The sequence below is a fragment of the Dactylosporangium sp. NPDC051541 genome, assembly GCF_044454505.1.
In the GTDB taxonomy this organism is placed as follows: Bacteria; Actinomycetota; Actinomycetes; order Mycobacteriales; family Micromonosporaceae; genus Dactylosporangium.
In genome coordinates, this window is record NZ_JBITDU010000002.1 from 1,034,541 (window position 1) to 1,092,211 (window position 57,671).

The window sequence follows — 57,671 nt, forward strand, 5'->3', positions numbered from 1 at the left end:
CCATCGCCGTCCCGGGCAGGATCACGGTGTCCATGACCCGGTGGTCGGCCAGCCACGGCTGGTCGGCGACCGAGAGCCGGTTGGTGAACAGGTACCCGTCGGAGCCGGCGAGCGGCACGGCCGCGCCGAGCAGCGGGTGCCCGGCCGGGGCCAGACCGAGCCCGGCCGGGTCGGCGGGCGCGGGCGCCGCGTCGAGCCAGTACCGCTGCCGCTGGAACGGGTAGGTCGGCAGCTCGACCACGGCCGCCGCCCGGAACACCTTGGCCCAGTCCGGCGACCACCCGAGCACATGGGCCCGCGCGAGCGCCGCCATGAGCGTCTCGGCCTCGTCGCGGTCCCGGCGCGCGACCGCGATGCCGTCCTCGACCAGGGCCGCGAGCACCCCGTCCGGCCCGAGTTCCAGGAACCGGCCGACCCCGGCCCGCCGCAGTGTCGACACCCCGTCGAAGAACCGGACGGTTTCCCGGACCTGCCGCACCCAGTACTGCGGGTCCGTGAAGTCGGCACGCAGATCCCCGGTCACGTTGGACACCACCGGAATCGAGGGAGCCCGCGCCGGCACCGCGGCGACCACGGCCCGGAACTGCTCCAACATGCCGTCCATGTGCGCGGAGTGGAACGCGTGCGACACGTTGAGCCGCCGTGACCGCACACCCAGCGCCGCCACCACCGCATCGACCGCCGCAACGTCACCGGACAGCACCACAGAGTCCGGCCCGTTGACGGCCGCGATCGATGCGCCGTCCCGCAGCGCCGCCCGCGCGGTCGCCTCGTCGGCCTGCACCGCGACCATCTGCCCACCGGCGGGCAGCGCCTGCATCAACCGACCCCGGGCCTCGACGATCCGGCATGCGCCGTCAAGATCCCACACACCCGCGACATGTGCCGCGGCCAACTCTCCGATCGAATGCCCGAGCAGGAAGTCGGGGGTCAGACCCCACGACTCCAGCAGACGGAAAACGGCTACCTCGAACGCGAACAAGGCCGGCTGTGTCCACTGTGTCTGGTCGAGGTCCACCGCTTCACGGAGACCCTCGATCCGGTCGCACACCGAATCGTAACTCTCCGCGAACACCGGGAACGCGGCGTAGAGCCGCTGCCCCATATCGGCCCGCTGCGCACCCTGACCGGTGAACAGCAGAGCGGAACGACCCTCGCGAACCTGCCCGCGCACCACCGCGGAACCCAGCCGCACGGCCCGATGCTCGAACTGCGCGCGCGTCGTGGCGAGCGAGAACCCGAGATCCACCCCGCCCGCATCCACACCGTCCAGCCACGCCAGCTGCGCCTCCAACGCACCGGCGGACCGCGCCGAAACCGGCAGCGGCACCACGGGCAGCACCGCCGGGGTGCGCGGCGCGGGCGGGACCGGGGCCGGCTCCTCGATGATGACGTGGGCGTTGGTGCCGGAGATGCCGAACGACGACACGCCCGCCCGGCGCGGACGGTCGCCGGCCGGCCACGGCCGGGCCGAGGTGAGCAGCTCGACCGCGCCGGCCGTCCAGTCGATGCGGGTGGAGGGCTCGGTGATGTGCAGTGTGCGGGGCAGGGTGCCCGCCCGCAGGGCCAGGACCATCTTCATCAGGCCGGCCACGCCGGAGGCGGCCTGGGTGTGGCCGATGTTGGACTTGAGCGAGCCGAGCCACAGCGGCTCCGAACGGTCCTGGCCGTAGGTGGCCAGCAGCGCCTGCGCCTCGATCGGGTCGCCGAGCGCGGTGCCCGTCCCGTGTGCCTCGACGGCGTCCACATCGGACGGTTCGAGGCCGGCGTCGGCGAGGGCGGCCCGGATGACCCGCTGCTGCGCGGGGCCGTTGGGGGCGGTGAGGCCGTTCGAGGCGCCGTCCTGGTTGACCGCGCTGCCCTTGACCACGGCGAGGACCGGGTGGCCGCGGCGGCGGGCGTCGCAGAGGCGTTCGACCAGGAGCAGCGCCACGCCCTCGGACCAGCCGGCGCCGTCGGCGCTGTCGGAGAACGCCTTGCAGCGGCCGTCCGGCGCGAGCGCCCGCTGGCGGCTGAACTCGACGAACGTGTCGGTGGACGAGATGACGGTGACCCCGCCGGCCAGGGCCAGGTTGCAGTCGCCACGCTGCAGCGACTGGATGGCCAGGTGCAGGGCGACCAGCGACGACGAGCAGGCGGTGTCGACGGTCAGGGCCGGGCCTTCGAGGCCGAAGAGGTAGGCAATGCGCCCGGATGCGACGCTGCCGGCACTGCCGAGGGCGAGCTGGCCCTCGAAGCCCTCGGGGGCGTCGTGGAGGCGGCACACGTAGTCGTGGTAGTTCGAGCCGACGAAGACGCCGGTGCGGCTGCCGCGGGCGGTCTCGGGGTCGATCCCGGCCCGTTCGAACGCCTCCCAGGCCGTCTCGAGGAGCAGCCGCTGCTGCGGGTCCATCGCGAGGGCCTCGCGCGGGGAGATGCCGAAGAACTGGGGGTCGAACTCGGCGGCGTCGTAGAGGAAGCCGCCCTCGCGGGTGTAGAAGGTGCCGGCGTGTTCGGGGTCGGGGTGGTAGAGCCGGTCGAGGTCCCAGCCCCGGTCGGCCGGGAACGGGCCGACCGCGTCGACCTCCTCGGCGAGCAGCCGCCACAGGTCGTCGGGGCCGCGCACGCCGCCGGGCAGGCGGCAGCTCATGGCCACGATCGCCACCGGGTCGTCGGCCGAACCGGTGGCGACCGGCCCGGCCGGGGCGACCCCGGTGGACGTGTCCTGGGCGACGCCGAGCTCGCCGAGCAGGTGGCGGGTCAGGACGGCGACGGTCGGGTGGTCGAAGACGAGGGTCACCGGCAGTCGCAGCCCGGTGGCGGCGCCGAGCCGGTTGCGCAGCTCGACCGCGGTGAGGGAGTCGAAGCCGAGTTCCCGGAAGGCGCGGGTGGTGTCAAGGGCCTCGGGGTCGGCGAAGCCGAGGACGGCCGCGGCGACCTGCCGGACCAGGTGCGTGACCCGCGGCTCGCGGTCGGCCGGGGGCAGCGCGGCCAGCTCGCGGGCCAGCGGCACGGCACCGTCCCCGCCGTCCGGTGCGCCGGTCACGGCCGGGGCCGCCTCGGGCAGATCGCGCAGGGCCGGGCTCGGGCGGGTCGCGGTGAACACGGGCGCGTACCGCTCCCAGTCGACGGCGGCGACGGCGATCGTCGTCTCGTCGTCGTCGAGCGCGCGCAGGAGCAGGTCCAGGGCGCGGTCCGGGTCCATCGGGAGCATGCCGGTGCGCCGGGCCCGCTCCCCCACCTCCCCGCCGGCGAGGCCGCCACCGGCCCATACGCCCCAGGCGACCGAGGTGGCGACCCGGCCGGCGTCGCGGCGATGCTGGGCGAGCGCGTCGAGGTAGCTGTTCGCGGCCGCATAGCTGCCCTGGCCGGGGCCGCCGAGGACGCCGCCGAGCGAGGAGAACAGCACGAACGCGGTCAGGTCGAGATCGCGGGTCAGCTCGTCGAGGTGGCGGGCGCCGCCGGCCTTGGGTGCGGCGACGGCGGCGGCGCGGTCCGCGTCCAGGCCGTCGATGACACCGTCGTCGAGGACGGCCGCGGCGTGGAAGACGGCGCGCAGGGGCCGGTCCGCCGGGATGCTCGCGAGGAGCGCGGCGAGGGCGTCGCGGTCGTGCACGTCGACGGCGGCGAGGGTGACCGTGCAGCCGGCTCCGGCGAGCTCGCGGGCCAGGTCCTGGGCGCCGGGGGCGTCGGGTCCGCGCCGGCCGGCCAGCACGAGGTGTTCGGCGCCCTCGGCGGCGAGACGGCGAGCCAGGTGGGCGGCGATGCCGCCGGTGCCGCCGGTGATGAGGACGGTGCCGTCGGGCCGCCACCGCCGCCCGCCGGTCGCAGCGGCACCGGCGCGGATGAGCCGGCGGGCGTGGATGCCTGACGAACGGATCGCGACCTGGTCCTCACCGTCGAGGCCGGCGACCACGGCGGCGAGGCGCTCGGCGTCCCGGGCCGAGCACTCGACCGGCAGGTCGGCGAGGCCGCCCCAGCGGTCCGGGTGCTCCAGGGCGGCGATCCGGCCGAGGCCCCAGACCATCGCCTGGTCCGGGTTGGGCAGCGGGTCACCGGCACCGACGGAGACCGCGCCGCGGGTGACGCACCACAGCGGAGCCTGGCAGCCGACATCGCCGAGGGCCTGTATCAACCCGATGGTGGCGGGGAGCAGGGACAGGACGCGGGCCGGGGGCTCGGGGGCGTCGAGGGCGGCCCGCAGGTGGGTGGCGATGGCCGCGCGGTCGGCGTCAGCGGGGACGGTGACGATGTCGAGGCGGACACCGGCCGCGGCGAGGTGGGCGAGGACCCCCTCGGCGGCCGGGCCGGAGGCGGGCGTGACGGCCAGCCAGCGGCCCGGACGGGCGGCCGGGGCCGGGTCGGTCAGCGGTTGCCAGCGGACCCGGTAGCGCCAGGTGTCGAGCTCGATCCGGCGGGTCTCGGTGCGACGCCACGCGGACAGGGCCGGCAGGAGCGCTTCGACGGCCTCCGGCGCGACCTCAAGACCGGCGGCCAGCGCACCGAGGTTCTGGCCCTCGACCAGCTCCCAGAACCGGGCGTCGGCGGCGGTGCCGGACGGGGCGGCGGCGGATTCGAGCCAGAAGCGGCTGCGCTGGAAGGGGTACAGCGGCAGGTCGACGATCGGGCGGGCCGGGCCGAGGACCCGCTCCCAGGCGATCGGGGCGCCGGTCACGTGCAGCGCGGCGAGGGCGGTCAGCCAGCGGGCGCGGCCGCCGTCGTCGCGGCGCAGCGACCCCGTGGCCACGGCGGCGGCGGACTCGGCCTCGATGGTCTCCTCGATCGCCGGCACCAGCACCGGGTGGGCGCTGATCTCGACGAACGTGCCGACGCCGGCGGCGGTCAGGGCGGCCACGGCGGGGCCGAACTCGACGGTGTGGCGCAGGTTGCGGTACCAGTACTCGGCCCCGCCCAGCGCGATGTCGGCCGTGGCGGTGCCGACGGTCGAGCGGAACTCGATCGCGGCCGGGCCGGGGCGGACCGGGGCGAGCAGCTCCAGCAGCCGGTCGTGCAGCTCCTCGACGTGCGTGCCGTGGGAGGCGTAGTCCACGTCGACCCGGCGGGTCCGCACCCCGTCCGCGGCGCAGGCGGCGGCGAGCTCGTCGAGGGCGTCGACGTCGCCGGAGACCACGACCGAGGCGACCCCGTTCACCGCGGCGACGCCCAGGCGGCCGGACCAGGCGGCCAGGCGCTCCTCGGCCCGTTCGCGCGGTACGGCGACGGACATCATGCCGCCGCGCCCGGCGATCGCGACCAGTGCCCGGCTGCGCAGGGCAACGACCCGGGCGGCGTCGTCGAGGCTGAGCACGCCGGCGACGCAGGCGGCGGCGATCTCGCCCTGGGAGTGTCCGATGACGACGTCGGGGGTGACGCCGGCCGCCTGCCACAGGTCGGCGAGGGCGACCATGACGGCGAACAGGACCGGCTGGACGACGTCGACCCGGTCCAGGCCGGGGGCGCCGGGCTCGCCGCGCAGGACGGCGGTGAGCGACCAGTCGACGTGCGGGGCAAGGGCCGCCTCGCACGCCGCGATCCGCTCGGCGAACACCGGCTCGGTGGCCAGGAGCTCGACGCCCATGCCGGCCCACTGTGCGCCCTGGCCGGGGAAGACGAACGCGATCCGGCCGGCCGGGCGGGCCAGGCCGGTGACGGTGGCCGGGCCCGGGGTGCCGGCGGCGAGGTCGCGCAGCTCGGCCCGCAGCGCGGCACGGTCGGTGCCGATGACGGCGGCCCGGTGTGCGAGCGGGGTGCGGGTCGCGTGCAGGGACCACGCCATGTCGGCGGGCTCGAGATCCTCCAGGTGTACCGCGAGCCGGCCCGCATAGGCGCGGAGGGCGTCCTCGGTGTGCGCGGACAGCACGAGCGGTACCACCGCTGCGTCTGGCTCGTCGGCGGCCGGCTCCGGCGCACCGCTCTGTGCGGCCTCCAGGATCAGGTGGGCATTCGTGCCGCTGACGCCGAAGGACGAGACGGCGGCGCGGCGGGGGCGGCCGGTCGCGGGCCACGCACGGGCCGCGGTGAGCAGCTCGACCGCCCCGGACCGCCAGTCGACGTGCGGTGACGGGGACTCGGCGTGCAGGGTCCGGGGCAGGACGCCGTGGCGCAGGGCGAGGACGGTCTTGATGATGCCGCCGATGCCGGCCGCGGCCTGCGTGTGGCCGATGTTGGACTTGAGCGAGCCGAGCCACAGCGGACGGCCGGGGTCGCGACCCTGGCCGTAGGTGGCCAGGAGGGCGTGGGCCTCGATCGGATCGCCGAGGGCGGTGCCGGTGCCGTGGGCCTCGACGGCGTCCACGTCGCCCGGCTCCAGGCCGGCCGCGGCCAGGGCTTCGCGGATGACCCGCTGCTGGGCCAGTCCGTTGGGGGCGGTGAGCCCGTTGGAGGCGCCGTCCTGGTTGACGGCGCTGCCCTTGACGACCGCGAGGACGCGGTGGCCGTGGCGGCGGGCGTCGCTGAGCCGCTCCAGGACGAGCATGCCGGCGCCCTCGGCCAGGCCCATGCCGTCGGCCCGTTCGGAGAACGCCTTGCAGCGCCCGTCGGCGGCCAGGCCCCGCTGGCGGCTGAACCCGATGAGGGCGGCCGGGGATGACATCACCGCGACCCCACCGGCCAGCGACAGGTCGCACTCGCCGCGCCGGAGGGCCTGCGCCGCCAGGTGTACCGCGACCATCCCCGACGAGCACGCGGTGTCGATCGTGACCGCGGGCCCCTCGAGGCCGAACGTGTAGGCGATGCGCCCGGACGCGACGCTGCTCTCGGTGCCGATGATGAGGTGGCCCTCGACACCGTCGGGGACCTGGGCCAGGCGGGTGCCGTAGTCGCCGCCGGCCGCGCCGACGAAGACGCCGGAGCGGGTGCCGCGCAGCGTGCCGTGCCCGATGCCGGCCGCCTCGAACGCCTCCCAGGCGACCTCGAGCAGCAGCCGCTGCTGCGGGTCCATCGCGACCGCCTCGCGGGGCGAGATGCCGAACAGCTGCGGGTCGAACCGGGTGGCGCCGGCCAGGAAGCCACCCGCGCGCACGTAGCTGCGCCCGGCCCGGTCCGGGTCGGGGTCGAAGAGGCCGTCGACGTCCCAGCCGCGGTCGCCGGGCAGCGGGCCGATGGCGTCGCGCTCCTCCAGCAGCAGCGCCCACAGGTCCGCGGTGGTCTCCACGCCACCGGGGAACCGGCAGCTCATGCCCACGATCGCGATCGGCTCCCCGTCGTGCTCGCCGGCCGGTGCCGCGCCCCCGCCGATGCTTGTCGCTTCGGCCGGGCCGAGCCGGTCGTCGAGGTGCGCGGCGAGCGCGGCGACCGTCGGGTGGTCGAAGATGACCGTCGAGGGCAGGGCGAGCCCGGTGGCGGCCACGAGGGCGTCGCGCAGCTCCACGGCGGCGAGGGAGTCGACGCCGAGGTCGCGCAGCGGGCGGTGGTCGTCGACCGCGGCGGCGTCGGTGTGGCCGAGCGCGGCGGCGGCGGCGGCCCGGACGAGCTCGAGCGTGTCGGCCGGGCGCTCGGCTGCTGGCAGAGCAGGCGGCGGGGGTACCTCGGCCAGGTCGGCGAACAGCGGCCGCGGCCGGGCGGCGGCGAACAGCCGCAGGAACCGCGGCCAGTCGACGTCGGCGACGGCGACCGTGGTGTCGTTGCGGTCGAGGGCCTGATGCAGGGCCTCCAGCGCCGGGGCGGTCGCCATGGGCGTGATGCCGTGCCAGTTGGCGGCGCCGATGCCGGTGCGGGTGATGCCGCCGCGCGTCATGCCCCCGCTCTGCGGGCTCCACATGCCCCAGGCGACCGAGGTGCCGGCGAGGCCGCGGGCGCGGCGGGCGGCGGCGATGGCGTCGAGGCAGGCGTTGGCCGCGGCGTACGCGGCGTGGTCGCCGCTGCCCCAGACCCCGGCGACGGAGGCGTAGAGCACGAACCGGTCCACGGTGTCGCAGTCGAACGCGGCGTCGAGGTTCAGCGCGCCGTCCACCTTGGCGGCGAACGCCTCCTCGAGGTCGTCGGCGGTGGCGTCGGCGATCCGGCCGAGCACGCCGACGCCGGCCGCGTGCACGACGGTGCGGACGGGGCCGTGCTCGGCCTCGACGACGGCGACCAGCGCGGCGAGCGCGGCCAGGTCGGCGACGTCGCACTGGGCGACGGTGACGCCGGCCCCGAGGGCGGTCAGCTCGTCGCGGAGCGCCTCGGCCCCGGGTGTGTCGATGCCGCGGCGGCTGACCAGCACGAGGTGGCCGGCGCCCTGTGCGGCCAGCCAGCGGGCGGTCTGGGCGCCGAGGCCGGTGGTGCCGCCGGTGACGAGCGCGACGCCGCGCGGGCGCCACACCGGTGCGGTACCCGCGGCGGGAACCCGGACGAGGCGCCGGACGCGGACCTGGCCAGCCCGGACGGCGAACTGGTCCTCGTGGCCGAACGCGCCGCCGAGGACGGCCCGCAACGCGGCCCGGTCGGCCGGGCCGGCGGCGGTGGGCAGGTCGACGAGGCCGCCCCAGCGGTCCGGGTGCTCGAGGGCGGCGACCCGGCCGAGCCCCCAGACCGCGGCCCGCAGCGGGTCGGCGACGGTACCGTCGGCGACGGCCGCGGTGGTGACGTACCACAACGGCGCCGTGATGCCGGCGTCACCCAAGGCCTGCAGCAGCACGAGCGCGTCGAGCGCGGCGGCCGGCTCGGCCACGACACCGGCAACGCCGGCGGCCCCGGAGCCGGCCGCGGCCCGCAGCCGCTCGGCCAGCAGGGCGCGGTCGGTGGTGGGTGCGACGAGGACGGGGTTGGCGCGGCCGCCGGCGAGCGCCTCGGCGAGGGCGGGGCCGCCGACGACGAGCCAGCGCCCGGCGATCCGGTCGCTGCCGGTCGGTGCGGGTCGCCACTCCTCCCGGTAGGACCAGCCGCCGGTGGGGGTGACGGCCCGGCGGTAGCTGTCGAGCCAGTACCGCTCCCGCTGGAACGGATAGGTCGGCAGCTCAACCACGGCGGCCTGACCGAACACGCGCGTCCAGTCGGGCGCCCAGCCACGGGTGTAGGCCCGCGCGACGGCCCCGAGGAGCGTCTCGGCCTCGTCGCGGTCCTTGCGCGCGACCGCGATGCCGTCCTCGACGAGGGCGGCGAGCACCGCGTCCGGCCCAACTTCCAGGAACCGCGACACACCCTCCCGCCGCAGCGTCGACACTCCGTCGGCGAACCGGACGGTTTCCCGCACCTGCCGCACCCAGTACTCCGGGTCCGTGAAGTCAGCGCTCAAGTCTCCGGACACGTTGGACACGATCGGGATCGCGGGCACCCGCGCCGGCACCGACGCCACCACAACCCGGAACTCGTCCAACATCCCGTCCATGTGCGCCGAGTGAAACGCATGCGACACCTTCAACCGCCGCGACTTCACCCCCAACGCCGCCACGACCGCCGCAACCCCGTCGGCATCACCCGACAGCACCACCGCGTCCGGCCCATTCACCGCAGCGATCTCAACACCCTCGACCAACGCCGCCCGCGCGCTCTGCTCGTCGGTCTGCACCGCGACCATCTGCCCACCAGCGGGCAGCGCCTGCATCAACCGACCCCGCGCCTCCACAATCCGGCACGCACCATCCAAATCCCACACACCCGCGACATGCGCCGCGGCCAACTCCCCAATCGAATGCCCCAGCAGGAAGTCAGGCTTCAACCCCCACGACTCCAACAACCGAAAAACAGCAACCTCAAACGCGAACAACGCCGGCTGCGTCCACCGCGTCTGATCAAAGGACACCACCTCCCGGAGACCCTCGATCCGAGCACACACCGCATCGTAACTCTCCGCGAACACCGCAAACGCCGCGTACAAACCGCGACCCATCCCCGGACGCTGCGCCCCCTGACCCGTAAACAGCATCGCCGACAGACCCTCACGAACCTCACCACGGACCACCGCACCATCCAGCACAACCGCCCGATGCTCCAACTGCGCGCGCGTGGTAGCCAGCGAGAAGCCGACGTCGACCGGATCGGCGTCCACGGTGCGCAGCCGCGAGAGCAGGGCCTCCAGTGCGGCCGGACCGCGAGCCGACACCGGCAACGGCACCACCGGCAGCGAGGCCCGCGAGACCGCAGGCGCGACGGCCGCCGGAGCCTCCTCGAGGATGACGTGCGCGTTGGTGCCGCTCGCACCGAAGGCGGAGACCGCGATGCGGCGCGGCCGGTCGGGAGCGGCCGGCCAGTCGCGCGCCGAGTCCAGCAGCGAGACGGCACCCGAGGACCAGTCCACCCGGGACGCCGGGACGTCCGCGTGCAGGGTCCGGGGCAGGCGGTCGTTGCGCATGGCCAGGATCGACTTGATGACCCCGGCGACACCGGCGGCGGCCTGGGTGTGGCCGATGTTCGACTTGAGCGTGCCCAGCCACAGCGGGTTGTCGCGGCCCTGGCCGTAGGTCGCGAGGAGCGCCTCGGCCTCGATCGGGTCGCCGAGGGTGGTGCCGGTTCCGTGGGCCTCGACGGCGTCCACATCGGACGGTTCCAGGCCCGCGTCGGCCAGCGCGGCCCGGATGACCCGCTGCTGCGCCGGTCCGTTCGGGGCGGTGAGCCCGTTGGAGGCGCCGTCCTGGTTGACCGCGGTGCCCTTGACGACCGCCAGGACGCGGTGCCCGAGCCGCTGGGCGTCGCTGAGCCGCTCGACGACCAGCACGCCGACGCCCTCGCCCCAGCCGGTGCCGTCGGCGTCGTCGGAGAATGCCTTGCAGCGCCCGTCCGGGGCCAGGCCCCGCTGCCGGCTGAACTCGATGAACGACTGCGGCACGGCCATGACGGTCGCCCCGCCCACCAGGGCCAGGCCGCACTCGCCGAGCCGCAGCGAACGGACCGCCAGATGCAGCGCGACGAGCGACGAGGAGCACATGGTGTCGACGGTGACGGCCGGGCCGTGGGTGCCGAAGGTGTAGGCGAGCCGGCCGGAGAGCACGGCCGCGGCGCCGCCGGTGAGCAGGTGCCCCTCGGTGCCTTCGGGCGCGAGCTCGGGTGCGGCACCGTAGCCCTGGTGGCTGGCGCCGACGAACACACCGGTGTCGGTGCCGTGCAGCGAATCCGGGGGCAGCCCGGCCCGCTCCAGGGCTTCCCAGGCGGTCTCGAGCAGCAGCCGCTGCTGCGGGTCCATGGCCAGGGCCTCGCGCGGCGAGATGCCGAAGAAGCCGGCATCGAACTCGTCGGCGTCGTGGAGGAAGCCGCCCTCACGGGCGTAGGTGCGGCCGGGGCGCCCGGGTGTCGGGTCGTAGAGGCGGTCGAGGTCCCAGCCGCGCCGGTCCGGGGCGGGGCCGACCGCGTCACGCTCGGCGTCCAGCAGCGCCCACAGCTCGTCGGGGCCGGTCACACCGCCCGGGAACCGGCAGCCGAGGCCGACGACGGCGACGGGTTCGCGGCCGCGGTCCTCGATCTCGCGGATGCGCCGGTTGGCCTGGCGCAGGTCGGCGGTGACCCGCTTGAGGTAGTCGCGGAGCTTGTCCTCGTTCGACACAGCGGCCTCCTGGGCTAGCTGACCGGCACCGCGGCCGACCGGACCGCCCGGGCCAGGTCGGCGACGTGCTCGATCGTCGGGCGGCGCACGATGTCGCCGAGGCGGTCCATGAAGCGCTGCTCGTGCTCGGCTCCGACGACCTCGCGGCAGACCCCGGCCACCATCGAGAGCATGAGCAGCGAGTCGCCGCCGTAGGTGTGGAAGTCGGCGTCGTCGGCCAGCCGGTCGGCGTCGACGCCGAGGGTGGCCGCCCACACCGCGGCCACGGACCGGGTGAGCTCGTCGCGGTCCTGCTGCTGCCCGGCCGGCGCGGCGGCGTCGGCGAACGGGTCCGGCAGCGCCCGCACGTCGATCTTGCCGTTGACCGTGCGGGGCAGCTCACCGACGACGGTGACGGTGGCCGGCACCATGTAGCGGGGCAGCCGCTCGGCGATGAACGCCTGCAGTTCCTCCGGTGCCGGTGCGGGGTCGGCGACGACGTAGGCGCAGAGCACGTTGTGACGGCCGGCGGCTGCACGCGGTACCACCGCCGCTTTGACAATCGACGGATGCCGTTCGAGGGTCTGTGCGATCTCGGCCGGCTCGATCCGGTTGCCAAGGACCTTCACCTGCTCATCGGCGCGGTTGAGAAACTCGATGACGCCCCGGGCGTTCACGCGCACGATGTCGCCGGTGCGATACACCCGCGTGCCGTCGGCCAGGCGCACGAACCGCTCGGCGGTCAGCTCCGGGCGGCCCCGGTAGCCGCGGGCCAGCTGCACGCCGCCGATGACGAGCTCGCCGGCCTCGCCCGGGGCGGCGAAGCGGTGCTGGGCGTCGAGGACATGGGCGGTGCAGTTCGCGGTCGGCACGCCGATCGGCACGCTGGCGGTGGTGTCGCGGCCCGGGTGGAACTCGTGCGCGACGACCTCGATCGTGGCCTCGGTGGGGCCGTAGAGGTTGAGCACCCGGCAGGCCGCTCCGAACACTTCCAGGGTCCGCACCGCCAGGCTGCGCCGCAGTTGCTCACCGGCGGCCGCGACAACGAGCACACCAGCGGGTCGTACGCCGAGCTCGCAGACGAGTTCCAGCAGCGACGGGGTGAGCGTGAGGACGGTCGGCGCGTCCTCGGTGAGCAGCCGGCGCAGGGTCGCGTGGTTGAGCTCGCCGCCGGGCAGCAGCAGCGTCCCCCCGGCGAGCAGGGGCAGGAACAGTGACGTGCCCGAGACGTCGAAGGCGAACGAGGTCAGCAGCGGCATCCGGGTGGCCGCGTCCACGCCGAGCATGGGGGTGGCCCAGGCGACGTAGTTCGACAGCGACCGGTGCTCGATCTCGACACCCTTGGGCCGCCCGGTCGAGCCGGAGGTGTAGATGACGTAGGCCAGGTCCCCGGGGTCCACGGCCGGCTCGACCCAGTCCGCGGGCGGGTCCGCGGGCAGTGCGTCCAGCGGCCAGGCACCAGGGATGTCGCGCGGAGCGTCCACGAGGCAGAGCGCGGCGCCGGCGTCGGTGAGGATGTCGACCAGGCGGGCGTCCGGGTGGGCGGTGTCGAGGGGCAGATAGGCGGCGCCCGCGCGGAGCACGCCCCAGACGGCGGCAACCGCGGGACGGGTCCGCTCGGCCAGGATGCCGACGACGTCACCGGCCTTGACACCGCGCTGGCGCAGGGCCGCGGCGATCGCGCGGGAGCGGCGGTCCAGCTCCCCGAAGGTGTATTCCCCGTCGCGATCCACCACGGCGACGGCGTCCGGGGTCGCGCGGGCCCGCGCGGCGAACCCGGCGACCACGGTCGTCGACGGCACCGGGAGGGCTGTGTCGTTCGCCGCCCACGTGCGCAGCGCGGCCGGGGACAGCGCCTCTTCGATCGCGTCCAGGACGGCCGCGGCCCGCTCGGCGATGCCGGGGCCGTCGTGCCAGCCGAGCACGATCTCGGTGTGCCCGGCGCACTCGACCACGTCGATCTCGCAGGGGCCGCCGGCCGGGGCGGTGGACAGCGAGTACAGGGCGGTGGCGGCGAACCCGGCACCGCTGAACCCGGCGACGTCGACCCGGCCGAGGTGGGCGAGGGAGCAGTGGGAGGCGTACCGGTCGCTCTTGGTGGCCTTGCGTTCCAGCGCGCCGTTGATGAGCCGCAGCACCGGGATCGGCATCTTCAGCACCGCCGGGTCGAGCCGGGCCTGGGCGTCGCGCTCCTCGGCGAGCAGCGTGAGCAGCCGCTCGTGGGTCGTCGGCCAGTCCTGGCCGGTGGGCACGGCGAACGGCACGCTGTGCGAGAGACTGGCGGTGGAGCGGGTCTCAGGGGCGTACCGCCGCAGGTTCACCGGCACCGAGAAGTGGGCCTCCTCCGCGCCGGTGAGCGGCGCGATGACGGTGGCCAGGCGGGCGACCAGCCCGGCGTGGTAGCCGTCGACGCTGCGCCGCACCCACAGCGTGCGCCGGCCGGTGCCGGGCCGGCCGAGCAGCGCCGGGTAGTCGAGGCCGGGCGGCTGCGGCTTGCCCTCCAGCGGGGGCAGCAGGTCGGTCTCGGTGACGGTGTCGGGCGCGCCGACGAGCGGTTCGCCGCGCAGGGCCCGGAACACGTCGGCGGCCCACAGCAGCACCCCGCCGGCGTCCATGACGGCGTGCGCGGCCCGGAACACGATGGCCGGGTCCCGCTCCCCCACGAGCAGCACCTCGCACGTCGGCCCGCGCCGGTCGTCGAGGGCCACCTGCAGGTCGGGGAGGTCGACCACGTTCGCGGCGGCGACCCGGCGCACGGCCGGCGGTGCGCCGGTGTCGACCCAGGTGCGGCCCCGGCGGACCAGGCGGGTGCCGGGGCAGGCGTCGGATGCGGTGGCGACGGCCGCGGCGAGCCGCTCGGCGTCGATCCGGCCCGTGCCCTCGACGGCGAGCTGCAGCACCGGTGCGGTGCCCTTCGGGTGCGCGGCGATCCACCACTCGACGGGCGAGACGGGCCGGCGGAACTCAGTGGACGGCAAGGTCGCCTCCCTCGGGCGGCTCAGGTTGCTGCCCGGAAGTATGGTCGGCCCCGGCCGGGTGTGGCCGGGGCCGCGAGGATCTCTAGAAGAACCCTCAAACTGCGGTGCGCCGCACGGCGTCGACGAGCTCCGCGGTGCGCACCATCGACGCCAGGCCGGCCTGCTCCTCCGGGTGCCGCGCGGTCCGTCCGGCCAGCACCGCCCCGGCGAACGACGCGACCGCGCCGAGGAACTGGTGCCCGGGCGGGAGCGTCAGCTCCTCGACGCGATCCTGTTGCTCGATGCGCAGCACCGGCGACCAGGTCGCCGCCGGCGTGAAGGCGCGGTCCACGACGATCCGGCCGCTGCTGCCCCAGAGGGTATACCGCGATCCGTAGGCGTGCTGGAACCCGAACTGGGCCGAGGCGAAGACCCCGTCGGCGGAGACGAGCAGCGCCTGCCCGGCCACGTCGACCCCGCGCCGCGGGTCCATCCGCAGCGCGCCGCCGACGACCCGCAGGTCGTCGCCGAGCAGCAGCTGGGCCGCGCGCAGCGGGTAGACGCCGGCGTCGAGCAGGCTGCCGCCGCCGAGCCGCGGCACGTAGCGGATGTCGCCGTCGGGCAGCGGCGGGAAGCAGAACTCGCCGGTGAATGTGCGCAGGTGCCCGATCCGCCCGTCGGCGACCAGCCGGGCGACGGTCGCGTGCTGCGGGTGGTGCGCGAAGGTGAAGTTCTCGCGCAGCAGCCGGTCGGCGGTGGTGGCCGCGCGGACCAGCGCCCGGGTGCCCTCGGCGTCGGTCGTGGCCGGCTTCTCGACCAGCAGGTGCTTGCCGGCGGCGAGGACCCGCGCGCCCCACAACCCGTGCAGCGCGGTCGGCAGCGGCAGGTAGACGGCGTCGACGTCGTCGCGCTCGAGCAGCTCGGCGTAGCCGGTGGCGGCGCCGCCGAACTCGGCCGCGAACGCCTTGGCCTTCTCGGGGTCGCGGCTGGCGACCGCGCTCAGCGTGGCCTGGGGACAGGCGGCGATGGCCGGCATGGTGCGCCGCCGGGCGACCGACGAGCAGCCCAGCACCCCGAACCGGATGCGTTCGTCCACGGTACGGCCCTCAGGACTCGGCGCGGCGGGCGGAGACGATGTGGACGCTGGCGCCGGCGAAGACGTCCTCCTGGAACACCTCGGGCGTGAAGCCGGCCTCCATGAGCAGCGCGACGACGGCGTCGAGGTTGCCGCCGACGGCGTGGACCTCGGCCACGACGCAGCGGATGCGCGCCCACTGCTCGGGCCGCACCCCGCGCAGGACCGGCAGCTCGGCCCGCTCGACGTCGATCTTGAGCAGCGCGACCTCGGCGATGCCCTGCTCGTCGAGCACGTCGCCGAGCGTGCGGACCTCCACCGGGTAGCGCTCGGCGCCGTCGCGGAAGCCCCGCCAGAAGTCCTCCTTGGTGCTCTCGTCCACGCCGAAGTTGTTCAGCACGGCGGCCATGTTGCGCTCGTCGTCGGCGTCGTCGGCCGCGATCGTGGCCATCATGGTGTGGTTGGGCAGGAACGTGAGCTCGGCGACGCCCGGCTCGGCGCCGAGGGCCACGTTGCACGCGGTGACGCCGGGCATGAGCCGGGCGGCGTTGTCGGCGAGGCAGGCGTAGGTGCGCCGGGCCGGCTCGAACGCGAGCACGCGCAGGCCGGGGACGCGGTCGGTGAAGGACAGGGCGGTCAGGCCGATGTGGGCGCCGACGTCGATGACGACGTCGCCGGCGGCGAGCCCGGCCAGCCCGGCGTCGTACGGCGAGCCCGCGCTCAGGCTCGGCCAGACCATCGTGTCCTGCGGGGTGGTGCAGGTGATGACCCGCCCGTCGTCGAGGGCGACGGGGTGCAGATCGGAGACCGCGGCGGTCATGAGGTGCCTTCCTGGGACGGGGCGACGGTCGCCGGGATGAATGCTTCGACGCAGTCGGCCGCGGCGGCGGCACCGCCGGCGGCCCGGATGGAGTCGCGCAGCTGCCGGGCCCGGTCGCGCACCGCCGTGTCGGCGAGCATCCGTTCGATCGCGGCGCGCAGGGTGGCGGCGGTGAGCCCGGCCGGGTCCAGCACCCGGCCGGCGCCGACCTCGGCGATCCGGTCGGCGTTGGCCCGCTCCTCGGCCATCTGCGGCACCGCCAGCATCGGCACGCCCTCGTGGAGCGCCTCCATGGTGCTGCCCATGCCGGCGTGGGTGATGAACAGGTCGGCGTGGCGCAGCACGTGCAGCTGGGCCACGAACCGGCGCAGCTCGACGTTCGGCGGCGGGGTGCCGAGGGCCGCGTGGTCGACGCCGTCGCCGGTGGCGATGACGACGTGCCCGCCGAGGTCGGCGACCGCCTCCAGGCAGGTGCGGAAGAATCCGGGGTTCTGGTTGTAGATGGTGCCGAGGGTGACCAGGATCAGGGGTGCGCGCTCGTGCGGGCGCTGCCAGGAGCCGAGGAAGCGCCGCTCATACAGGCACGGGCCGACGAAGCGATAGGCGTCGTCGAACGTCTCGCCCCGCGGCTGGAACTCTTTCGGGATGAACACGATCCGCCGGACGGCACCGTCGCCGGTGAGCAGCTCCTTCGGTGTGATCGTGGTGCCGCTGTTCTTCAGGTAGCCGCCGAGGCGCAGCAGGAACGCCCACAGCCGCGGCTGCAGCGGGTTGAGCCGGGTGTACCGCTGGCTCATCGACCACTCGGCGTTGGACATCAGCATCGGCGACACCTGCACCGCGGTCCGCTCCCACCGGGCCGCGAGCAGCCGGCCCCACCAGGCCGCGCTGTCGTAGACGACGATGTCGGGCCGCTGCGGGAACGCCTGGTCCAGCACCGGCACCAGCGCCCGGGTCTCGGCCAGGCTGGCCGCCATGGCGTCGACCAGGCTGCGGCCGCTGAACGTGAACGAGCGGAAGTCGCCCGGGTGCTGCTCGGTGTAGGTGACGACGTCGGAGCTGACCTCGGCCACCCGCTCGGCGAAGTCGGCGGTGGTGGCGTAGGTGACGTGGTGGCCGCGGGCGCGCAGCTCGGCGGCGAGGCCCAGGGTCGGGTTGACGTGCCCGGCCGACGGCGGGGCGAAGAAGGCGATGCGGGCCATGGTGGTCAGCCCCCGGTCCGGCTCTTCGTCCAGCGGAACGTCAGCAGGCACAGCACCAGCCCGGCGACGACCCAGCCGACGAGGGCGGCGGCGACCCAGCCGAGCTGCCAGCTGTGCGCGGCCTCGTGCGCGGCGAAGCTGTCGGGCAGGAACACCGAGCGCAGCCCCTGGCACATCCACTTGAGCGGGAAGATCGAGGCGACGTGCTGCAGCCACGGCGGCAGGTCGGTGAAGACGAGCGCGGCGCCGGAGATGAACTGCAGCACGAACGCGAACGGCGCGACGACGGCCGGGGCCGAGCGGCTGTTGCGCGGCAGCGACGACAGCGCGATGCCGCACAGCGCGCACGCGGTCACGCCCAGGACGCTGACCCAGGTGAACGTCCACCAGGCGCCCCCGTCGCGGGGCAGGTGCGTGCCGTAGAACAGCACCGACACCGCCACCAGGACCGCGGTCTCCACGATGCTGGTGACCAGCACCATGATGACCTTGCCGATGAAGTACGCCGAGCGCGGCATCGGCGTCGCCGCGATGCGCTTGAGCCCGCCCCGGTCACGCTCGATGGCGATGGAGATGGCCAGGGTCTGGAAGCCGGTGACCATCAGGCCGGTGGCGATGACCCCGGGCACCAGATAGTCGCTGTAGGAGACGCCGGGCGCGATCTCGCCGCCGAACATCGAGCTGAAGATGATCAACGCGAAGACCGGGAAGAGCAAAGAGAAGACGACGGTTTCGGTACCGCGGAAGAACTGCAGCAGTTCGAGTTGTCCCCGCCGCCAGCCCAGCCGGGCGATGCGCTTGACGCGGCCGGGGCTGAACCGGGCCGGGGCGGCCGGGCGGGGCGGGGCGGCGGTGACGGCGGTCATCGGTCCTCCGGGCTGGCGCCGGCGGCGCCGATCATCGACAGGTAGACGTCTTCCAGGCTGGGCCGGTGCACGGTGAGGCCGGGCGCCTCACCGCCGAGGCGGGCGTGCAGGTCGGCGATGAACTTGGTCGGGGCGGTCGTGGCCGCGTTCTGCGGGCCGTCGGCGCCGGTCCAGCTCACGACGGTCGCCTCGGTGTCGCGGCCGCCGAGGGTCTGCGGCACGCCGACGTCGAGGATGCGCCCGCCGACGATGACGGCGACCCGGTCGGCCAGGTGCTCGGCCTCGTCGAGGTAGTGCGTGGTGAGCACGATCGTGGTGCCGCCGGCCGCGAGGTCGCGGATGAGCTGCCAGAAGTCCCGGCGGGCTTCGGGGTCGAAGCCGGTCGTGGGCTCGTCCAGGAACAGCACCTCGGGCCGCCCGACGATGCCCAGGGCCACGTCGAGGCGGCGCTGCTGGCCGCCGGAGAGCTTCGACGCGCGCGCCTTGCGTTTCGCGCCGAGCCCGACCCGCTCGATGAGCTCGTCGGGGTCCTGGGCGTCGGGGTAGTAGCCGGCGAAGTGCTCGAGCACCTCACCGACGTTGAGGTCCTCGAACTCGCCGGTGGTCTGCAGCACCACCCCGATCCGGGCCCGCCAGTCCTCGCCGGCCCGGTAGGGGTCGGTGCCGAGCACGCTGACCGTGCCGCCGTCGCGGGGCCGGAAGCCTTCGAGGATCTCGACGAGGGTGGTCTTGCCGGCGCCGTTGGGCCCGAGCACGGCGAAGATCTCCCCCGGGTGGACCTCGAGGTCGACATCGTGCAGCGCGACGGCGGAGCCGTAGAGCTTGCGCAGGCCGCGCACCTCGATCGCCGGTCTCATGCCTCGTTCTCCTCTGGAATCGGACGGGCCGCGTCGGCGACAACGGCGAGGGTCGGCCGCCGGACGATCTCGCCCAGCCGGGCCATGAATGCCCGCTCGCGCTCGGGGCCGACGACATCGGCGCCGACCCCGGCGAGCATGGCCAGCAGCAGCACGGAGTCGCCGCCGAGCTGGTGGAAGTCGGAGGACCCGGTGAGCCGGGCCGGGTCGACGCCGAGGATGCGGGCCCACACCCGGGCCACCGCGGCCGGCACGGGGTCCTCGGTGGCCACCTCCGGGACGGTGCCACCACCGGCGAAGGGGTCGGGCAGGGCGCCGGTGTCGATCTTGCCGTTGGCGTTGCGGGGCAGCTCGGTCACCACGGTCACGGTCGCCGGGACCAGGTGCCGCGGCAGCCGCTCGGCGACGAACGCCGCCAGCTCGCCGGGGCCGGTGCCGGCGACGACGAAGGCGCAGAGCACCTTGGCGCCGGCCGGTGAGGTGCGGGCGACGACGGCGGCCCGGCGGACCTGTGGGTGCTCCTCGAACGCGGCGGCGACCTCGGCCGGCTCGACCCGGTGCCCGTCGACCTTCACCTGGTCGTCCGCGCGGCCCAGGAACTCGAGGTCACCGGAGGGCAGGATCCGGGCGAGGTCGCCGGTGCGGTACACCCGCGAGCCGTCGGCCAGCAACGAGAAGCGCTCGCGGGTCAGGTCGGGCCGGCCGCGGTAGCCCCGGGCCAGCTGGGCGCCGCCGAGATACATCTCCCCCGGCTCACCGGCCGGGACCGGGCGGCGGTCGCCGTCGAGCAGGTACACGGTGCAGTTCGCGGCCGGGCGGCCGATGGGGACGGTCGGGCCCGCGTCGTGCTCGGGCCGGACCCGGTTCACGACGCAGCCGACGGTCGCTTCGGTCGGCCCGTAGTGATTGAACAGCCGGACCTGCGGGCCGAACTGCTCCCGGGCCCGCCGGACCACCGCCGGGCGCAGCGGCTCGCCCCCGCACACCAGCAGCCGCACATCGCGGGGCCGCACGTCGAGCCGGCCGATCAGGTCCAGGTGGGACGGGGTCAGCTTGAGCGCGTTGGCGCCGGACTCCTCCAGCAGGTGGCGCAGGGTGAGGTGGCTGGCGTCGCCGGGCACGAGGACGAGCGGGGCGCCGGCCAGGGTGGAGAGGTACAGGGCGGTGTTGGGCAGATCGAACGCGGGCGAGGTGAACAGCGCGAACGACGTCTCGGCGTCGACCTCGAACTCGCGACCGGCCCAGTCGACGTAGTTCGCGAGGGCCCGGTGCGTGACCTCGACGCCCTTGGGCCGCCCGGTCGAGCCGGAGGTGTAGATGACGTAGGCCGGGTCGTCCGGCTCCGGGGCCGGCGCGGATGGCAGCGTCCCGGGCGCCGGGAGGTCTTCGAGGATGACGGCGGTGCCGAGCAGAGCCCGGCCGGCGTCGGACCGGCCCAGCAGGTGCACCTTCGCGCCGGCGTCGCTGAGCAGCCCGGCCAGGCGGGCGTCCGGGTGGCCCGGGTCGAGGGGCAGGTAGGCCGCGCCGGCCTTGAGCACGCCCCACAGGCCGGCGACGGCCCAGGCCGAACGGTCGGCGAGCAGCCCGACGACCTCGCCGCGGGAGACGCCGAGCTCGTGCAGGCGGTAGGCGACGGCGTCGGAGCGGGCGTCGAGCTCGGCGAAGGTGAGCTCGCCGTCGGGGCCGCGCAGCGCGACGGCGTCCGGCGTGCGGGTCACGACGGCCCGGAACCGGTCCACCACGGTGCCGTCCGGGACCGGCCGGGCGGTGTCGTTGCCGGACCAGTGGCGGGCGGCGGCCCGGGTGAGCGCCTCGACGACGGCGTCCAGCGCGGCCGCCATCCGCTCGGCGTTGCCGGGCCCGTCGCGCCAGGTCAGGGTGAGTTCGGTACGACCGCCGCATTCGACGCTGTTGAGCTCGGGGGCGCTGACCGCGGCCGGCAGCGGCAGCAGGTAAGCGGTGCGGGCCTCGAAGCCCGGGGCCGAGCAGGCGGCCAGATCGGCGCGCCCGAGGTGGGACAGGACCGTCGCGGACGCGTGCTTGTCCTTGCGGCCGGCCTCCAGGAACCGGATCAGGCCGCGCAGGGCCGGCACCGGCATCTTGAGCAGGTTGGGGTCGAGGCGCCAGGTGACCTCCCGGCCCTCGGCCATGGCGGCGAGGATCCGCTCGTGCAGCGCCTCCCACGGCTCGCCGGCGTCGACGTCGAACAGCTCGGTCTGCAGCAGGTTGCCGGTGGTGCGCTCGGCGGGCCCGTGCCGGCGCAGGTCGAAGGCGATCGCGAAGCGGGCCGACGGCAGCGCGTAGGCGGCGGTGAGCGCGGTGGCGACCCGGGCCACGAGCCCGGGATGGTGCCCGTCGACCGTCCGGCGGGCCCACACCGTGCGCGGCCGGCCTCGCCGGGGGCGGCCCAGCGGGGAGGGGTACCAGATATCGGGTCTGCTCTCGGCATTGGTGATGCCGAGCGCGTCGAACACGTCGGTGTCGGTGTGCGTGCCGGTGGCGCCGAGGAGCGGCTCGCCGCGCAGGGCCCGGAAGACGTCGTCGATCCACATCGCCTTGCCGCGCCCGTCCATGACGGCGTGGGAGGCCCGGAAGACGACCGCGGCCGGGTCGCCGGGGCACCACAGCACCTCGCACCAGCCGCCGTCGCGGTCCGGCAGCGGGTCGTGCAGCGCGGCGAGGCCGGTGCGGGCACGGCCGGCGGCGTCGGCGGTCCGCACCCGCGGGGCCCGGCCGGAGTCGACCCACGTCCGGCCCTCGCGGCGCAGCCGGGAGCCGGGGTTCGCCACGCCGGCGGCCTCGACGGCCGCGCGCAGTGCCTCCTCGTCGAGCGCGCCGACGCCCTCGACGACGGTCTGGATGACGGGCGGGATGCGGCGCGGATGGGCGACGAACCACCAGTCGGTCGCCGAGACCGGCCGGCGGTACGGCTCGCTCACCGCGCGCCGCCGGTCGCCGCGCCGACGAGCGCGGCGGTCAGCATCGTGTCGGCGCGGCGGCGGGCCAGCAGCGCGAAGGCGGCGGTGAGCACGGCCAGGTCCCGGCCGGGCCAGTCGCCCTCGGCCATAACCAGCAGCGGCCCGCGCCCGCCGGCCGGGACGGTGATGCCCACGTGCACCCGGTCGGCGGTGAGCACGCCGTAGAAGTGGCCGCGGTCGCGGGAGAGGGCCCAGCGCACGTGGTCGAGCCCGGGGATCGCCGCGCCGTCCGGGTCCAGGCGCACCAACGGGTCCCGCTCGGCCCCGGCCCAGGCGGCCCGGCGGCGCAGCCCGGCGCTCTGCACCGGGACGACGCCGGCCGCGGTGGTGATGGTGCCGCGGCGCAGCCGGCGGTCGGCGGCCAGCGAACCGCGGACCGCGCCGTCGGCACCGGTGAGGACGTAGGCGCCGCTCTCCCGCGTGATCGTCTGTCGGTCCATGGTGCCTCCCAGCGTTCGTTGCCTGCTCAGCCGGCGGCGGTGGCGGCCGGCTGCCGTCCGTCCCGGGCGGCCCGGGCCAGTTCGCTGACCCGGGCGAGGGTCGGTTCCCGGATGATGGCGCCGAGCTGCGCCATGAACTCGGCCTCGGCGCCGGCGCCGACGACGTCCTGGCTGACCGCCGCGAGCATCGTGAGCAGCTGCACGGAGTTGCCGCCGAGCTGGTGGAAGTCGGCGGTGCGGTCGAGCCGCCCGCCCTCGACGCCGAGGGTGCGGGCCCACACGCCGGCGACGGCGGTGACGACCTCATCCGACTCCCGGGGCCGGTCGTTCGTGATCTCCGGCCCGGCGGCGAACGGGTCCGGCAGGGCGGCCACGTCGACCTTGCCGTTGGCGTTGTGCGGGATCGCGTCCACGACGAGCGTCGCGGCCGGCACCATGTACCGCGGCAGGTGCTCGCCGAGGAACGCGTCCCACTCGGCCGGCTCCGCGCCCGCCTCCAGGACGACGTAGCCGGCCAGCTGCTTCTGGTCCGCGCCGGGGCGGGCCCGGGCGACGACGACGGCGCCGGCCACGGCCGGGTGCGACTGCAGCACCTGGGCGATCTCGGCCGGCTCGATCCGGTATCCGTTGACCTTCACCTGGTCGTCGGCCCGGCCGATGAACTCCAGCCCGCCATCGGGCCGCACGCGGGCCAGGTCGCCGGTGCGGTACACCCGGGTGCCGTCGGCGAGGTGGACGAAGCGCTCACGGGTCAGGTCGCGGCGGCCCCGGTAGCCGCGGGCCAGCTGCGCGCCGCCGAGGTACGCCTCCCCCGGCTCCCCGGCCGGGACGAACCGGCGCTGCCGGTCGAGCAGGTGCACGGTGCAGTTGTCCATGGGCACGCCGATCGGCACGGCCGGCGCGGCGCCGTCGGCCGGTTCGTACGTGTGCAGCGTGAGCCCGACCGTGGCCTCGGTCGGGCCGTACATGTTGAAGATGCGGCAGTCGGGCCCGAACTGCTCCCGCGCGCGGGCCGCGACCGGGCCGCGCAGCTGCTCGCCGACCACGACGAGGGTGCGCACGCCGGCCGGGCGCAGGTCGAGGCGGCCCATGAGGTCGAGGTGGGACGGGGTCAGCGAGACGGTGTCGGCGCCGGAGGTCTCCACCAGCCGGCGCATGGTCACGTGGCTGGGCTCGCCGGGCTCCAGCACCAGCGTGCCGCCGACACACAGGGGCGTGAACAGCGCCGTGTTGGACAGGTCGAACGCCAGGCTGGTGAAGACCGCGAACGCGGTACCGGGGCCGACGCCGAACCGCTCGGCGGTCCAGTCGACGTAGTTGGCCAGCGCCGCGTGCTCGATCTCGACACCCTTGGGCCGGCCGGTGGAGCCGGACGTGTAGATGACGTAGGCGAGGTCGCCGGGAGCGGCGGTGACCGGCACGGGGCCGGTGCCGCCGGTCGCGAGCTCGTCGAGGACGGCGGTGACGTACCGCGGGCCGATGACCGCCCGCCCGGCGTACGCCCGCTCGACGAGGCACACCTGGGCACCGGCGTCCGCGAGGAGCCCGGCCAGCCGGCCGTCGGGGTGCTGCACGTCCAGCGGCAGGTAGGCGGCGCCGGCCTTGAGCACACCCCAGATGCCGACGATGGCGTGCGGCGAGCGCCCGGCCAGCAGCCCGACGACGGAGCCGGCCCGGACACCGAGGTCGCGCAGGTGGGCGGCGACGATCTCCGAGCGCGCGTCGAGCTCGGCGTAGGTGAGGCGGCCCTCGGGCCAGCGCACCGCCTCGGCCTCGGGGGTCGCGGCGGCCCGGGCCCGGAACCGGTCGACGACGGTGTCCGCGGGCCGGTCGCGGGCGGTGGCGTTGGGCGCCCAGGTCCGCAGCGCGGCCGGAGACAGCGCCTCGGCGACGGCGTCGAGGACCTCGCCCATCCGCTCGGCCGCGCCCTCGCCGTCGCGCCAGGTCAAGGTCAGCTCGGTCCGGCCGCCGCACTCGACCAGGTTGAGGTCGGGCGGGCTGGCCGCGGTCAGCAGCGGGATCGGGTACAGGGTCCGGGCCTCGAACGCGGGGCCGCACAGCTCGGCCGGCTCGATCCGCCCGAGGTGGGCCAGGACGGTGGCCGAGGCATAGCGGCGCTTGGCCGCCGCGCCGTGCTCCATCACCTTGATCAGCGTGCGCAGCACCGGCCGGGGCAGCCTCAGCAGCCCGGCGTCGAGCCGGCCGCTGACCTCGCGCCCCTCGGCCATCGCGGTCAGGATGCGCTCGTGCAGCGCCTCCCACGGCTCCCCGGCCGCGGTGTCGAACAGCTCGACCTGGGAGAGATTGCCGGTTGTGCGTACGCCGGGCAGGTGCCGGCGCATGTCGAAGGCGACGGCGAAGCGCGCGGTGTCCAGGCCGTAGGCGGTGGTCAGCGCCCCGGCGACCTTGGCGACCAGGCCGGCGTGGTAGCCGTCGACCGTACGCCGGGCCCAGGCGGTGCGCCGCTCGCCGCTGGGCTGGCCGAGCGGCGACACCCAGTCGATCTTCGGCGCCGGGGTCCGCTCGGCCGGGGCCGGGAAGCGCTCGAAGACGTCGTCCTCGGTGACGGGGTCGACCGCCCCGAGCGGCGCCTCGCCGCGCAGCACGCGGAAGACGTCGGCGATCCACAGCGCCATGCCGGGCCAGTCCATGACGGCGTGGCTGGCCCGGAACACCACGGCGGCGGGCTCGCCCGGGCACCACAGGACCTCGCAGAAGGCGCCGTCGGGGGCGGGCAGCGGCTCGTGCAGGGCGTCGATGGCGGCGACCGTACCCGGGCCGCCGACGGCGCCCTTGACGGTCCGCACGCGCGGCGGCACACCGCCGGTGAGCCAGTGGCGGCGGGTGCCGGCCAGTGCGGTGTCCGGGCAGGCGGCCGCGGCGGCGGCGACGGCGGCGCGCAGGGCGGCGGGCGTGATCGTGCCGGTGCCCTCCACGACGGCCTGGATGACCGGCGAGACCGACGCCGGGTGTGCGAGCCACCACCGGTCGCTGGCCGACACGGGCTTGCGGATCGCACGCTCCGGAACATCGACGCTCATCGCACCCCTCGCTTGGGTCGCAGCCAGTCCGGTCCGGTTCTAACACCTCCGGCGCTGGTGGATTCACCAGACGCGGGCCGCCGGGGCCGTTTCGGCCCGGGCTCGGGGCGGCAAGAGTGCGAAGACGACCAGTCTCGCTGTGCTACCGCCTAAACCCTTGCTTGGCCGCCCCTAACGTGCTGTACCGGCGTGGCCGGACGAGCGCCCCGCCCTGTGCGACGCACCGAGGAGGTGGCGCGTGTCCCGAACGACGACACTGCTGGACCGGGCCGGGCCCGGCGACCGCGCGCCCGCGGGCCGGCGTTTCACGACGTCGGCGACGGTCGACGGCCGGTTCACGACGAACGACGAGTGCCTGGCCTGGCTGGCCGAGCAGCGCGAGATCCAGGCGTACTCGGTCGAGCGGGTGCCGTTCGACCGGCTGGCGGGCTGGAACTTCGCCCCGGACACCGGCAACCTGGTGCACCACACCGGCCGCTTCTTCACCATCGAGGGCCTGGAGGTGCGCCTCGACCCGTTCCGGGTGCCGAGCTGGACCCAGCCGATCATCGTGCAGCGCGAGATCGGCATCCTCGGCATCCTGGTCAAGGAGTTCGACGGGGTCCTGCACTGCCTCATGCAGGCCAAGATGGAGCCGGGCAACCACAACCTGGTGCAGCTGTCGCCGACGGTGCAGGCGACCCGCTCCAACTACACCCGCGTCCACAAGGGACGGACGATTCCCTACCTGGAGTACTTCACGGCTCCGCGCAGCGGCCGGGTCATCGCCGACTCCCTGCAGTCGGAGCAGGGCGGCTGGTTCCTGCACAAGCGCAACCGCAACATCGTGGTGGAGACCGACGAGGACGTCGAGGTGCTCCCGGGCTTCCGGTGGATGACCGTGGCCCAGGTGCAGCGGCTGCTGCGGCTGGACGACGTGGTGAACATGGACGCCCGCACGGTGCTGTCCATCATGCCGTTCGAGCGGCCGGAGACGCACCCGGCCGGGCTCGACCCGTTCCGGGCGGCGCTGCTGCGGTCGCTGGACCCCGAGGCCCCGACGCAGCACACGACCACCGAGGCGATCAGCTGGCTGACCGAGAACAAGGCCCGCTTCGAGCTGCACCAGCGGCGGATCCCGCTGCTGGACACGGCCGGCTGGCACCGGACGACGGACGAGATCGCGCACGCCTCCGGCGGCTACTTCAGCATCGTCGGTGTGGACGTGCGGGCCAAGGACCGCGAGGTCGGCGCCTGGATGCAGCCGCTGCTGCGCCCGGCCGCACCCGGCCGCCTGGCCCTGCTCACCCGGCAGATCAACGGCGTGCTGCACGTGCTGCTGCAGGCCCGCCCGGCCGCGGGGGCGCTGGACATCGTCGAGGCCGCGCCGACCCTGCACTGCACACCACAGACGTTCCGGACCCTGCCGACCGCGCACCGGCCGCAGTTCCTCGACTACGTGCTCGACAGCCCCGAGCGGCAGATCCGCTTCGACACCTGGCTTTCGGAGGAGGGCGGCCGGTTCCTGCACGCCCTGAACCGGTACCAGATCATCGAGGTCGAGGAGCAGTTCCCGACCGCGCCACCGCCGAACTTCATGTGGCTCGGCGTCCACCAGCTCATGACGCTGCTGCAGTTCGGCAACTGCCTCAACGTCGAGGCCCGCAGCCTGCTCGCATGCCTGCACACCCTCTGGTGAACGGCCGCATCCCGGCCACCGTCGGCGTCCTCGGCGGGATGGGCCCGCTGGCCTCGGCCGCGTTCGTCCAGACGATGTACGAGATGGCGGTCGAGCGCACCGGGCCGGCGACCGAGCAGGCACTACCGCGCTGCCTGCTGGACTCCGACCCGTCGATCCCGGACCGGACCGAGGCGATCCTCACCGGCGGCGCCGAGGCGCTGTCCCGGCTCATCGCCGACCGGGTCGACGCGCTGATCCGCCTCGGTGCCGACCGGGTGGTCCTGGCCTGCGTCACCGCCCACCACCTGCTGGACGAGGTCGACCCCGGCCAGCGGGCCCGGCTGGTGTCGCTGATCGACGCGGTCTTCGACGAGCTGGCCGTGGCCGCACCGGGCCGGTTCCTGCTGCTGGCCACGACGGGCACCCGGCAGGCCCGCACGTTCGAGCGCTCGCCGCGCTGGCCGGCGGTCGCGCACCGGGTCGTCCTGCCGCCGCCCGAGGTCCAGGACGAGGTCCACTACCTGCTGTATCGGCTCAAGCGCGAGCCGGTCACGGCGGCCGTCGTGCGGCGCGTCGAGGACCTGGCCCAGCAGTTCGGCTGCGTGGGCGTCATCGGCGGCTGCACGGAACTGCACCTGATCACCCGCTGGCGGCGGGCCAACCGCGGGGGGCCGGTCATCCTCGACCCGCTCCTCGGCGTCGCCGCCGCCCTGACGAAGCTCACCGACGTTTAGGGGGCCACCTTGCTCACCACCGCCTCGCAGTACTGGCGGGATCTGCTCGCCGGCTTCACCGAGCCGACCCGCCTGCTGCCGCCCCGCCGCCGGCCCGGCACGATCCCGGCCGGTGCCGTCACCGCCGCGCTGACCTGGGAGTCGTCGCAGGCCGCCCGGCTCGCCGCGGCGGCCGGCCGGATCGGTCTGCGCCCAGCCGACGTCGTCGTGGCGGCCTGGGGCCTCGTGCTGGCCGCCGCGGCCGGTGCCGAGGACGTGGTACACGGCGCGCTGGTGGCCGGGGACACCGCCGAGCCCGTCCCCGTCCGGGTCCGTCCCGCACCGGGCCTGCTCCTCTGCGCGCACCTGGTCGGAGCGCACCGGCAGTACACCGAAAATGTCCGTCACGCCGGACTGCCGGCCGAGCAGCTGGCCCGATCGGCCGCGGTGCCGGCCGGAACCCCGCTGTTCGAGACGCTCGTGTCCGTCGGCGCCGAGCCGGACGGGCCCGGCCTGTGCCTGTCGGCCGACGTGACCCCTGAGCGGGTGGCGCTGCGGCTGACGGCGCCGGGCGCGGACCTGGACGAAGCGGGCGTGCGGCGGCTGCTCGTGCACGTCAGCCAGCTCCTCGCGGCGATCGCCGACGCCCCGGTCACCGCCCGGCTGCGCGACGTCGGCCCGCTGTCCCGCTTCGAACGGCACCGCGCCGTGCGCCAGTGGAACGCCACCGCCGTGGAGCGCGAGGCCGGCCTCTGCATCCACGAGCTCGTCGAGCGGCAGGCGGCCCGCACGCCGGACGCGACGGCGGTCCTGCAGGGCGCCGAGCGGCTCACCTACGCCGAGCTCGACGCGGCCGCCGACCGGCTCGCCCGCCGCCTGGCCGCCGAGGGCGTCGGCCCCGGCGACTTCGTCGCGCTGCACCTCGGGCGCAGCGTGCACACGGTCGTGGCCCTGCTCGGGGTCCTCAAATCCGGCGCCGCCTACGCCCCGATCGACGCCAACCAGCCGATCGAGCGCATCCGCGGCCTGCTCACCAACCTGCGCTGCGCGGTGGTGCTCACGGACCGCGACTCGCTCGCGACCGTCGAGGCGGTCACCGCCGATGTGCCGACGGTCCGCACCGTGCTGTGGACCGGAGCCGAACCGCCCGCCGACGCCCCGGCACCGCGGCGGGCCACGGCCGGCGACCAGGCGTACGTCATCTTCACCTCCGGCTCGACCGGCGCGCCGAAAGGCGTCGTGCTCACCCACGCCCCGGTGGTCAACCTGATCGAGTGGGTCAACGAGACACACGCGATCGGCCCGGACGACCGGGTCCTGTTCGTCACCTCGCTCGGCTTCGACCTGTCCGTGTACGACGTCTTCGGCGTGCTCGCCGCCGGCGGCAGCGTCCGGGTCGCCACCGAGGCCGAGGTCGCCGACCCCCAGCGGCTGCTGTCCATCCTGGACAGTGAGCCGATCACGTTCTGGGACTCCGCCCCGGCCGCGCTGCAGCAGCTCGAGCCGCTCTTCGCCATGCGCCCGCCGCCCGCCGCGGCGAGCCTGCGGCTGGTCTTCCTCAGCGGCGACTGGGTGCCGCTGAGCCTGCCCGACGCGGTCCGCACCGCGTTCCCGGGCGCCCGGATCGTCGCCCTGGGCGGGGCGACGGAGGCCGCGATCTGGTCCAACTCGTTCCCGGTCGGCGTCGTCGACCCGGCCTGGACCAGCATCCCCTATGGCCGCCCGATCGCCAACGCGCACTACTACGTCCTCGACGCGGCACTGCGCCCGGCCCCGATCGGCGCCCCCGGCGACCTCTACATCGGCGGCGACTGCCTGGCCCTGGGCTATCACGGCGACCCGGCCCTCACGGCCGGGAAGTTCCGGCCCGACCATCTCTCCGGCCGCTCCGGGGCCCGGCTGTACCGCACCGGCGACCGCGCCCGCTACTGGCCCGGCGGCACCATCGAGTTCCTCGGCCGCATCGACAACCAGGTGAAGGTCCGCGGCTTCCGGATCGAGCTCGGCGAGGTCGAGGCCGCCCTGGCCACCCTGCCCGGCGTGGCGACCGCCGTCGCGGTGGTGCACGGCGAACGGGCCGACGCGCAGATCGTCGCCTACATCGTCCCCGAGCCCGGCGTGTACCCGGACCCGCGCTACGTCCGCGAGCAGGCGGCCGAGCTGCTGCCCGCGTACATGCTCCCGGCCCACGTCATGCTGCTCGACGAGGTCCCGGTGACCGCCAACGGCAAGCTGGACCGCCGCGCGCTGCCCGCACCCGGCGACGACGGACCGGCCCGGCCGCCGTACGTGGCCCCGCAGACGGCCGCCGAGCGGGCGATCGCCGCGATCTGGGCCGACCTGCTGCAGGTCGAGCGGGTCGGGCTGGACGACAACTTCTTCGACCTGGGCGGCCACTCACTGCTCATCACCCAGCTCATCGCCCGGCTCAAGGTCGCTCTCGAGATCGACGTGCCGATCCGGACGGTCCTGGACCACCAGACGGCCGGCTCGTTCGCGGCGGCGGTCGAGGCGGCCCTGATCGCCGCCCTGGAGACCGACCCGGTCCAGAGCCCGGTCGCGTAGCAGGGAGCAGCAACGGCGCGAAAGGCCCGGCACCGTTCTGGTGCCGGGCCCTGGCCGCACGAGGCTCAGGTGGTGCGGTCGCGGGCGCTGACGAGGGCGATGCTCAGGGTCGACACGATCGTGCGGGCCTGGGCCACGGCCGCCTCGAGGCGGGCGGGGCGGGCGGCGTCCGGCTCCCGCAGCATCCCGCGCAGCTCCTCGACGAGGCCCGCCGTGTGTTCCAGCGCGGCCTCGTCGAGCGGCGTCGGCGACAACGCCACGGTCATGCGGCCCGGCGCAGCAGCATCCCGCTGTCCCACACCAGGTCGACCTTGTCCCAGCCGATGGCGGTGGCGGCGTCGGGGAAGAAGCCGCTGCCGTTGAAGTTCGCGGACGTGTTGCACAGGACCGGGATGCCGCTGGCCGCGTGGTAGGCGCGCAGGATCTCGGTGAGGTCGGGGTCCTGGGCGGGGCTGACCGTCTGCAGCCGGGCGGTACCGTCCAGGTGCAGGACGGCCGGGATGCGCGGTACCCACTCCGGGCGCACCTCGTGCTCGAAGAGCATGTACGGGTCCGGGGTGCCCGGGTCGAAGATCTCCGGCGCGTGCTCCTCCAGGCAGATCGGCGCGACCGGGCGGTAGTGCTCGCGGCGCTTGATCTCGTTGAGGCGGTCCTTCATGCCGGCCGCGACCGGGGCGGCCAGGATGCTGCGGCCGCCCAGGGCCCGCGGGCCGAGCTCGGCGCGGCCGTTGAGGACGACGACCGGCTCGCCGGTCTCGTGCAACAGCCGGCCCAGCTCCTGCGGCGAGCACGGCTCCCCGGTCCAGCCCTCGGGCAGCTGCGGGGTGGGCAGCAGGCGCGGGCCGAGCCGGACGTGCCAGTCGATCGGGCGCAGGCCGCCGTAGACGCCGAGGTGGGCGCAGGCGGTGCCGATGGCGGAGCCGGAGTCGTCGGGGAACGGCGGTACCCACATCGCCTTGATCAAAGGATGTCCACGCAGGGCGCTGTTCCACTTGATGTTCAGCGCGCAGCCGCCGGCGAAGCAGAAGTTGACCGGCTCGTCGCCCTTCCAGGCCCGGATCTTCGCCGTGACCCGCTCCAGCAGCAGCTCCTCGAGGAACTCGTGGACCGTGGCCAGGACGTCCTCGTCGCTGACGCCGAGGCGCTCCACGTCGGCCGCGACGTCGGTGAGGAAGGCGTGCACGTAGCCGTGCGAGCGTTCGCCGTTGCTGCCGCAGCCGATGATGGCCTCGCGGTACTGCCGGACCCGCTCGGTCGGCGCTTCGAAGTGTTCGTGGAACCGCTCGGTGAACGCAGCCTTCGCGGCGTCGTCGGGCCGGCCCAGCGCGATGTAGGCCATGAGCTTGCCCGCCACCGACAGGTCGTCGACGTTCTGCGACTTGTTCGTGCGCTTGTACGGGCCCCAGTGCTGCGAGGCCATCGAGTACGTGTGGCCGATGAGCGGGAACGCCTCGCCGCCCGGCTCGATGCGGCCCTGGGCGTTGACCGAGTACAGCCGCGGGAAGCAGCCGCCGTCCCACACCATGACGATCGCCGGCTGGGCCCGGGCCGCGAACGGGCTCGTCGCGTAGGCGACCGCGAGGTGGCTGGCGACGTGCACGAAGCTGGTGTACGGCCGCGTGACGCCGCCGATGTGCAGCTCGCCCTGGTGCGCCGGGCGGCCCGGGTCGGGGACGGCGGGCGTCTCGCGGTAGGGCGCCACGGTGAGGTCGACCGCGCCGATCGGGGTCTGCACCTTGACGTGGCCGTTGCGGGCTCCGTCCCAACCGTCGACGACCCAGTGGTCGACGTCGTTGACCGAGTAGCCGTAGTCGGCTAACAGCTTCGGCACCAGGGCCAGGTCGTCGAAGTTGCTGTACCGCGAGTTGTTGTCCAGCTTCTGCATCTCGATGTTGCACACGAGACGGTCGTCGTCGAGCAGCGCGAGCCCGCCGCTCTGCGTGAACTTCAATCCGGCTGTAATCACAAGGAGCCTCCAGTGCCATGCCGGCGGGGCGGAAGGGGTGCGGCACCCCGAGTGGCGGAGTGCCGCACCGGTCGACACCGCGCACACCGCACGAATTCGGGGGGAGTATGCGGGCGGGCGTTCAAACGTCGACCCTGCCATTGGACCCGTTCGCGGCTTGGGAAATTGCTAACAGCTCCGCCATGGGGGCGCCGCCGGCGGCCCGCCGCGCGATCGCGGTGAAGGCGCCGGCGAGCCGGGCCGCGGTGGCGGGCGGGAACCGGTCGAGGGCGTAGGTGAGCCGGACGTCCAGCTCACCGTCGCGGTCGCGCACGTCGAACTCCAGCTCGGCCCGGGCACCCTCCCCGGGCGCGTCGACATCGAGGGGCGTCAGGGTGAGCGGCCCCTCGGTCCAGGCCGGCTGCGGGGTGTTATGGACAGTCAGGGTGACCCGGTACAGCGGGCCCGGCGGTGCGAGGTGCCGCTCGACGGTCTCGAACGGCAGCCGCTGGTGCTCGAGGGCGGCCAGGCAGTCGGCGGTGACGTCCTCCAGGAGGCGCGGGAACGGCTGCGCGGGGTCCACCGCCGCGCGCAGTACCACCACGTTGGCCAGGAATCCGATGAGGTCGTGCGTCGTCTCGTCGCCGCGGTTGGCGACCTGGCTGCCGAAGGCGGTGTCCCGGGCGCCGGTCCAGCCGGCCAGCAGCACGTGCAGGACGGCGCAGAGGGCGGTGTACACGCTGCCGCCGTGCGCCCGGGCCAGCATCAGCAGGCGGCGGGTGTCCGCGGCCGGGACGGTGCAGCGATGTTCGGCGGCTCGCAGGTGCACCGGCGGCGCGGCGGGTTGCAGGCCGTCCAGCCGGCGGCGCCAATAGGCCAGACCGGCCGCCGCCTCCGGGCCGCGCAGCCACTCGGCCTCGCGCCGGGCGAAGTCGCCGTGCTGGGCCGGCCGGGTCGCCGGGCCGGGCTCGCCGGCGGCGAGGGCGCGGTAGTGGGCGGCCAGGTCGTCGGCGAAGACGGACACCGACCAGCCGTCGATGACCGCGTGGTGGAACGTGACCAGCAGCGCCGCGTCGTCCGCGGCCAGCCGGACCAGCCGGGCCCGCAGCGGGGCGCCCCGGGTCGGGTCGATCGGGGTGCGGCGCTCGGCCGCGGCCAGGGTGAGCAGCTCCGCCTCGCGCAGGTCCGGCGGTACGGCCCGCAGGTCGATCACCGGCAGCGGGACCGGCCCGGGGGCCCGTACGTGCTGGACGACGGCGCCGTCACGCTCGTGCAGCTCGGTGCGCAGGATGTCGTGGCGGTGCACGACGGCGGTGAGGGCCCGGTGCAGGACGTCGGCGTCGAGCGGGCCGGTGATGCGGGCGTGGACCGGCGTGAGGTACGCGGTGCTGTGCGGGTCGCGGCGGTGGTGGCGGAGCATGGCCCGCTGGCTGCCCGAGGCCGGCGCCGGGCCGGTGTCGTCCGGCACCGCGGGAAGCGCCGCGGCCGGCGCCGTGTCCAGGGCGGCGGCCAGGGCCGCGACGGTGGCGTCGGCGAAGAACGCGCGCAGGGTCGGGGCGGCGCCGAGGCGGCGGCGCACGGCGGCGACGGCGGAGACGGCCAGCAGCGAGTGCCCGCCGTTGGCGAAGAAGTCATCGTGGATGCCGAGCCCGGGCACGCCGAGCAGGCCGGTGAAGATGTCGAGCAGGACCCGCTCGCGCTCGGTGCGCGGCGCGGCGGGGGTGGCGGCCGGGCGGCGACCCGGGAGGACGGCGGCCAGGGCGGTGCGGTCGAGCTTGCCGGTGCGGGTCAGCGGCAGCCGGTCGAGGACGACGACGTGGGCGGGCACCAGGTGCGGCGGGAGGGTCCGGGCGAGCTCGTCGCGCACGGCGCCGCCGTCGGCCGGGCCGCTGACGTAGGCGACCAGGCGGCGGTCGCCGGCCACGTCGGCGGGTGCGACCGCGCAGGCGGTGACGCCGGGCAGGCGCAGGGCGGCCGCTTCGACCTCGCCCGGCTCGATCCGGTAGCCGCGGATCTTGACCTGGCGGTCGGCCCGGCCGACGAAGACCAGGGTGCCGTCGGGGCGGCGGCGGACGAGGTCGCCGGTGCGGTACAGGCGGGCGCCGGGGTCCGGGCCGAAGGGGTCGGGGACGAACCGTTCGGCGGTCGCGGCCGGGCGGCCGGCGTAGCCACGGGCGACGCCGGGGCCACCGATGAGCAGTTCGCCGGCGACCCCGGGCGGGACCGGGCGCAGCGACCCGTCCACGACGTAGGCGGTGCTGCCGGTGATCGGCCGGCCGATCGGGATCGGGTCGTCGCCCGCGGCCGTGGCGACCGTCTGGTCGGTCGCGGTCACGGTGACCTCGGTCGGGCCGTAGGCGTTGACCAGCCGCTGCGGCGGACCGGCGGCCAGGACGGCCCGCACCCGGGCCGGGTCGGGCACGTCCCCGCCGACGATCAGCGTCCGCACCGCCTTGAACGCGGCCGGGTCGGCGTCGGCGACCAGGTGGAACAGGGCCGGGGTCAGCCGCACCACGGTGACGCCGCGCTCGGCGATCATCGCGCCGAGCGTTCGAGCGTCCAGGGGCTGATCGGCCGGGACGACCGCGAGGTGGGCGCCGTTGGTCAGGGCGGCCCAGACGGCCCAGGTGGTGGTGTCGAAGGCCGGGTCGGCGGTGAGCAGCACGACGTCGTCCGGGCCGACCGGGGCGTGGTCGCTGCCGGCGACCAGGCGGACGATCCCGCGGTGGGTCACCGCGACGCCCTTGGGCCGGCCGGTGGAGCCCGAGGTGAAGACGATGTTCGCGAGCCGGTCCGGGCCGGGGATCGCCTCGAGCCGCACCGGCCCGTCGAGCGGCGCGACCGGATCGTCGGTGACCATTGCCCGGATGCCCGCGTCGGCGCCGAGTTCGGCCAGCCGGGCGGGCGGGTAGGCCGGGTCGAGGACCACGTAGCCGGCCCCGGCCCGCACGACCCCGAGCATCGCGGTGACGAGGGCGGCCGAGCGGCCGAGGCGGATGCCGACCGGGTCGTCGGGCCGGACCCCGGCGGCGCGCAGGGCGGCGGCGAGGGCGGCACTGGCCGCGTCGAGCTCGGCGTAGGTCCACCGGCGGCCCGGCTCGCTCAGCGCGACGGCGTCGGGGCGGGCGGCGACCTGGGCGGCGAAGAGGGTGTCGAGGGTCGGCGCGTCCGGGCCGCCGTGCGGTGAGCGGGCACCGCCGCCCGCGACCGCGGCGGCGTACTCCTCCGGCGCCATCAGCGGCACCTCACCGGCCCGCGCGTCGGGCCGGGCGGCCATCGCCCGCAGCACCCGGGCCCAGCCGTCGAGCAGCCGCCGGATCGTGCGCTCGTCCCACAGGTCCGTGGCGTAGTGCAGGTCGACCACGAGCCCGGCACCGGTGTCGGTCACCGTGCACGACAGGTCGAGCTTGACGGTGTCGGTGTCGCTGTCCCGCGGCCGGGCGGTGGCCCCGTGCAGGGCGAAGCCGCGCAGGTCGTCCTCGAGCAGCTGGAACAGTACCTGGAACACCGGGTGCCGGCCCGGGTCGCGCGGGCCCGGCAGCGCGGCGACGACCTGGTCGAAAGGGGCGTCCTGGTGGTCGAAGGCGGCGGTGCAGGCGTCGGCGGTGCGGCGCAGGACCTGGCGCAGGGTCGGGTCGCCGCCGAGGTCGATGCGCAGGGCGAGCAGGTTGACGAAGAGCCCGGCGATGTCGTGCAGTTCGCGGCGGGGGCGGTTGGCGATCGGCGTGCCGACGACCACGTCGGTGCGCCCGGCCCAGCGGCCGAGGACGACGGCGAAGCAGGCGAGCATCGTCATGTGGAGGGTGCGGCCCTCGCCCCGGCTGAGCAGCCGCAGCCGGTCGGCCAGGCCGGCGTCGAGCTCCAGGTGCACGGCGGCGCCGCGGTGGGACTCGGCGGCGGGCCGGGGCCGGTCGGTCGGCAGCGGCAGTGCCTCGGCGTCCTCCAGCCGCCGCCGCCAGTACGCGACCTGCTCGGCGACGGCCCCCTGCTCGATCAGGTCGCGCTGCCAGGCCGCATAGTCGGCATACTGCAGCGGCAGCGGTGACAGGCGATGCGGCACCCCGGTGCAGCGGGCCGTGTAGCAGGCGGCCAGCTCCCGGGTGAGGATGTTCAGCGACCAGTCGTCGGTGATGATGTGATGGAAGACCAAGACCAGTGTGTGCCGGTCCGGCCCGCGGCGCAGGAGCCGGAACCGTGCGAGGGGCAGCCGCCGCAGATCGAAGGGCCGGCCCAGCTCGGCCGCGACGACGACGTCGGGGTCCGGGCCGCCGGTCAGGTCGACGCCGGCGTAGTCGGGCTCGGCGGTGTCGTGGACGAGCTGCTGTACACCCTCGCCGTCGTCCCTGAAGCAGGTGCGCAGCGACTCGTGCCGGGCCACGAGGTCGCGCAGGGCCCCCTCGAGGTGCCGCTCGTGCAGCGGGCCGTCGATGTCGACGGCGCCGCCGAGGTTGTAGGTGGCGGTGCCGGGCACGAGCTGCTCGAACAGCCACAGCCGGTCCTGCGCGAGGGAGGTCCGGCCGGCGAAGGGAGGCGTCACGCTGTCCCCCGCCGGCGGGCGATCGGCGTGATGCCGCCGGCCGCGAGGGGCGACGCCGACCGGCCGGCCGCGGCGAGCTGCCCCGCGAGTCCGGCGATCGTCGGGGTGCGGAACAGGGCGCTGAGGGCGAGGTCGACGGCGAGCTTGTCGTTGGCCCGGGCGACCAGGCGCATGGCGAGCAGGGAGTGCCCGCCGAGGGCGAAGAAGTCGTCCTCGACGCCGACCCGCTCGACGCCGAGGACCTCGGCCCAGACGTCGGCGAGCTGCTGCTCGAGGGGCGTGCGCGGGGGCACGTAGTCGGCCGCGGCGACCCGGATCTCACGGTCCGGGCGGGCCCGGAGCGCGGCCTCGTCGACCTTGCCGTTGCCGCTGAGCGGGAGCCGGTCGAGGATCGCGAAGCCGTCCGGGACCATGTACCGCGGCAGTCGCTGGCGCAGGACCGCATGCCAGTGCGCGACCGGGGCGGTGCCGGGGTCGTGGCCACCGGCGAGGTACACCACCAGCCGGGGTGTCCCGTCCGGCCCCGGGCGGCCGATGACCGCGACCGCGTCGACGCCGGCGACCTGGCGCACGACGGCCGCCACCTCGCCCGCCTCGATGCGGTACCCGCGGATCTTCAGCATCGTGTCGGCCCGGCCCAGGTACTCCAGCTGCCATTCGCCGCCGACCGTGGCCCAGCGCACCAGGTCGCCGGTGTCGTAGAGCCGGGCCCCGCCGCCGCGGGGGTCGGGGACGAACCGCTCGGCGGTCAGCGCGGGCGCGCCGAGGTAGCCGCGGGCCACGGCGGCCCCGCCGATGTGCAGGGTGCCGGGGACGCCGGGCGGGACGGCCCGGCCGCGTTCGTCGAGCACCACCAGCTCCGTGCCCGGGTACGGCCGGCCGATCACGGCCCGGTGGTCGCCGGTGCCGTCGTCCTCGACGACGGACCAGGTGGAGTCGATCGTCGCCTCGGTGAGGCCGTAGGAGTTGACCACCATGCCATCGGGGCCGAGCAGTCGCCGCATCGCCGCGAGCTCATGGCGGTACACCACATCAGAGCCCACGACCGCAACCGCCACGGAGCCCAGCGTCGCGCCGACCGCTTCCGCGTGCGCGGTCAGCGCCCGGGCCACCACGGGCACGAACTCGGCGAAATCGATCCGCTCCCGCCCGATCAGGGCGAGCAGGGCGGGCGGGTCGAGCAGCGCGGACTTCGGGCACAGCACGAGCCGGGCGCCGGTCGTGAGGGCCCGCACCAGGTCGCCGACGAACACGTCGAAGCCGAGCGCGGCCATCTGCAGCACCGACGTCACCCGCTCGCTCAGGCGGTAGGCACGCTCCCAGCCGGCCAGGATCGCGGCGAGGCCGGCGTGGTGCACCATGACGCCCTTGGGGGTGCCGGAGGAGCCGGAGGTGTACAGCACATAGGCCAGCGAACCCGCCTGGTCGAAGCCGGGCTCGTCGCCGAGGTCGGGGAGGTCGGCGAGGTCGGGGAGGTCGGCCGGCGTCATGACGAAGACGGCACCGCTGGCGGCGAGGACGGCCTCCCGGCGCGCGGCCGGCCAATCGACGTCCAACACCGTGAACGCCGCCCCCGCCCGCCACACACCCAACACCGCCGCGACCGCGTCGACACCCCGCTCGAGCTCGATCGCCACCACCGACTCCGGCCCCGCCCCACGACGACGCACCGCACCCGCGATCCGCCCGGCCCGCGCCCACAACTCGCCATACGTCAGCGCCGTCGACCCGTCCTTGACGGCGACGGCTTCGGGGTCGCGCGCCACCGCGGCCGCGATCCGGGCCGGGACGTCCGGGCCGGCGGTGACCGGTTCCCCCGTGCCGGCGGCCCGCAGCAGTTCGGCCTCGCCGGGCACCAGCAGTGCCACGTCGGCGACCCGGGTCCGGGGCGCGCCGGCGACGGCGGCCAGCACGGCGCCGAACCGGGTGGCGAGCAGCCGCGCCGTGGCCGGGTCGTAGAGGTCGGTGCTGTACTCGAGTTCGCCGGCGATTCCGGCCGCGGGCCCGTGCTCGCACAGCGAGAACGTCAGGTCGAACTTCGCGGTGGTGCCGGGGTGCTGCTCCTCGCGCAGCGCGAGACCGTCGAGTGCCACGTCGACCGGGGTGGTGTTCTCCAGCGAGATCATCACCTGGAACAGCGGGTGGCGGGCCGGGACCCGGGGCGGGTTGAGGACCTCGACGAGCCGCTCGAACGGCACGTCCTGGTGCTCGTACGCGGCCAGGTTCCAGTCGCGGACCCGGTCGACGAGGTCGGCGAAGGTGGGGTCGCCGGACGTGTCGGTGCGCAGCACCAGGGTGTTGACGAAGAAGCCGATCAGCCCGTCGAGGGCCGGGTCCAGCCGGCCGGCCACCGGGCTGCCGAGCGGGATGTCGGTGCCGGCGCCGAGCCGGGTCAGCAGCAGGGCCAGGGCCGCCTGCAGCACCATGAAGACGCTGGCGTCGCGCTCGCGGGCGATGCGCTCCAGCCGGGCGTGGACGCCCGCGGGGACCTCGAAGGCGACGACGCCACCGCGGTAGGTGGGCTCGGCCGGGCGGGGCCGGTCGGCGGGCAGGGCGAGCTCGGCCGGGGCGCCGTGCAGGCGGCGGCGCCAGAAGGCCAGCTGCCGGGCGGAGCGGCTGTAGGGGTCGCGCTCGTCGCCGAGCAGCTCGCGCTGCCAGCGGGCGTAGTCGGCGTACTGCACCGGCAGTGGCGCCCAGTCCGGCGCCGTGCCCCGCCGCCGGGCCGCGTAGGCGGTGGCGAGGTCTCGGGCGAGCGGCTCCATCGACCAGGCGTCCCCGGCGACGTGGTGCACGACGACGGTGATGACGTGGACGTCCGGTGCGACGGCGAACACCCACACCCGCACCGGCGCCTCGGTGGCCAGGTCGAACGCGTAGTCACCGGCCGCCTCGACGGCCGCGGCGACCTCGTGCGGACCGGATTCCACGACGGTGACCGGGGGGTGCGGCGGGCCGGGCGGGGCGATGCGCTGCCGAGCGCCGTCCGGCGTGTCCTCGACGGTGGTGCGCAGGGCTTCGTGCCGGTCGACGACGTCGCCGAACGCGGCCCGCAGCGCCGAGGTGTCGAGCGCGCCGGTCGCCCGCAGCGACATGGCGATGTTGTACGTGGAGTCCGCGCCGGTGAGCCGATGGAGGAACCAGAGCCGCTGCTGACCGAACGAGAGGGGGACGGCGGCCGGCCGCTCCGCGGCGCGCAACGGCGGGCGGTCGGCCCCGGCGGCCGCGGCCGTGGTGAGCCGCTCGGCGATACCGGCGACGGTGGGCGCCTCGAACAGCGCGCGGACGGGCAGCTCGACGCCGAACTCGGCGCGGACCCGGCCGACGAGGCGGATGGCGAGCAGCGAGTGCCCGCCGAGGCCGAAGAAGTCGTCGTCGACGCCGATGTCGGCCCGGCCGAACAGGTCGCTCCAGACGGTCAGCAGCCGCCGCTCGGTCGCGTTGCGGGGCTCGCGCGCGGGCGCGGGGCGCACGGCGGCGCCGAGCGGGAGCGCGGCCAGGGCCCGGCGGTCGATCTTGCCGTTGGCGGACTGCGGCAGCCGGGGCCGGGCCACGAACCGGGTCGGCAGCATCGCCGGGGGCAGCAGCGCGGTGAGGGCGCGGACGAGCGCGGCCGGGTCGGCGGTCACCGTCGCGGGAGCGGCGAGGTAGGCGACCAGGACCTCCTCGCCGCCGGCCGGGCGGACCAGCGCGGCCGCGTCGGCGACGCCCGGCAGGGTGCGCAGGGCGGCCTCGACCTCGCCCAGCTCGACCCGGACACCGCGGACCTTGACCTGGGTGTCGGCCCGGCCGAGGTACTCCAGCTCCCAGCCGTCGCCGGGGCCGCGGACCCAGCGGGCGCGGTCGCCGGAATTGTAGAGCCGGGCCCCGCCGCCGCGGGGGTCGGGGACGAACCGCTCGGCGGTCAGCGCGGGCGCGCCCAGGTAGCCGCGGGCCACGGCGGCGCCGCCGATGTGCAGGGTGCCGGGGACGCCGGGCGGGGTCAGCTCGCCGCGCTCGTCGAGGACGGCGACGTCGGCACCGGGGTAGGGGCCGCCGATGAGCGCCCGGTGGTCGCCGGTGTCGTCGGCGCCGACGACGGACCAGGTGGAGTCGATCGTCGCCTCGGTGAGGCCGTAGGAGTTGACCACCATGCCATCGGGGCCGAGCAGTCGTCGCATCGCCGCGAGCTCGTGGCGGTACACCACATCAGAGCCCACGACCGCAACCGCCACGGAGCCCAGCGTCGCGCCGACCGCTTCCGCGTGCGCGGTCAACGCCCGGGCCACCACGGGCACGAACTCGGCGAAATCGATCCGCTCCCGCCCGATCAGCTCGAGCAGCCGGGCCGGCTCGGCGAGGGTCTCGCGCGGGCAGAGGACCAGGCGGGCGCCGGTGCCCAGGGCCCGCGCGAGGTCGCCGACGAACACGTCGAAGCCGAGCGCGGCCATCTGCAGCACCGACGTCACCCGCTCGCTCAGGCGGTAGGCGCGCTCCCAGCCGGCCAGGATCGCGGCCAGCCCGCCGTGCTCGACCATGACGCCCTTGGGAACGCCCGAGGAGCCGGAGGTGTACAGCACATAAGCCAGCGAACCCGCCTGATCGCGGCCCGGCTCGTCGCCGAGGTCATCGAGCACGGCCGGGGTGACGACGGCGACGGCACCGCTGGCGGCGAGGACCGCCTCGCGGCGCGCGGCCGGCCAGCCGACGTCCAGCACCGTGAACGCCGCCCCCGCCCGCCACACACCCAACACCGCCGCGACCGCGTCGACACCCCGCTCGAGCTCGATCGCCACCACCGACTCCGGCCCCGCCCCACGACGACGCACCGCACCCGCGATCCGCCCGGCCCGCGCCCACAACTCGCCATACGTCAGCGCCGTCGACCCGTCGGTGACCGCGACCGCGTCCGGCCTCCGCGCGACCTGGGCGGCGATCCGGGCCGGGAGCAGCGCCCCGGCCGGCACCGGCTCGCCGCGCCCGGCCGCGAGGAGCCGCTCGGTCTCGCCGGGCAGCAGCACGGGGACGGCGCTCACCCGCACGGCCGGGTCGGCGGTGACGGCCTGCAGCACGGCCCGGAAGCGCTCGACGAGCAGCCGCGCGGTGTCCGGGTCGTAGCGGTCGGTGCTGTACTCCAGTTCGCCGGCGATCCCGGCGCCGGGCCCGTGCTCGCGCAGCGAGAACGTGAGGTCGAACTTGGCCGTCGTCGACGGGTGCGGCTCCGCGCGCATGGTCAGCCCGTCGAGGGCGATGTCGACCGGCGCGGTGTTCTCCAGCGACATCATGACCTGGAACAGCGGGTGCCGGGCGGCCACGCGGGGCGGGTTGAGGGCCTCGACCAGCCGCTCGAACGGCACGTCCTGGTGCTGGTAGGCGCTGAGGTTCCAGTCGCGGACCCGGGTCACGAGGTCGCCGAACGCCGGATCGCCGGACGTGTCGGTGCGCAGGACCAGGGTGTTGACGAAGAAGCCGACGAGATCGTCGAGGGCCGGGTCCATCCGCCCGGCGATCGGGCTGCCGAGCGGAATGTCGGTGCCGGCGCCGAGCCGGGTCAGCAGCAGCGCGAGGGCGGCCTGCAGCACCATGAAGACGCTGGCGTCGCGCTCGCGGGCGATGCGCTCCACGGCGGCGTGCAGGCCGGGCGGCAGCTCGAAGTCGAGCACGGCTCCGGCGAAGGTCGGCTCGGCCGGGCGGGGCCGGTCGGCGGGCAGGGCGACCTCGGCGGGCAGGTTCGCGAGGGCCTTGCGCCAGAACGCGACCTGGCGGGCGCCGCGGCTGCGCGGGTCGCGCTCGTCGCCGAGCAGGTCGCGCTGCCAGCGGGCGTAGTCGGCGTACTGCACCGGCAGCGGCGCCAGGGCCGGAGCGCTCCCCTGCCGCCGGGCCGCGTAGGCGGCGGCGAGGTCGCGGGCCAGGGGCTCCATCGACCAGGCGTCGCCGGCGACGTGGTGCACGACGATGGTGATGATGTGCAGCCGCGGGCCGAGGCCGAAGACCCACACCCGCACCGGCGCCTCGGCGGCCAGGTCGAACGCGTACTCCCCGGCCGCCGCGAGGGCCGCGGGCAGGTCGGCGGGGTCGAGGTCGACGGCGGTCACGGCGGCGGCCCGGGTGCCGGGCGGGGCGATGCGCTGCCGGGCGCCGGCCGGGGTCTCCTCGATCGTCGTGCGCAGCGTCTCGTGCCGGTCGGTGAGGTCGCCGATCGCGGCCCGCAGCGCCCCGGCGTCGAGGTCGCCGGTGACGCGCAGCGAGGTGGCCATGTTGTACGTCGAGCTCGGCCCCAGCAGCCGGTGCAGGAACCACAGCCGCTGCTGGCCGAAGGAGAGCGGCACCGACTCCGGCCGGTCCGCGGCGACGAGCGGCGGGCGGTCCGTGGGCGCCCCGTCGCCGGTCCGCGGGTCGAGGCGAGCGGCGACACCGGCGACGGTCGGCGCCTCGAACAGGGCCCGCACCGTGAGCTCGACGCCGAACTCGGCCCGGACCCGGGCGACGAGCCGGGTGGCCAGCAGCGAGTGCCCGCCTAGGCCGAAGAAGTCGTCGTCGACGCCGACGTCGGCCCGGTCGAAGAGCTCCGCCCACATGGCCAGGACTCGCCGCTCGGTGTCGCTGCCCGGGGCCCGGCCGGCCGGGCGGGCCGCCACCGGCCGGTCCAGCGGGACGGCGGCGAGGGCGTGCCGGTCGGTCTTGCCGCTGGTGAGCTGGGGCAGCGCGGGCAGGGCGACGAACCGGGACGGCAGCATCGCCGGGGGCAGCATGGTGCTCAGCCGGCGCAGCAGCGCGGCCGGGTCGGCGGTGAGCGCCGGCGGGGCGGCCAGGTAGGCCACGAGCTGCTTGTCGTCGCCGGCCGCGCGGATCAGCACGGCCGCGTCGGTGACCTCGGGCAGGGTGCGCAGGACGGCCTCGACCTCGCCGAGCTCGACGCGCACGCCGCGGACCTTGACCTGCCCGTCCGCGCGGCCGATGAACTCGAGGTCGCCGCCGGGGCCGCGGCGCACGAGGTCGCCGGTGCGGTACATGCGGGTGCCGGGCGGGCCGAACGGGTCGGGGACGAAGGCGGCCGCGGTGAGGTCGGGCCGGTTGAGGTAGCCGCGGCCGAGACCGGCCCCGGCGATGCACAGTTCGCCGACGGCGCCGTCGCCGACCGCGCACAGGTCCCGGTCGAGGACGTACAGCACGACGCCGGTGACCGGGCGGCCGATCGGGGCCGTGGCGGTCGGGGCGTCCGCGCGGCAGGGCCAGAACGTGGACTCGATCGACGCCTCGGTCGGGCCGTAGAGGTTGTACAGCGGGGCGTCCAGGACGGTGCCGTAGCGGCGGACGAGCCCGATCGGCAGCGCCTCCCCGCCGCACAGCACGTGCCGCAGCGTCCGGCAGTCGCCGGCGCCGGGCTCGTCGAGGAACTCGCGCAGGGTGCTGGGCACGAACTGGATCGAGGTGACGCCGGTGCGCTGGATGAGCCGCACGAGGTAGCGGGGGTCGTGGTGGCCGTCGTGGTCGGCGACGACGAGGACCGCCCCGGCGGCGAGGGGCCAGAACAGCTCGTGCACCGACGGGTCGAACGTCAGCGGCGTCTTGAGCATGGTGCGGTCGCGGGCGGTCAGCGGCTGCTCGCGCTGCCACCAGCGCAGCGTGTTGACGATGCCGTGGTGCGGCACCACCACGCCCTTCGGCCGGCCGGTGGAGCCGGACGTGTAGATGACGTATGCGGGGTGGGCGGGCAGCAGGCCGCGGGCCGGGTCGCCGGGCGGCATCGGCGCGGCCGCCGCGAGCCGGGCCCGGACGGCCGGGTCGTCGAGCACGAGCCGGTGCCGGCCCGGCGCCTCGGGGGCCAGGTCCGCGGTGGCGGCGACGGTGAGGACGACGACGGGCTCGGCGTCGCCCAGCAGGGTGGACGCCCGCTCGGGCGCGGCGGAGACGTCCACGGGCAGGAACGCCGCGCCCGCCTTGCCGGCGGCGAGCGCCCCGACGACCAGGTCGGTGCCGCGGGGCACGGCCAGGGCGACGACCCGCTCGGGCCCGGCGCCGAGGTCGCGCAGGACGCGGGCCAGGCGGGCGGCACGGTCGTCGAGTTCGGCGTATGTGAGGGCCTCGTCGCGGTACAGCAGCGCCACGGCCTCGGGTGTGCGCCGCACCTGCTCCTCGACCAGCGCCGGCAGGGTGGGCGCGGCCATCGACGGTTCGCCCCCGGGCATCGGCGCGGCCGGGTCGGTGAGCAGCTCCTCCAGGAGCCGTTCGTAGGCCCCGAGATGACCGCGGGCGGTGGCCTCGTCGAACAGCTCGGCGTCGTACTCGCACGTGATGGTGTAGGAGCCGGCGAGGGCGAGGATGTCGATCTCGAAGTCGGCCTTGGCGTAGCGGCGGGAGGTGCGCAGCAGCCGCAGCTCCAGCCCGTCGGCGGCGGGCCGGCGCAGCGGCCGGTCGAGGTTGAAGAAGGAGGCGAACAGCCGCTCCCCCGGGCGCAGGTCGATGCGCAGCCGGTCGCGCGCGGCCCGGGCCGAGAAGCCGGGGTGCTGGTAGGCCTCGACGAGGCCGCGCTGCACGGACCGCAGATACTCCTGCCCGGTCCCGCCGTCGGGCCGGGTGCTCGGCACCGGCAGCACGGTGCTGCAGTTGCCGACGAGCCGGTCACCGCCGGGGTGGTCGCGCTGGGCCAGGGGCACGCCGACGACGAGCCGCGACTGGCCGGTGATGCGGTGCAGCAGCGCGGTGTAGGCGCCGAAGAGCACGGTGAACGGCGTGCAGCCGAGCCTCGGCCCGACGGTGCCGACCAGGGCCGCGACGCGCGGGGACAGCGGATGCTCGATGCGGTTGCCGAGCCGGGCGGTGGCGGCACCGCGCGGCCGGTCGGTGGGCATGCGCAGCACCGGGAAGTCGCCCTCGAGGCGTTCGGCCCAGTACGCGGCGTCGGCCGCGGCCGCGGGACTCCCGGCCCGCCGGCGCTCGTGCTCGACGTACTCCCGGAACGCGGGCGGTGCGGCGAGCCGGTCCGGGCCGCCGGTGTAGAGCGTCGCCAGCTCGTCGATGAGCACACCGAACGACCAGCCGTCGATGACCGCGTGGTGGACGGCGAAGTGCAGCCGGTGCCACTGCGGACCGCGGCGCAGCAGCGTGACCCGGCACAGGGGCCCGGCGGCCAGGTCGAACGCGTCCCCGGCCCGCTCGGCCAGCCAGGCCGCCTCGGCCTCGTCACCGCCGAGCTCGACCATGGCGAACGGCTCCGCCGGCGGGTCCACCGGCCGCTGGGTGGCACCGTCGGCGGCGAAAACGGTCCGCAGGCTCTCGTGCCGCGCGAACAGCTCGGCGACGGCCCCGCGCAGCGCCTCCACGTCGAGCGGGCCGCGCAGGTCGAGCATGATGCTCTCGTTGTACGCGCGCGAATGATCGGCGCCCATCTGGTCGATGAACCAGATGTCCTGCTGCGCGGCGCTGAGCGGATACGGCCCCGTCGCGCGCGACGGTTGCGGGACCGGAGCGGGAGCCGGGGCCGGGGCCGCGACCGGCGCCGAGAGCAGGGCGTGGGCCTGGCTCATCACGCGTGCGTGGACCTCGAGCATGCGCAGGACCGGATCGGCGGCCCGTGGTAAGTCGCCTGGCATGCCGGCCATCAGACCGCAGCCCACCCGGCTCCTCAAGGCGAGGCGGGCACCTCTAGTCGAACAGCTAGGCCGTAGCCGGGTTACATGGACGCGACGGAGGTGACATGACCCTGCTGGCCGAACCGGTGCCCCTGCGGCGCAACCGGGACTTCCAGATCTTCTGGGCCGCGCAGGCGCTCTCGGCGCTCGGCAGCTCGTTCTCGCTGGTGGCCCTGCCGCTGCTGGTCCTGCACGCGACCGGCTCGGTGGCCCGGATGGGCCTGATCACCGGGGTCGCGGCGGCGGCCGGCGTGGCGGCCGGGCTCTTCGCGGGCGTGGTCGTCGACCGGTACGACCGCCGCCGCCTCATGATCGCCTGCGATGTGGCGCGGCTGGTGCTCTACGGTGCCGTGCCGCTGCTGTGGTGGACCGCCGCCGAGGTGGTCTGGGCGCTGTATCCGCTGATGGCGGCCGCGTCCGCCGCCACCATGGTCTTCGACGTGGCCTGCTCGGCGGCCGTGCCCGCGCTCGTGGACCGGGAACAGATCACCGCGGCCAACAGCCGCCTGGAGGGTACGTACGCGGCCGGGTTCGTGCTCGGCCCGGTCGCCGCCGGGCTGCTGAGCGGGCTGCTCGGCCCGGTGCCGGCGGTCGCCTTCGACGCGGCGACGTTCGGCCTGTCCGCCGCCGGGCTCCTGCTGATCCGGCTGCGCCCCCGAGCGGTCGTCGCCGAACGGTCGGCCTGGTGGCCGGACCTGGTCACCGGCTTGAAATTCCTCTGGGGTACTCCACGCCTGCGCGCCATCGCCGCGCTGTACATGCCGGTCACGTTCCTGAGCCTCGGCCTCGTCGACCTCTTCATCTACTACCTGCGCCACGACCTGGGCCAGGGCGACCGGATGGTCGGAGTGCTGCTCGGCGTGGCGAGCCTCGGGGCGATCGCGGCCGCCGCGGTCACCCCGGGGCTGCGCCGGCGGCTCGGATTCGGCCCCGCGTGGCTGGCCGCATACCTGGCCTGCGGCGTCTCCATCGCCATCGCCGGCCTGGTCTTCCACGTGGCCGCGGTGCTGGTCGCGGCGACGGTGTTCGCGTTCGGCGAGACGATGGCGGCGATCAGCTCGGCGTCGATGCGCCAGACCCTGACCCCGGAGCACCTGCTGGGCCGGGTCACCGCCGCGTTCCGGCTGGTGCACCACTCCTGCGGCCCCCTGGGCGCGCTGGTGCTGACCACCGCCGCCGCGGGGGCCGGTGTGCGCGGCCCGCTGATCGCGGTCGGCGTGCTGTTCGTCGCGGTCGTCGGGATCGGCTTCGCCACCCCGCTCGCGGCCGGGACGCCGGTCGCGGACGGTTGACATCTCTGGCGTCATGCCAGATCGGCGTTCCTCGCGCCCGGCGCCGCGGCCGGGCCTGGCTACGCTGCGCCACGTGCCGACACTTACCCGACGCCGCGCCGGCGGCGCCCGCCTGCTCGGTGCCGGGGCGTACCGTCCGCGGCGGGTGGTGTCCAACGACGAACTGTGCGCGGCGATCGACTCCAGCGACGCCTGGATCCGCCAGCGCTCCGGCATCGTGTCCCGCCGTCACGCCGGGCCGGACGAGACGATCGCGGTCATGGCCGCCGCCGCGGGGCGCGACGCGCTGATCGCCGCCGGCGTGGCGCCGGATCGCGTCGACGCGGTCGTGGTGGCCTCGATGTCCAACCTGCAGCAGTCGCCGCCGATCGGCCCGGAGATCGCCACCCGGGTCGGGGCCGGCGGGGCCGCCGCGTTCGACCTCGGCGCGGCCTGCGCCGGCTTCTGTCACGCCCTCGCGGTCGCCGATGGCCTGATCTGCGCCGGCTCCGCGCGGTACGTCCTGGTGATCGGGGTCGAGCGGATGACCGACATCATCGACCCGTCCGACCGCTCGACCGCGTTCCTGTTCGCCGACGGCGCGGGAGCAGTCCTGGTCGGGCCGGGTGAGCGGCCCGGGGTCGGGCCGGTGGTGTGGGGCTCCGACGGCGGCCGGGCCGGGCTCATCGGGCACCCGGAGACCTGGCACGCGGTGCGTGACAAGCCGGACTTCTGGCCGACGATGCGGATGGCCGGCCCCGAGGTGTTCCGCTGGGCGGTCCAGGAGATCGCGCCGGTGGCCCGTCGGGCCGTCGCCGAGGCCGGCCTGGAGGTGGCCGACCTGGCCGCGTTCGTGCCGCACCAGGCGAACCTGCGCATCATCGACAAGCTCGCCGCCGCGCTCCGCCTGCCGCCGGCGGTCCGGGTCGCCCGGGACGTCGTGTCGGCCGGCAACACCTCGGCCGCGTCGGTCGCGCTGGCCCTGCACGCGCTGCTGGAAAGCCCGGCCCCGCCGCGCGGTCCGGCGCTGCTGGCCGGGTTCGGCGCCGGGCTCTCCTACGCCGCCCTCGTCGTCGACCTGCCCTGACAGTTCAGCGCTCCAGCCCGCTCCAGGCGGCGAGGGCCGCCTCTTCGGTGATGTGGTCGAGGCCCATCAGGGCGGCGCCGCGCAATGGCCCGTCGTCGCCGTGGGCGGCCTCGACGATGGCCGGCGGGTCGGCGCGGTGGCAGAGCATCAGGCCCTCGGAGTAGGCGCGGCCGTGCACGGCCGCGGCCGCACCATCGACGCCGAGCCGGTCGGACGCCGCCCGGCAACCATCGCCGGGCCGCCCCGGCCGACGGCCCGCGCCGAGCCGTAACCCGCGGGCCGCCCGCACCGTTGGACCCTCCATGGCCGCTCGATGGGGATTCGTGGCGCTCCTGGTGGTGCTCGCCGGTTGCTCGCCGGCCTCGGCCCCGGCGCTGCAGCCGCCGCGCCCGCTGCTGGTCGGCTACTACACACCTCGGGGCGGCGCCGCGCCGTTTCACGTCGCGCAGCTCGAGCGCAGCGGGGCGGCCGACCGGCTCACGCACCTCGTCTACGCGTTCGGCGCCGTGACCGGCGGCCGGTGCACCGGCGGCGCCGCCGACCCGGACGAGTTCGCCCAGCTCCGCGCGCTTAAGCAGCGCCGGCCGGCGCTCAAGGTCCTGTGGTCCTTCGGCGGCTGGAACGGGTCCGCCGGCTTCGCCGCCGCCGCGGCCGACCCGCCGGCGTTCGCCGCATCGTGCCGGGCGCTGCTCGACGACCCCCGCTGGGCCGGGCTCTTCGACGGGATCGACGTCGACTGGGAGTACCCGAACGCGTGCGGCGCCACCTGCGACACGAGCGGCCCCGACGCCCTGCCGCGACTCACCGCGGCGCTGCGCGCCGCGTTCGGCTCCGACCGGCTCGTCACCGCAGCCGTCAGCGCCGACGCGAGCCCCGGCGGCCGCCTGGCTCGGGCCGACTACCCCGCGGCGGCCGCGCACCTCGACTGGCTGATGACGATGACGTACGACTATGCCGGCGTCGGCGATCCGGCCGGGCCCACCGCGCCGCACTCCCCGCTGCCCGGCGCGCAGGCCGCGATCGCCGAGCTCACGGGCCGTGGCGTGCCGGTATCGAAGGTGCTGCTCGGCGTCGGCTTCTACGGCCGCGGCTGGACCGGCGTCACCCGGGACTCCCCCGGCGGCCAGGCGACCGGCCCGGCCCCGGGCGGCCGCGGCCCCGGCGTCGAGGACTACCGCGTCCTCAGGACCGCCTGCCCGCCGACCGGGACCGTCGCCGGGACCTCCTACGCGCGGTGCGGCGCGACCTGGTGGAGCTATGACACCCCCGCGACGCTGACGGCCAAGGCCCGCTACGTCCGCACCCAGGGTCTGCGTGGCGTGTTCTGCTGGGAACTGGCCGGCGACACCGCGGACGGCGAGCTCCTGGGCGCGCTGCACTCGGCCCTGTCCTGAGCGGCGGAAACGGCTTTCGAAACTTTCGATTTTCAGGACTCCGCACCTCGCTCCAGATGATCGACTGACCGCCGGCCCGCACCCGCAACATCGCATCTGAACTGCTGCTATGTGAATTCCGGAGGTACCGATTCGCCATCAGCACCTCCGGAAGTTTTCCGGTAATTGTTGCCAGCGCGGCGCCGTCGTGGCCATAATTCGCTCACTCGACGTTCGACAAGCGTCGATGACCGGTCCTCGCCCGCCTATCGAGGAGGCAACGACACCCATGCCCGACACCCCCGCCCGGCGCCGAAGGCTGCTCCTCGGCCTAATCAGCGCGGTCACCCTGGCCGCCGCCACGGTGTTTGCGGCCGGCACGGCCCACGCCGAGGCCGACCGGACCATCACGTCCAACCAGACCGGGACGCACAACGGCTACTTCTTCTCGTACTGGAAGGACAGCGGCAACGTCACGATGAACCTGGGCAGTGGCGGCAGCTACAGCGTCCAGATGAACGGCATCAACAACTCGGTGGTCGGCAAGGGCTGGAAGCCCGGCTCCAGCCACACCGTGAACTACTCCGGCTCGTTCAACTGCGGTGGCAACTGCTACCTGGCGTTGTACGGCTGGACGACCAACCCGCTCATCGAGTACTACGTCGTGGAGACCTACGGCAACTACAACCCGAGCAACGGCACCCAGCGCCTCGGCTCGGTCACGACCGACGGCAGCACCTACGACATCTACCGCACGCAGCGGGTCAATCAGCCGTCGATCATCGGTAACGCCACGTTCTACCAGTACTGGAGCGTCCGGCAGAACAAGCGCGTCGGCGGCACCATCACCACCGCCAACCACTTCAACGCCTGGGCCGGCCTCGGCATGAACCTCGGGTCGCACGACTACCAGATCCTGGCGACCGAGGGCTACCAGAGCAACGTCAGCTCCAACATCACCGTCAGCGAAGGCTCCGGCGGTGGCGGTGGCGGCGGTGGCGGTGGCGGTGGCGGCGGTGGCGGTGGCGGCAGCAGTGGGTGCACGGCCACCCTGTCCGCGGGCCAGAAGTGGAGCGACCGCTACAACCTCAACGTCGCCGTGTCCGGCTCCAGCAACTGGACCGTCACGATGAACATGCCGTCCCCGGCGACGATCAGCTCGACCTGGAACGTCAACGCGACCTGGCCGAGCCAGTATGTGATGGTCGGCAAACCCAACGGCAGCGGCAACAACTTCGGCGTCACGATCATGGCCAACGGCCAGTGGACCTGGCCAACGGTCTCCTGCAGTAGCGGCTGACGGGTGTCCAAGGGCGCGGCGGCCGATCGCCGCCGCGCCCCGCGGGCCGGTCGCCGATGTCGTCGGGTCAGCCGGTCGTGGCCTCCGCCGACGGCTCGGTCGACGGCTCGGTCGACGGGGCCGAGCCGGAGCCCGGCGCGCCGGACGGCTGGTCGCGCAGCAGGACGTAGGTCGCCGAGTACGACGCCGACGGGCCCGAACCCTGGACGGTGCCGGCGACGAGCACGTTCGTGCCCGCCCCGATCGGTCCGGCCTGCAGGCCCTTGCGCGCCGACAGCACCTTCGTGTCCGAGCCGACCGTCCACGTCCGCGAGAAGCCGTCGGACGAGCGCACCGTCAGGTCCGAACCGCTGACCCGCCCGGCCGTGCCCTGCTGCACGGCGACGCGGACCGGCCCCTGCTTCGTCTGCAGGATGCCCTCGCCGTGCAGTAGGTCGGACATGCCGGTACCACGGCCGCTCGATGGCTCTTCCCCTGGTGGCGCCGGGCTCTGCTCGGTCGCGCTCGGCCCCGGGGTCGGCTGGGCCGATGCGCTCACCGGAACGCCGGTGATCAGCGCGCCCGCGGTCGCCGCGGCCACCAGTGTTCGCCGTATGCGATACATGATCACCCTCCTTCGCTCGTCTCACAGGACCGCTACCGCCCCCGGCGCCGACAAAACGACCTTTCCTCAGATTTCCGGCACTGCTTCGCCAGCGAGGGCGGCGGTCAGCACCACGCGATGTGGCCTTTGGCGGGAGGCCGGCCGCGCTCAGGCGGCCGCCCCGGCCGGAATCACGTCCAAGCGCTGGCGCATCTCGCGCTCCGCGGTGCGCCGCAGCCGGCCATTGATCCGCCGGAAGAGCATCTCCGCCTGGACCGCGGGCCAGTCGGCCGGCAGGAACTCCAGCGGCAGCCGGGGGTCGTCGCGGACCACCTGCAGCCAGTCGGTGGTCAGCACGACGCGGCGGCTGACCGAGTCCACCGGGCCGGACCCGTCGCCGTCGTAGGGCAGCCAGCGTTCGATGAACTCGGTGTAGCGGGCGGCCAGCAGCGGCAGGTCGTAAGCCTCGGCGACGAGGCGGGTCGGCTCCGTCGGGCCGGTCGGCGCCGCTTCGAAGGCCCGCACGTACTCCTGCAGCTGCGAGTCCTCCAGCACGCCGGCGAGGTCGACCCGGCGGGGCGCCACCCACAGGCCGGCCTGGACCATGCCGAAGCCGGCCCACTGCAGGCGGGAGCGCAGGTCATGCCGTTCACGCTGCCACGACTCCGGCATGGAGAAGCCGACGACGGTCCACGTGCCGTCCCACTGGCGGGTCACGATGTCGCCCTCCTGCACCCGGCTGCGGCCGTCGAGCATGACGCGGCGGCCGTGCTCCGTCGGTCCGAAGTAGGCGCGCCGGCCCCGGACCTCGCGATGCAGCAGCTCGCGGCGGACCATCCGGGACAGGGTCGCCCGGGCCGCGTGCTCGCCGATGCCGACCCGGCCCAGCACGTCGATGACGCTGCCGGCGGCCACCAGGACGGCGCCGTCGAGCGCGTAGTCGCCGAAGAACGTCAGCAGGACCGACTGCGGCCGCAGCACGACCGCGGCGGTCACGCGGGTCACCGCGGGGTCGGCGGCCGCCGTGTCGGCCGCCGCGGCGGTCTCGTTCATGGTCACGGACGCCAGGCTACGCGAACCGGCAAAGCTCGACGTTCTGTTGACGGCAGTTGCCATTGATGTCTAGCATTTCGGCCATGCGGGTGACGGACACCACAACGCCGCACGATGCCGGGGACCCAGCGCCGGGCCTCACGGTCCGCAGTGAGGGCGCCGTCGCCGTCGTGACGCTCAGCCGGCCGCACAAGCGCAACGCGATCGACGACGCCACCCTGCTGGGGCTCGAACGGTTCTTCACCGCCCCGCCGCCCGGGGTGCGGGCCGTCGTGCTGACCGGCGCCGGCGGGCACTTCAGTGCCGGACTGGACCTGGCCGAGCTGGCCACGACCGACGTCGCGGCCGGCCTGGCCCACTCCCGGATGTGGCACCGCGCGACGGCCGCGCTCGAGTTCGGGGCGGTGCCGGTCGTGTCCGTCCTGCGCGGCGCGGTGATCGGCGGCGGACTGGAGCTCGCGTGCGCCACGCACGTGCGGGTCGCCGAGGCGTCGGCCTTCTACGCCCTGCCCGAGGGGCAGCGCGGCATCTTCGTCGGCGGCGGCGGCTCGGTCCGGCTGCCCCGGCTCATCGGCACCGCCCGCATGGTCGATCTCATGCTGACCGGGCGGGTGTACGACGCGGCCGAGGGGCACGCCGCCGGGTTGACGCAGTACCTGGTCGGTGACGGCGAAGGGCTGGCGACCGCGCTGGGCCTGGCCGAGCGCATCGCCGCGGCCGCACCGCTCACCACGTTCGCGGTGCTGCAGGTCCTCCCGCGCATCGCCACCGCCGAACCGGCCACCGGGCTGCTGCTGGAGGCGCTGATGAGCGCGGTCGCGCAGGGCAGCGACGAGGCCAAGGACCGGATGCGGGCGTTCCTCGACGGCCGGGCCGCCCGGGTCGCCGGGGCCTCGCCCGCGCCGGACGGCCCACCCGGAGCCGGGTCATGACCGGCCACATCGAGGGCAGCCTGCTGCGCGCCGTCCCGCCGGACGCGCGGGCCACGAGCGAGCTCGGCCGATACCTCGACTGGCTGCGCGAGCGGCGCGGGCTCGACTTCACCGGGGTGCCCGAACTGTGGCGCTGGTCCGTCACCGACCTGCCCGGCTTCTGGGGCTCGATCTGGGACTTCTTCGGCGTGCTGGCCCACACACCGCCCCGGGCCGTGCTGGAGTCGGACCGGATGCCCGGCGCCCGCTGGTTCACCGGGGCGACGCTGAACTACGCCGAGCACGCGGTCGGCCGGGTCCGCGACCCCGGCCAGGCCGCGATCGTGGCCTACTCGCAGACCCGCGCGCCGGTCGAGCTGACCTACGGTGAGCTGGCCGAGCAGGTCGGCCGGGCCCGGGCCGGGCTGCGCCGGCTCGGCGTGGGCCGCGGCGACCGGGTCGCGGGCTACCTGCCGAACATCCCGGAGACCGTCGTGGCGATGCTGGCCACCGCGAGCCTCGGCGCGATCTGGGCCGGGTGCGCTCCCGAGTTCGGCGTCCGCAGCGTGGTGGACCGGTTCGCCCAGCTGCGCCCGACGGTGCTGCTCGCGGTGTCCGGCTACCGCTACGGCGACCGCGACATCGACCGGCGCGACGCCGTCGCCGCGGTCCGGGCCGCGCTGCCCACCGTCCGGCACGTGGTGCACGTGCCCTACGGCGAGGACCGGCTGCCCGATGCGGTGGACTGGAGCGACCTGCTGGCGGTGGCCGAGCCGCTCGCGTTCGCGCCGGTGCCGTTCGAGCACCCGCTGTTCGTCCTGTTCTCCTCCGGCACCACCGGCAAGCCGAAAGCGATCGTTCACGGGCACGGCGGCATTCTCGTCGAGCACCTCAAGAACCTGGGCCTGAGCTGGGACCTGCGCCCGGGCGACCGGCTGCTGTGGTTCACCTCGACCGCCTGGATGCTGTGGAACACGCTGGTGTCCGGCCTCCTGCTCGGCGCCGGCATCGTGCTGCTCGACGGCGACCCGCTCTACCCGGACCTCACCGAGCAGTGGCGCCTCGCCGCGCAGACCCGCGCCACGCTGGTCGGCGCCAGCCCCGGCTACCTCATGGCCTGCCGCAAGCAGGGCATCGAGCCGGCCAGGCGCTTCGACCTCACCGCCCTGCGCCAGCTCGGCGTCGCCGGCTCACCGCTGCCGGTGGAGGGCTTCGTGTGGGTCCGGGAGCAGTTCGGCCCGGACGTGCTGCTCAATGTCGGCAGCGGCGGCACCGACCTGTGCACGGGCATCGTCGCGGGCAGCCCCATGCAGCCGGTGTTCGCCGGCGAGATGACCAGCAACCTGCTCGGCGTCGACGGGCACGCCTTCGACGAGGCCGGCCGGCCGCTCGTCGGCCGCCTCGGCGAGCTGGTCATCACCCGGCCGCTGCCGTCGATGCCGGTGGGCTTCTGGGACGATCCGGGCGACGCCCTCTATCACGCCACCTACTTCGCACGCTATCCGGGCGTGTGGTGCCACGGCGACTGGATCCGCTACACCGAGCGCGGCAGCTGCGTCATCACGGGCCGCTCCGACGCCACGCTCAACCGCGGCGGTGTGCGGCTCGGCACCGCCGAGTTCTACCGCGTCGTCGAGGAGTTCGCCGAGGTCGAGGACAGCCTCGTCGTGCATCTGGAGGACGCCGACGGCGGGCCCGGCGAGCTGCTGCTCTACATCGTGCCGGCCGGCGGCGTCACGCTGGACGGCGAGCTGTGCGACCGGCTGAGCACGGCGCTTCGCACCAGCCTGTCGCCGCGGCACGTCCCCGACGCCATCCAGGCCGTGCGCGCCGTGCCGCGCAGCCGCACCGGCAAGAAGCTCGAGGTGCCGGTGAAGCGGGTCCTGCTCGGCGGTCCTCCGGACGCCGTGGCGAGCCGGGACGCGCTGCTCGACCCGGCCGCCCTGGACCAGTTCGTCCCCGGCGGGCCCGCGGGCAGGCCGGTCCGATGAGCGCCGGGGCGATCCGCCGGGCGGCGGTCATCGGTACCGGCACGATCGGCGCCGGCTGGGTGAGCACCCTGCTCGCCCGGGGCGTCGCCGTGGCCGCGTACGACCCCGCACCGGACAGCGCCGAGCGGCTCACGGCCGCGGTCGCCGGGCACTGGCCGACGATGCGGCTGCTCGGTGCGCCGGCGGAGCCGGACCTCGGGCTGCTGCGGGTGCTCGACGACCCGGCGGCCGCGGTCCGCGACGCCGAGTTCGTGCAGGAGAACGGGCCCGAGGACGAGTCGCTCAAGCGCGAGCTGCTCGCCGAGCTCGACGCGGCCGCACCGGCGGGCGCGATCATCGCCAGCAGCTCCTCGGGCCTGCTCCCCAGCATCGTGCAGGCCGGCTGCACCCACCACCCCGAGCGCGTGCTGGTCGGCCATCCGTTCCATCCGGTACACCTGATCCCGCTGGTCGAGGTGGTCGGCGGACGCAGCACCAGCGCGGCGTGCGCGGCGCGGGCCCTGGCCGTGTACGCGTGGCTGGGCAAGCGTCCGATCCACGTGCGGCACGAGGTCGCCGGGCACGTCGCGAACCGGCTGCAGGCGGCGCTGTGGCGGGAGGCATACTCCCTGGTCGAGCGCGGGACCGCCACCGTCGCCGACATCGACGCCGCGATCGCGCACGGGCCCGGGCTGCGCTGGTCGGTCCTCGGGCCGTTCGTCAACCAGCACCTCTCCGGCGGCGCGGGCGGCCTGAGCCACACCCTGGCCCATCTCGGGCCGCCGATGGTGCGGTGGTGGGCCGACCTCGGACGCCCGGACCTCGGTCCCGAGCTCAGCGCCACCCTCGTCGACGGCGTGCGGGCGGAGCTCGGCGACCGGACCGACGCCGAGCTGGCCGCCGCCCGCGACCGGTTGGTGGTCGGGCTGCTCATTGCCAAAGCCGCCGAGGGGGTACTGCCGTGAGCGGGCTCGACCCCGGGGCGTTGGACGCCATCGACTTCCACGTACACGCCGAACGGGCCGACGACGGCCACGAGAGCCTGCCGGCCCAGCTCATGGCGGCCTCGGCGAAGTACTTCCGGACGACCGGCGGGCGGGCCCCCGGCATCGACGAGATCGCCGAGGTGTACCGCTCGCGCCGGCTGGCGGCGGTGTTGTTCACCGTCGACTCCGAGTCGGTGACCGGGCATCCGCCGATCCCCAACGAGCACGTGGCGGCGGCCGCGGCGCGCCACCCCGACGTGCTGATCCCGTTCGCCAGCATCGACCCGCACCGTGGCCCCGCGGGGGTGGCACTGGCCCGCCGGCTGGTCGTCGAACACGGGGTCCGCGGGTTCAAGTTCCACCCGAGCCTGCAGGGGTTCGCGCCGGACGACCGGATGGCCTACCCGCTCTACGAGACGATCGCGGAGCTGGGCGTGCCCGCCCTGTTCCACAGCGGACA

The 57,671-nt window shown here is 75.2% G+C and carries 28 protein-coding genes (2 of these 28 cut by a window edge); 11 read left to right on the forward strand and 17 right to left on the reverse strand.

The window, feature by feature from the left end:
• From ACIA8L_RS12525 to ACIA8L_RS12570, 10 genes are all read right to left on the reverse strand, one after another.
• Positions 1 to 11,434, reverse strand: the 5' portion of a protein-coding gene (locus ACIA8L_RS12525; RefSeq protein ID WP_395903517.1) for a type I polyketide synthase. The gene continues 2,621 nt to the left of window position 1, outside the view; only the first 11,434 of its 14,055 coding nucleotides appear in the window; it begins with the start codon at positions 11,432 to 11,434; its stop codon lies off the left edge, out of view.
• Positions 11,435 to 11,448: 14 nt separating this feature from the next.
• Entirely contained in the window at positions 11,449 to 14,391 is a 2,943-nt protein-coding gene (locus tag ACIA8L_RS12530) for an amino acid adenylation domain-containing protein (RefSeq protein WP_395903519.1), read from the reverse strand.
• Between the two features lie 94 nt (positions 14,392 to 14,485).
• On the reverse strand, positions 14,486 to 15,466 hold the full coding sequence (locus tag ACIA8L_RS12535) for a Gfo/Idh/MocA family protein (RefSeq protein WP_395903522.1): 981 nt from the start codon (positions 15,464 to 15,466) through the stop codon (positions 14,486 to 14,488).
• 10 nt (positions 15,467 to 15,476) lie between these two features.
• Positions 15,477 to 16,265, reverse strand: coding sequence for an FkbM family methyltransferase (locus tag ACIA8L_RS12540; protein WP_395903524.1), 789 nt, complete (start codon positions 16,263 to 16,265; stop codon positions 15,477 to 15,479).
• The gene (locus tag ACIA8L_RS12545; protein ID WP_395903528.1) at positions 16,262 to 17,518 is read right to left on the reverse strand and encodes a macrolide family glycosyltransferase; all 1,257 of its coding nucleotides are present in this window, start codon (positions 17,516 to 17,518) and stop codon (positions 16,262 to 16,264) included. Before ACIA8L_RS12545 ends, ACIA8L_RS12540 begins: the two co-directional genes overlap by 4 nt.
• Positions 17,473 to 18,333, reverse strand: coding sequence for an ABC transporter permease (locus ACIA8L_RS12550; protein ID WP_395903530.1), 861 nt, complete (start codon positions 18,331 to 18,333; stop codon positions 17,473 to 17,475). The genes ACIA8L_RS12545 and ACIA8L_RS12550 overlap by 46 nt, the downstream gene beginning before the upstream one ends.
• On the reverse strand, positions 18,330 to 19,190 hold the full coding sequence (locus ACIA8L_RS12555) for an ABC transporter ATP-binding protein (protein ID WP_395903531.1): 861 nt from the start codon (positions 19,188 to 19,190) through the stop codon (positions 18,330 to 18,332). Before ACIA8L_RS12555 ends, ACIA8L_RS12550 begins: the two co-directional genes overlap by 4 nt.
• Positions 19,187 to 22,129, reverse strand: a complete 2,943-nt coding sequence (locus ACIA8L_RS12560; RefSeq protein ID WP_395903533.1) for an amino acid adenylation domain-containing protein — start codon at positions 22,127 to 22,129, stop codon at positions 19,187 to 19,189. The genes ACIA8L_RS12555 and ACIA8L_RS12560 overlap by 4 nt, the downstream gene beginning before the upstream one ends.
• A complete protein-coding gene (locus ACIA8L_RS12565) occupies positions 22,126 to 22,608 on the reverse strand; it encodes a hypothetical protein (protein ID WP_395903535.1) in 483 nt (160 codons plus the stop codon). Before ACIA8L_RS12565 ends, ACIA8L_RS12560 begins: the two co-directional genes overlap by 4 nt.
• 26 nt (positions 22,609 to 22,634) lie before the next feature.
• The gene (locus ACIA8L_RS12570; protein ID WP_395903537.1) at positions 22,635 to 25,649 is read right to left on the reverse strand and encodes a non-ribosomal peptide synthetase; all 3,015 of its coding nucleotides are present in this window, start codon (positions 25,647 to 25,649) and stop codon (positions 22,635 to 22,637) included.
• A gap of 238 nt (positions 25,650 to 25,887) precedes the next feature.
• On the opposite strand from ACIA8L_RS12570, the gene ACIA8L_RS12575 reads away from it, so the two are divergent.
• Genes ACIA8L_RS12575 through ACIA8L_RS12585 form a run of 3 tightly spaced genes read left to right on the forward strand, consistent with a single transcriptional unit; the run spans position 25,888 to position 30,587 of the window.
• Positions 25,888 to 27,327 carry an NDP-hexose 2,3-dehydratase family protein gene (locus tag ACIA8L_RS12575; RefSeq protein WP_395903538.1) on the forward strand — a complete coding sequence of 480 codons (1,440 nt, stop codon included), beginning with the start codon at positions 25,888 to 25,890 and terminating at the stop codon, positions 27,325 to 27,327.
• Entirely contained in the window at positions 27,306 to 28,043 is a 738-nt protein-coding gene (locus ACIA8L_RS12580) for an aspartate/glutamate racemase family protein (protein ID WP_395903540.1), read from the forward strand. Before ACIA8L_RS12575 ends, ACIA8L_RS12580 begins: the two co-directional genes overlap by 22 nt.
• A gap of 9 nt (positions 28,044 to 28,052) precedes the next feature.
• Positions 28,053 to 30,587 carry an amino acid adenylation domain-containing protein gene (locus tag ACIA8L_RS12585; protein WP_395903542.1) on the forward strand — a complete coding sequence of 845 codons (2,535 nt, stop codon included), beginning with the start codon at positions 28,053 to 28,055 and terminating at the stop codon, positions 30,585 to 30,587.
• Positions 30,588 to 30,652: 65 nt separating this feature from the next.
• Here ACIA8L_RS12585 and ACIA8L_RS12590 read toward each other — a convergent pair whose 3' ends face one another.
• From ACIA8L_RS12590 to ACIA8L_RS12605, 4 genes are all read right to left on the reverse strand, one after another.
• Positions 30,653 to 30,853 (reverse strand): hypothetical protein, encoded by a 201-nt coding sequence (locus tag ACIA8L_RS12590; RefSeq protein ID WP_395903544.1) that lies wholly within the window; start codon positions 30,851 to 30,853, stop codon positions 30,653 to 30,655.
• Positions 30,850 to 32,538, reverse strand: a complete 1,689-nt coding sequence (locus ACIA8L_RS12595; protein WP_395903546.1) for a carbamoyltransferase N-terminal domain-containing protein — start codon at positions 32,536 to 32,538, stop codon at positions 30,850 to 30,852. The genes ACIA8L_RS12590 and ACIA8L_RS12595 overlap by 4 nt, the downstream gene beginning before the upstream one ends.
• A 136-nt stretch (positions 32,539 to 32,674) precedes the next feature.
• Positions 32,675 to 37,069 (reverse strand): amino acid adenylation domain-containing protein, encoded by a 4,395-nt coding sequence (locus ACIA8L_RS12600; RefSeq protein WP_395903548.1) that lies wholly within the window; start codon positions 37,067 to 37,069, stop codon positions 32,675 to 32,677.
• On the reverse strand, positions 37,066 to 46,638 hold the full coding sequence (locus tag ACIA8L_RS12605; RefSeq protein ID WP_395903550.1) for an amino acid adenylation domain-containing protein: 9,573 nt from the start codon (positions 46,636 to 46,638) through the stop codon (positions 37,066 to 37,068). Before ACIA8L_RS12605 ends, ACIA8L_RS12600 begins: the two co-directional genes overlap by 4 nt.
• A gap of 104 nt (positions 46,639 to 46,742) precedes the next feature.
• Here ACIA8L_RS12605 and ACIA8L_RS12610 point away from each other — a divergent pair, with 104 nt between their 5' ends.
• Both ACIA8L_RS12610 and ACIA8L_RS12615 read left to right on the forward strand, forming a co-directional pair.
• Positions 46,743 to 47,969, forward strand: a complete 1,227-nt coding sequence (locus tag ACIA8L_RS12610; RefSeq protein ID WP_395903552.1) for an MFS transporter — start codon at positions 46,743 to 46,745, stop codon at positions 47,967 to 47,969.
• A gap of 73 nt (positions 47,970 to 48,042) precedes the next feature.
• Positions 48,043 to 49,035: a beta-ketoacyl-ACP synthase III gene (locus ACIA8L_RS12615; RefSeq protein ID WP_395903555.1), complete on the forward strand. Its 993-nt coding sequence runs from the start codon at positions 48,043 to 48,045 to the stop codon at positions 49,033 to 49,035.
• 4 nt (positions 49,036 to 49,039) lie between these two features.
• Here ACIA8L_RS12615 and ACIA8L_RS12620 read toward each other — a convergent pair whose 3' ends face one another.
• Positions 49,040 to 49,339, reverse strand: coding sequence for a hypothetical protein (locus ACIA8L_RS12620; protein WP_395903557.1), 300 nt, complete (start codon positions 49,337 to 49,339; stop codon positions 49,040 to 49,042).
• On the opposite strand from ACIA8L_RS12620, the gene ACIA8L_RS12625 reads away from it, so the two are divergent.
• The gene (locus ACIA8L_RS12625) at positions 49,338 to 50,429 is read left to right on the forward strand and encodes a glycoside hydrolase family 18 protein (RefSeq protein ID WP_395903560.1); all 1,092 of its coding nucleotides are present in this window, start codon (positions 49,338 to 49,340) and stop codon (positions 50,427 to 50,429) included. The genes ACIA8L_RS12620 and ACIA8L_RS12625 overlap by 2 nt on opposite strands.
• 268 nt (positions 50,430 to 50,697) lie before the next feature.
• Positions 50,698 to 51,708, forward strand: a complete 1,011-nt coding sequence (locus tag ACIA8L_RS12630) for a glycoside hydrolase family 11 protein (protein WP_395903562.1) — start codon at positions 50,698 to 50,700, stop codon at positions 51,706 to 51,708.
• A 67-nt stretch (positions 51,709 to 51,775) separates the two neighbouring features.
• Here the strand turns inward: ACIA8L_RS12630 and ACIA8L_RS12635 are convergent, their stop codons facing one another.
• Both ACIA8L_RS12635 and ACIA8L_RS12640 read right to left on the reverse strand, forming a co-directional pair.
• Positions 51,776 to 52,312: a hypothetical protein gene (locus tag ACIA8L_RS12635; RefSeq protein ID WP_395903565.1), complete on the reverse strand. Its 537-nt coding sequence runs from the start codon at positions 52,310 to 52,312 to the stop codon at positions 51,776 to 51,778.
• A 147-nt stretch (positions 52,313 to 52,459) separates the two neighbouring features.
• A complete protein-coding gene (locus ACIA8L_RS12640; protein WP_395904200.1) occupies positions 52,460 to 53,344 on the reverse strand; it encodes a PaaX family transcriptional regulator C-terminal domain-containing protein in 885 nt (294 codons plus the stop codon).
• Positions 53,345 to 53,427: 83 nt separating this feature from the next.
• Here ACIA8L_RS12640 and ACIA8L_RS12645 point away from each other — a divergent pair, with 83 nt between their 5' ends.
• The 4 genes in view from ACIA8L_RS12645 to ACIA8L_RS12660 are tightly spaced (each overlapping or abutting the next) and all read left to right on the forward strand, a layout consistent with a single transcriptional unit that may run on beyond the window.
• A complete protein-coding gene (locus ACIA8L_RS12645; protein WP_395903567.1) occupies positions 53,428 to 54,276 on the forward strand; it encodes a crotonase/enoyl-CoA hydratase family protein in 849 nt (282 codons plus the stop codon).
• A complete protein-coding gene (locus tag ACIA8L_RS12650; RefSeq protein ID WP_395903570.1) occupies positions 54,273 to 56,246 on the forward strand; it encodes an acetoacetate--CoA ligase in 1,974 nt (657 codons plus the stop codon). The genes ACIA8L_RS12645 and ACIA8L_RS12650 overlap by 4 nt, the downstream gene beginning before the upstream one ends.
• Positions 56,243 to 57,190 carry a 3-hydroxyacyl-CoA dehydrogenase NAD-binding domain-containing protein gene (locus tag ACIA8L_RS12655; protein ID WP_395903573.1) on the forward strand — a complete coding sequence of 316 codons (948 nt, stop codon included), beginning with the start codon at positions 56,243 to 56,245 and terminating at the stop codon, positions 57,188 to 57,190. Before ACIA8L_RS12650 ends, ACIA8L_RS12655 begins: the two co-directional genes overlap by 4 nt.
• A protein-coding gene (locus ACIA8L_RS12660) for an amidohydrolase family protein (protein ID WP_395903576.1) crosses the window boundary here: on the forward strand, positions 57,187 to 57,671 show its 5' portion. It continues 397 nt past the right edge of the window; the window shows 485 of its 882 coding nt (coding positions 1-485); it begins with the start codon at positions 57,187 to 57,189; its stop codon lies off the right edge, out of view. Before ACIA8L_RS12655 ends, ACIA8L_RS12660 begins: the two co-directional genes overlap by 4 nt.

Coding starts and splice junctions, on each gene's coding strand:
- ACIA8L_RS12570 (WP_395903537.1), bottom strand. CDS start 25,649: ATGAGCGTCGATGTTCCGGAGCGTGCGATCCGCAAGCCCGTGTCGGCC.
- ACIA8L_RS12640 (WP_395904200.1), bottom strand. CDS start 53,344: ATGAACGAGACCGCCGCGGCGGCCGACACGGCGGCCGCCGACCCCGCG.
- ACIA8L_RS12580 (WP_395903540.1), top strand. CDS start 27,306: ATGCCTGCACACCCTCTGGTGAACGGCCGCATCCCGGCCACCGTCGGC.
- ACIA8L_RS12620 (WP_395903557.1), bottom strand. CDS start 49,339: ATGGAGGGTCCAACGGTGCGGGCGGCCCGCGGGTTACGGCTCGGCGCG.
- ACIA8L_RS12555 (WP_395903531.1), bottom strand. CDS start 19,190: ATGAGACCGGCGATCGAGGTGCGCGGCCTGCGCAAGCTCTACGGCTCC.
- ACIA8L_RS12645 (WP_395903567.1), top strand. CDS start 53,428: ATGCGGGTGACGGACACCACAACGCCGCACGATGCCGGGGACCCAGCG.
- ACIA8L_RS12590 (WP_395903544.1), bottom strand. CDS start 30,853: ATGACCGTGGCGTTGTCGCCGACGCCGCTCGACGAGGCCGCGCTGGAA.
- ACIA8L_RS12540 (WP_395903524.1), bottom strand. CDS start 16,265: ATGACCGCCGCGGTCTCCGATCTGCACCCCGTCGCCCTCGACGACGGG.
- ACIA8L_RS12565 (WP_395903535.1), bottom strand. CDS start 22,608: ATGGACCGACAGACGATCACGCGGGAGAGCGGCGCCTACGTCCTCACC.
- ACIA8L_RS12650 (WP_395903570.1), top strand. CDS start 54,273: ATGACCGGCCACATCGAGGGCAGCCTGCTGCGCGCCGTCCCGCCGGAC.
- ACIA8L_RS12655 (WP_395903573.1), top strand. CDS start 56,243: ATGAGCGCCGGGGCGATCCGCCGGGCGGCGGTCATCGGTACCGGCACG.
- ACIA8L_RS12630 (WP_395903562.1), top strand. CDS start 50,698: ATGCCCGACACCCCCGCCCGGCGCCGAAGGCTGCTCCTCGGCCTAATC.
- ACIA8L_RS12625 (WP_395903560.1), top strand. CDS start 49,338: ATGGCCGCTCGATGGGGATTCGTGGCGCTCCTGGTGGTGCTCGCCGGT.
- ACIA8L_RS12605 (WP_395903550.1), bottom strand. CDS start 46,638: ATGCCAGGCGACTTACCACGGGCCGCCGATCCGGTCCTGCGCATGCTC.
- ACIA8L_RS12635 (WP_395903565.1), bottom strand. CDS start 52,312: ATGTATCGCATACGGCGAACACTGGTGGCCGCGGCGACCGCGGGCGCG.
- ACIA8L_RS12610 (WP_395903552.1), top strand. CDS start 46,743: ATGACCCTGCTGGCCGAACCGGTGCCCCTGCGGCGCAACCGGGACTTC.
- ACIA8L_RS12550 (WP_395903530.1), bottom strand. CDS start 18,333: ATGACCGCCGTCACCGCCGCCCCGCCCCGCCCGGCCGCCCCGGCCCGG.